This is a genomic window from Flavobacterium sp. FlaQc-57, assembly GCF_044007395.1.
GTDB lineage: Bacteria > Bacteroidota > Bacteroidia > Flavobacteriales > Flavobacteriaceae > Flavobacterium.
In genome coordinates this window covers 1-57,671 of the sequence record NZ_JBIPDA010000001.1, presented here as the reverse complement: position 1 = coordinate 57,671, position 57,671 = coordinate 1, and the positions used below count along the sequence as shown (strand labels likewise).

Annotated in this window: 53 protein-coding genes and 1 rRNA gene (1 of these 54 running past the window's edge); 31 read left to right on the top strand and 23 right to left on the bottom strand. The window is 32.1% G+C overall.

Annotated features, from left to right (window positions below):
- Nucleotides 1–1,660: the 5' portion of a cytochrome c biogenesis protein CcsA gene (gene ccsA / locus ACHRVZ_RS00270; RefSeq protein ID WP_395419988.1), read on the bottom strand. Its footprint begins 1,553 nt before the window's first position; 1,660 of the gene's 3,213 nt are visible here — the first part of the coding sequence; its start codon is at nt 1,658–1,660; the stop codon falls past the left edge of the window.
- 337 nt (nt 1,661–1,997) lie between these two features.
- Here ccsA and ACHRVZ_RS00265 point away from each other — a divergent pair, with 337 nt between their 5' ends.
- The 13 genes from ACHRVZ_RS00265 (at nt 1,998) to ACHRVZ_RS00205 (ending at nt 15,780) form a co-directional block, all read left to right on the top strand.
- Nucleotides 1,998–2,759: a Rossmann-like and DUF2520 domain-containing protein gene (locus ACHRVZ_RS00265; protein ID WP_395419987.1), complete on the top strand. Its 762-nt coding sequence runs from the start codon at nt 1,998–2,000 to the stop codon at nt 2,757–2,759.
- On the top strand, nt 2,743–3,270 hold the full coding sequence (locus tag ACHRVZ_RS00260) for a KdsC family phosphatase (protein ID WP_395419986.1): 528 nt from the start codon (nt 2,743–2,745) through the stop codon (nt 3,268–3,270). The genes ACHRVZ_RS00265 and ACHRVZ_RS00260 overlap by 17 nt, the downstream gene beginning before the upstream one ends.
- An 89-nt stretch (nt 3,271–3,359) precedes the next feature.
- Nucleotides 3,360–4,286 (top strand): geranylgeranylglycerol-phosphate geranylgeranyltransferase, encoded by a 927-nt coding sequence (locus ACHRVZ_RS00255; RefSeq protein ID WP_395419984.1) that lies wholly within the window; start codon nt 3,360–3,362, stop codon nt 4,284–4,286.
- Nucleotides 4,279–4,863, top strand: a complete 585-nt coding sequence (locus tag ACHRVZ_RS00250; protein WP_395419982.1) for a Maf-like protein — start codon at nt 4,279–4,281, stop codon at nt 4,861–4,863. Before ACHRVZ_RS00255 ends, ACHRVZ_RS00250 begins: the two co-directional genes overlap by 8 nt.
- Nucleotides 4,864–4,872: 9 nt before the next feature.
- Complete coding sequence (locus ACHRVZ_RS00245; protein ID WP_395419980.1) at nt 4,873–5,403, top strand: mechanosensitive ion channel domain-containing protein; 531 nt, start codon at nt 4,873–4,875, stop codon at nt 5,401–5,403.
- A gap of 112 nt (nt 5,404–5,515) precedes the next feature.
- Nucleotides 5,516–6,616, top strand: a complete 1,101-nt coding sequence (locus ACHRVZ_RS00240; protein ID WP_395419979.1) for an AI-2E family transporter — start codon at nt 5,516–5,518, stop codon at nt 6,614–6,616.
- Nucleotides 6,617–6,700: 84 nt separating this feature from the next.
- Nucleotides 6,701–8,530, top strand: a complete 1,830-nt coding sequence (locus ACHRVZ_RS00235) for a hypothetical protein (RefSeq protein WP_395419978.1) — start codon at nt 6,701–6,703, stop codon at nt 8,528–8,530.
- A gap of 194 nt (nt 8,531–8,724) precedes the next feature.
- A complete protein-coding gene (locus tag ACHRVZ_RS00230) occupies nt 8,725–9,246 on the top strand; it encodes a hypothetical protein (RefSeq protein WP_395419976.1) in 522 nt (173 codons plus the stop codon).
- A 165-nt stretch (nt 9,247–9,411) separates the two neighbouring features.
- Nucleotides 9,412–11,943, top strand: a complete 2,532-nt coding sequence (locus tag ACHRVZ_RS00225; protein WP_395419974.1) for a PIG-L family deacetylase — start codon at nt 9,412–9,414, stop codon at nt 11,941–11,943.
- A 123-nt stretch (nt 11,944–12,066) separates the two neighbouring features.
- The gene (locus tag ACHRVZ_RS00220) at nt 12,067–13,803 is read left to right on the top strand and encodes a sodium:solute symporter (protein WP_395419973.1); all 1,737 of its coding nucleotides are present in this window, start codon (nt 12,067–12,069) and stop codon (nt 13,801–13,803) included.
- A 77-nt stretch (nt 13,804–13,880) separates the two neighbouring features.
- Entirely contained in the window at nt 13,881–14,369 is a 489-nt protein-coding gene (locus ACHRVZ_RS00215) for a hypothetical protein (protein WP_395419971.1), read from the top strand.
- Nucleotides 14,370–14,461: 92 nt separating this feature from the next.
- A complete protein-coding gene (locus tag ACHRVZ_RS00210) occupies nt 14,462–15,070 on the top strand; it encodes a hypothetical protein (RefSeq protein WP_395419970.1) in 609 nt (202 codons plus the stop codon).
- A gap of 80 nt (nt 15,071–15,150) precedes the next feature.
- Nucleotides 15,151–15,780 carry an MCP four helix bundle domain-containing protein gene (locus ACHRVZ_RS00205; protein ID WP_395419968.1) on the top strand — a complete coding sequence of 210 codons (630 nt, stop codon included), beginning with the start codon at nt 15,151–15,153 and terminating at the stop codon, nt 15,778–15,780.
- A gap of 179 nt (nt 15,781–15,959) precedes the next feature.
- Here ACHRVZ_RS00205 and ACHRVZ_RS00200 read toward each other — a convergent pair whose 3' ends face one another.
- The 5 genes from ACHRVZ_RS00200 to ACHRVZ_RS00180 form a co-directional block, all read right to left on the bottom strand.
- Complete coding sequence (locus tag ACHRVZ_RS00200) at nt 15,960–16,802, bottom strand: DUF2911 domain-containing protein (RefSeq protein ID WP_395419967.1); 843 nt, start codon at nt 16,800–16,802, stop codon at nt 15,960–15,962.
- A 70-nt stretch (nt 16,803–16,872) separates the two neighbouring features.
- Nucleotides 16,873–17,535 (bottom strand): HAD family hydrolase, encoded by a 663-nt coding sequence (locus ACHRVZ_RS00195; protein ID WP_395419965.1) that lies wholly within the window; start codon nt 17,533–17,535, stop codon nt 16,873–16,875.
- 105 nt (nt 17,536–17,640) lie between these two features.
- Complete coding sequence (locus ACHRVZ_RS00190) at nt 17,641–18,357, bottom strand: ThiF family adenylyltransferase (RefSeq protein ID WP_395419963.1); 717 nt, start codon at nt 18,355–18,357, stop codon at nt 17,641–17,643.
- A 57-nt stretch (nt 18,358–18,414) separates the two neighbouring features.
- Nucleotides 18,415–19,074 carry a TatD family hydrolase gene (locus tag ACHRVZ_RS00185; RefSeq protein ID WP_395419962.1) on the bottom strand — a complete coding sequence of 220 codons (660 nt, stop codon included), beginning with the start codon at nt 19,072–19,074 and terminating at the stop codon, nt 18,415–18,417.
- Nucleotides 19,074–19,673: a DUF1684 domain-containing protein gene (locus tag ACHRVZ_RS00180; RefSeq protein WP_395419960.1), complete on the bottom strand. Its 600-nt coding sequence runs from the start codon at nt 19,671–19,673 to the stop codon at nt 19,074–19,076. The genes ACHRVZ_RS00185 and ACHRVZ_RS00180 overlap by 1 nt, the downstream gene beginning before the upstream one ends.
- Nucleotides 19,674–19,771: 98 nt before the next feature.
- On the opposite strand from ACHRVZ_RS00180, the gene ACHRVZ_RS00175 reads away from it, so the two are divergent.
- The 7 genes from ACHRVZ_RS00175 (at nt 19,772) to ACHRVZ_RS00145 (ending at nt 26,670) form a co-directional block, all read left to right on the top strand.
- Nucleotides 19,772–20,989, top strand: coding sequence for an MDR family MFS transporter (locus tag ACHRVZ_RS00175; RefSeq protein ID WP_395419959.1), 1,218 nt, complete (start codon nt 19,772–19,774; stop codon nt 20,987–20,989).
- Between the two features lie 244 nt (nt 20,990–21,233).
- On the top strand, nt 21,234–21,602 hold the full coding sequence (locus tag ACHRVZ_RS00170) for a BlaI/MecI/CopY family transcriptional regulator (protein WP_395419957.1): 369 nt from the start codon (nt 21,234–21,236) through the stop codon (nt 21,600–21,602).
- A gap of 6 nt (nt 21,603–21,608) precedes the next feature.
- A complete protein-coding gene (locus ACHRVZ_RS00165) occupies nt 21,609–23,222 on the top strand; it encodes a M56 family metallopeptidase (protein ID WP_395419955.1) in 1,614 nt (537 codons plus the stop codon).
- A gap of 24 nt (nt 23,223–23,246) precedes the next feature.
- Nucleotides 23,247–23,615, top strand: a complete 369-nt coding sequence (locus tag ACHRVZ_RS00160; RefSeq protein ID WP_395419953.1) for a BlaI/MecI/CopY family transcriptional regulator — start codon at nt 23,247–23,249, stop codon at nt 23,613–23,615.
- Nucleotides 23,616–23,620: 5 nt separating this feature from the next.
- On the top strand, nt 23,621–25,408 hold the full coding sequence (locus ACHRVZ_RS00155; RefSeq protein ID WP_395419952.1) for a M56 family metallopeptidase: 1,788 nt from the start codon (nt 23,621–23,623) through the stop codon (nt 25,406–25,408).
- Between the two features lie 168 nt (nt 25,409–25,576).
- On the top strand, nt 25,577–25,717 hold the full coding sequence (locus tag ACHRVZ_RS00150; protein ID WP_041518154.1) for a hypothetical protein: 141 nt from the start codon (nt 25,577–25,579) through the stop codon (nt 25,715–25,717).
- Between the two features lie 107 nt (nt 25,718–25,824).
- Complete coding sequence (locus ACHRVZ_RS00145; RefSeq protein WP_395419950.1) at nt 25,825–26,670, top strand: EamA family transporter; 846 nt, start codon at nt 25,825–25,827, stop codon at nt 26,668–26,670.
- Between the two features lie 55 nt (nt 26,671–26,725).
- Here ACHRVZ_RS00145 and ACHRVZ_RS00140 read toward each other — a convergent pair whose 3' ends face one another.
- Nucleotides 26,726–27,280, bottom strand: coding sequence for a fasciclin domain-containing protein (locus ACHRVZ_RS00140; protein WP_395419949.1), 555 nt, complete (start codon nt 27,278–27,280; stop codon nt 26,726–26,728).
- A 271-nt stretch (nt 27,281–27,551) separates the two neighbouring features.
- Between ACHRVZ_RS00140 and ACHRVZ_RS00135 the strand changes: the two genes are divergently transcribed.
- Complete coding sequence (locus ACHRVZ_RS00135) at nt 27,552–28,010, top strand: ExbD/TolR family protein (protein ID WP_395419948.1); 459 nt, start codon at nt 27,552–27,554, stop codon at nt 28,008–28,010.
- A gap of 27 nt (nt 28,011–28,037) precedes the next feature.
- Nucleotides 28,038–28,568: an ExbD/TolR family protein gene (locus ACHRVZ_RS00130; protein ID WP_395419947.1), complete on the top strand. Its 531-nt coding sequence runs from the start codon at nt 28,038–28,040 to the stop codon at nt 28,566–28,568.
- A gap of 143 nt (nt 28,569–28,711) precedes the next feature.
- Here the strand turns inward: ACHRVZ_RS00130 and rpsA are convergent, their stop codons facing one another.
- Nucleotides 28,712–30,490, bottom strand: a complete 1,779-nt coding sequence (rpsA, locus tag ACHRVZ_RS00125; protein ID WP_395419946.1) for a 30S ribosomal protein S1 — start codon at nt 30,488–30,490, stop codon at nt 28,712–28,714.
- Nucleotides 30,491–30,899: 409 nt separating this feature from the next.
- Between rpsA and ACHRVZ_RS00120 the strand changes: the two genes are divergently transcribed.
- The gene (locus ACHRVZ_RS00120) at nt 30,900–31,409 is read left to right on the top strand and encodes a hypothetical protein (RefSeq protein WP_395419945.1); all 510 of its coding nucleotides are present in this window, start codon (nt 30,900–30,902) and stop codon (nt 31,407–31,409) included.
- An 82-nt stretch (nt 31,410–31,491) separates the two neighbouring features.
- On the opposite strand, the gene ACHRVZ_RS00115 is transcribed toward ACHRVZ_RS00120, so the two are convergent.
- The 6 genes from ACHRVZ_RS00115 to lon form a co-directional block, all read right to left on the bottom strand.
- Nucleotides 31,492–32,868 carry a nucleoside permease gene (locus tag ACHRVZ_RS00115; RefSeq protein WP_395419944.1) on the bottom strand — a complete coding sequence of 459 codons (1,377 nt, stop codon included), beginning with the start codon at nt 32,866–32,868 and terminating at the stop codon, nt 31,492–31,494.
- A 69-nt stretch (nt 32,869–32,937) separates the two neighbouring features.
- Nucleotides 32,938–33,630, bottom strand: coding sequence for a (d)CMP kinase (cmk, locus tag ACHRVZ_RS00110; protein WP_395419943.1), 693 nt, complete (start codon nt 33,628–33,630; stop codon nt 32,938–32,940).
- Nucleotides 33,631–33,676: 46 nt separating this feature from the next.
- Nucleotides 33,677–34,297 carry a murein L,D-transpeptidase catalytic domain-containing protein gene (locus tag ACHRVZ_RS00105; protein ID WP_395419942.1) on the bottom strand — a complete coding sequence of 207 codons (621 nt, stop codon included), beginning with the start codon at nt 34,295–34,297 and terminating at the stop codon, nt 33,677–33,679.
- Nucleotides 34,298–34,415: 118 nt separating this feature from the next.
- Complete coding sequence (locus ACHRVZ_RS00100) at nt 34,416–35,018, bottom strand: murein L,D-transpeptidase catalytic domain-containing protein (protein WP_395419941.1); 603 nt, start codon at nt 35,016–35,018, stop codon at nt 34,416–34,418.
- 4 nt (nt 35,019–35,022) lie between these two features.
- Nucleotides 35,023–36,042 carry a type IX secretion system protein PorQ gene (gene porQ / locus ACHRVZ_RS00095; protein ID WP_395419940.1) on the bottom strand — a complete coding sequence of 340 codons (1,020 nt, stop codon included), beginning with the start codon at nt 36,040–36,042 and terminating at the stop codon, nt 35,023–35,025.
- Between the two features lie 195 nt (nt 36,043–36,237).
- Complete coding sequence (gene lon / locus ACHRVZ_RS00090; RefSeq protein ID WP_395419938.1) at nt 36,238–38,691, bottom strand: endopeptidase La; 2,454 nt, start codon at nt 38,689–38,691, stop codon at nt 36,238–36,240.
- A 286-nt stretch (nt 38,692–38,977) separates the two neighbouring features.
- On the opposite strand from lon, the gene ACHRVZ_RS00085 reads away from it, so the two are divergent.
- From ACHRVZ_RS00085 to ACHRVZ_RS00060, 6 genes are all read left to right on the top strand, one after another.
- Nucleotides 38,978–39,532 carry an RNA polymerase sigma factor gene (locus ACHRVZ_RS00085; protein ID WP_395419937.1) on the top strand — a complete coding sequence of 185 codons (555 nt, stop codon included), beginning with the start codon at nt 38,978–38,980 and terminating at the stop codon, nt 39,530–39,532.
- A gap of 91 nt (nt 39,533–39,623) precedes the next feature.
- The gene (locus ACHRVZ_RS00080; RefSeq protein WP_395419936.1) at nt 39,624–40,160 is read left to right on the top strand and encodes an anti-sigma factor; all 537 of its coding nucleotides are present in this window, start codon (nt 39,624–39,626) and stop codon (nt 40,158–40,160) included.
- Entirely contained in the window at nt 40,144–41,205 is a 1,062-nt protein-coding gene (locus ACHRVZ_RS00075) for a hypothetical protein (protein ID WP_395419935.1), read from the top strand. Before ACHRVZ_RS00080 ends, ACHRVZ_RS00075 begins: the two co-directional genes overlap by 17 nt.
- Before the next feature lie 18 nt (nt 41,206–41,223).
- Nucleotides 41,224–41,949 carry a head GIN domain-containing protein gene (locus ACHRVZ_RS00070; protein ID WP_395419934.1) on the top strand — a complete coding sequence of 242 codons (726 nt, stop codon included), beginning with the start codon at nt 41,224–41,226 and terminating at the stop codon, nt 41,947–41,949.
- A gap of 60 nt (nt 41,950–42,009) precedes the next feature.
- Nucleotides 42,010–43,122 (top strand): serine hydrolase domain-containing protein, encoded by a 1,113-nt coding sequence (locus tag ACHRVZ_RS00065; protein WP_395419933.1) that lies wholly within the window; start codon nt 42,010–42,012, stop codon nt 43,120–43,122.
- A 48-nt stretch (nt 43,123–43,170) separates the two neighbouring features.
- Nucleotides 43,171–45,012, top strand: a complete 1,842-nt coding sequence (locus tag ACHRVZ_RS00060) for a serine hydrolase (RefSeq protein ID WP_395419932.1) — start codon at nt 43,171–43,173, stop codon at nt 45,010–45,012.
- Between the two features lie 9 nt (nt 45,013–45,021).
- On the opposite strand, the gene ACHRVZ_RS00055 is transcribed toward ACHRVZ_RS00060, so the two are convergent.
- The 6 genes from ACHRVZ_RS00055 to ACHRVZ_RS00030 all read right to left on the bottom strand — a co-directional run bounded on the left by ACHRVZ_RS00055 (nt 45,022) and on the right by ACHRVZ_RS00030 (nt 54,667).
- Nucleotides 45,022–46,353: an MFS transporter gene (locus ACHRVZ_RS00055; RefSeq protein WP_395419930.1), complete on the bottom strand. Its 1,332-nt coding sequence runs from the start codon at nt 46,351–46,353 to the stop codon at nt 45,022–45,024.
- 170 nt (nt 46,354–46,523) lie between these two features.
- On the bottom strand, nt 46,524–47,336 hold the full coding sequence (locus tag ACHRVZ_RS00050; RefSeq protein ID WP_395419929.1) for a M48 family metallopeptidase: 813 nt from the start codon (nt 47,334–47,336) through the stop codon (nt 46,524–46,526).
- An 88-nt stretch (nt 47,337–47,424) separates the two neighbouring features.
- Nucleotides 47,425–49,824 (bottom strand): glycoside hydrolase family 31 protein, encoded by a 2,400-nt coding sequence (locus tag ACHRVZ_RS00045; protein WP_395419928.1) that lies wholly within the window; start codon nt 49,822–49,824, stop codon nt 47,425–47,427.
- 203 nt (nt 49,825–50,027) lie between these two features.
- A complete protein-coding gene (gene glgB, locus ACHRVZ_RS00040) occupies nt 50,028–51,932 on the bottom strand; it encodes a 1,4-alpha-glucan branching protein GlgB (protein ID WP_395419927.1) in 1,905 nt (634 codons plus the stop codon).
- A 37-nt stretch (nt 51,933–51,969) separates the two neighbouring features.
- On the bottom strand, nt 51,970–53,250 hold the full coding sequence (locus tag ACHRVZ_RS00035) for a glucose-1-phosphate adenylyltransferase (RefSeq protein WP_395419925.1): 1,281 nt from the start codon (nt 53,248–53,250) through the stop codon (nt 51,970–51,972).
- The gene (locus tag ACHRVZ_RS00030) at nt 53,240–54,667 is read right to left on the bottom strand and encodes a glycogen synthase (RefSeq protein ID WP_395419924.1); all 1,428 of its coding nucleotides are present in this window, start codon (nt 54,665–54,667) and stop codon (nt 53,240–53,242) included. Before ACHRVZ_RS00030 ends, ACHRVZ_RS00035 begins: the two co-directional genes overlap by 11 nt.
- Before the next feature lie 138 nt (nt 54,668–54,805).
- On the opposite strand from ACHRVZ_RS00030, the gene ACHRVZ_RS00025 reads away from it, so the two are divergent.
- Nucleotides 54,806–55,672 (top strand): alpha/beta hydrolase, encoded by an 867-nt coding sequence (locus tag ACHRVZ_RS00025; protein ID WP_395419923.1) that lies wholly within the window; start codon nt 54,806–54,808, stop codon nt 55,670–55,672.
- A gap of 46 nt (nt 55,673–55,718) precedes the next feature.
- Nucleotides 55,719–56,363: an endonuclease III domain-containing protein gene (gene nth / locus ACHRVZ_RS00020; protein ID WP_395419922.1), complete on the top strand. Its 645-nt coding sequence runs from the start codon at nt 55,719–55,721 to the stop codon at nt 56,361–56,363.
- Here the strand turns inward: nth and ACHRVZ_RS00015 are convergent, their stop codons facing one another.
- The 3 genes from ACHRVZ_RS00015 to rrf all read right to left on the bottom strand — a co-directional run bounded on the left by ACHRVZ_RS00015 (nt 56,364) and on the right by rrf (nt 57,667).
- Nucleotides 56,364–56,798 (bottom strand): nuclear transport factor 2 family protein, encoded by a 435-nt coding sequence (locus tag ACHRVZ_RS00015; protein WP_395419920.1) that lies wholly within the window; start codon nt 56,796–56,798, stop codon nt 56,364–56,366.
- A 15-nt stretch (nt 56,799–56,813) separates the two neighbouring features.
- Complete coding sequence (locus ACHRVZ_RS00010; protein WP_395419919.1) at nt 56,814–57,266, bottom strand: DUF1569 domain-containing protein; 453 nt, start codon at nt 57,264–57,266, stop codon at nt 56,814–56,816.
- 291 nt (nt 57,267–57,557) lie between these two features.
- Nucleotides 57,558–57,667, bottom strand: a 5S ribosomal RNA gene (gene rrf, locus ACHRVZ_RS00005).
- Nucleotides 57,668–57,671 lie beyond the last annotated feature (4 nt).

The following is a 57,671-nucleotide window of genomic DNA, read 5'->3' as shown; positions in this document are numbered from 1 at the left end:
TATTAATTGGTTTCATTCTACCTCCTGCATCCTGAATAATTAAACGGCCAAATTTTGCCGCATGAGCTTCAGGAGCTTTGTAGATTGTCAATAACGAATCTAATTGTTTTTGACTTGGTGGAGCTGTTACATGGTTTGCATGATCATTTGGATCTGCTGCATGATTGTGGTCATGACCTGGTGTATGAACGTGAGGCGCCTGGGCAAAACCACTCATGCTGATCATTAAAACCAAAATGGTAATCAATTTTTCTTTTTTCTTTTGTACTCCATCTAATTTGCGTTTTAAATCGGCAAAACGAGAATGTTTGGTAAACATAATAGCCATCAATCCGAAGAATAACATAAAATATCCTAAGTATGTTATCGAAGTTCCCCAGAAATCGTGGTTTACAGATAATACTGTTCCTTTCTCATCAGGATCAAATGATGATTGAAAAAATCTATATCCTTTATGATCTAAAACGTGATTCATATAAATGTCAGCATTAAAAGTTTCAGTAGAATCCAGAACAGTTACTTTACTTTCAAAAGCCGAATAACTCTTTTCTGTTCCCGGGTATTTGGTAGCGATAAAATCGTTTAATTTTATTTTAAAAGGTAATATGTAAGCTTTACTTCCGTAGAATAAACTGTATTCAATTTTACCAATTTTAACGGTTTGTGGTTCACCCACACTACCTTTAGAACCTAAAAGTCTTACTTCTTTTTCTTGCCCTTCAGCTTTAATTTTTACAATTAAGGCATCGTGGTGAGATTTAGCTTTATAATCGTTATTTGATTCATAATCAATAACACCTTTTACAGCAGGATCCGGAAAAACAATTCGGATGTCTCCAATGCTGTATAAAGAACGCATCATTAAAGGCTGAACATTATCTTTAGTTACAGTTCCTTTTAATTTATCTGCCATTCGCATAAACTCACCTTCAAAAGGAGTTTGAATGGTATATTTTTCACCTGTTGTATTAATGTTTATAGCGCCTTCAGTAGGTTTATTTAATGCAAATAATACGTTGTGAATGTTTTGAACTTCTCCTTCTTTCAAGTAATGTTCTTCACGTCCGCCTGCACCCGCTTCAACTAATTTTAGGTATAAAGTTCCCTTTGGATCAGGTTTTACGGTTTCTTTAGCTCCCATGATGTAATTTACATAACTCACTTCAAAAGGAGTTTGATCAAATTTTCCTGATAACGTAAAGTTGTTATTCGTAACCGGAGATAATAAAAGATCTTTCTCGAAAGATCTTCTTCTCATTTGACCTTTATATTCTCCATCTGCAAAGACAGTTAAGAATGTTTTATCTGAGTAAATTTGATTTTCGGCAGCGCCTTCACGAATTGGCATCATACCTTCGTAACTAATATAACGCGTAATAAAAGCTCCTAAAAGAATAAATATAAAAGCAACGTGAAGTAATAATGTTGCCCATTTTTCTTTTTTTAATAATTGGTAACGTTTGATGTTTCCGATGAAATTAAGTACGAAAACGGCCATTATTGCCTCGAACCACCATGTATTATAAATTAAAATTCGGGCTGTATCTGTGTTGTACTTACTTTCGATAAAAGTACCAACACCCATTGCGATTGCAAATGCTAAAAAAAGAACGGCCATTAATCGTGTAGAAAACAAAAAAGAGAATATTTTTTTATCCATTTTTAAGGAATTACATTGTATAAAAGTGGCACAAAAATACTTAAAAATGTTGATTTGCGGTAGGTCTTATTTGTTAATAAAAACCAAATAAGACGCACTAAATTTAATCAATTTGACAAAAAAGTACACTTAACCTTATAAAATGAATCGCTTTAATTCTATATCAACTTTATTCACAGATTTCACAGATTAAAAAGAGTTTAGCTAATTCTTTACTTTGTTTTAGCTATATAATAAGAATATTCAAATTTCAAACGAAATGACCTTAATCCTTATAATCTGTGGCAAAACTTTCTTCTAATAATCATCCTTAAAAAAATAATGCTAATTTTGCGATATGATTCGAATATCCCTAATTGGTTCCGGAAATGTTGCGCAGCATTTGATAAAAGCTTTCACGAAAAGTGAACTTATCGAAATTGTACAAGTATTTTCGAGAAAAAAAGAAACGTTAGCTTCTCTAATTGATTTTGACAAAATTGTAAATGATTATGAGAGTTTAAAAGAGGCCGATTTATATATTATTGCAGTTTCTGATAAAGCAATTGAAGAAGTCTCAAAACAATTACCTTTTCAAAACCGAGTTGTGGTTCATACTTCAGGAGCTGCTTCTCTCAATGTTTTGGATTCAAAAAACAGAAAAGGTGTTTTTTATCCCCTTCAAACATTTTCTAAAAACAAAGAAATTGATTTTACAACAGTTCCAATGTGTTTGGAAGCTGAAAATATGTATGATTTTCGAATTTTAGAATCTGTAGCAAAGAGCATTTCAAGTGCTATTTATCCAATCAATTCAGATCAGAGAAAAGCGTTGCATGTTGCAGCAGTTTTTGTCAATAATTTCACTAATCACCTGTATCAAATGGGACAGGAAATTTGCGATGAACACAAAGTTCCTTTTGAAGTTTTAAAACCTTTAATTCAGGAAACTGCCGAGAAAATAAATACATTAAATCCAATTAATGCACAAACCGGGCCTGCAAAACGCCATGATTCTGTTACAATTGAGTCACATTTGGAGTATTTATCGAATGAAAATCAAAAGAATATTTATAAAATACTAACACAATCTATACAAAATAATGGCAAAAAGTTATAAAGAAATAATGAATGACATCACAACGTTTGTTTTTGATGTTGATGGCGTACTTACAGACAGTTCTGTTTTTGTAACTAATGAAGGAGAAATGCTTCGCACAATGAATATTCGTGATGGTTATGCGATGAAAGCAGCTGTTGAAAGTGGTTATAATGTATGCATTATTTCTGGAGGAAGCAATGAAGGCGTTCGAATTCGTTTACGCAATTTAGGAATTTTAGAAATTCACTTGGCAACGCCGGACAAAGTTGAAACATTTAAAGAATATACTGAAAAATATAATATTAAACCGGAAGAAGTTTTATATATGGGTGACGATATTCCTGATTTTCATGTAATGAAATTAGTTGGATTACCGACTTGCCCACAAGACGCCAGCCCAGAAATAAAAAATATTTGCCGCTACATTTCACACGTAAAAGGTGGAAAAGGTGCAGCACGTGATGTTATTGAACAAGTAATGAAAGTACAAGGAAAATGGATGGAACATTTTAGCGGAAAACACGATTAATTAATTGTAAGTCAAAAGCTTTCTGCCTTTGTTGCTTTAGACCTTTAGCACTTTAATTTACGAAAAAAAAGCTTAGAACCTTTAAAGAAATGAAATTCCTCAAACTCATACGATACAAAAATCTATTGATGCTTGCTTTTATGCAGGTATTATTTCGTTATGCTTTTTTGAAACAGCAAAATGTTCCTTTGGCATTGGCAGACTGGCAATACGGATTATTGGTTTTAAGCACTGTTTTACTGGCAGCAGCGGGTTATGTAATAAACAATATTTATGATGTTGCATCTGACACTATTAACAAACCAAACAATGTTGTAGTGGGCAAAGGAATCTCTGAAACTGCTGCATACAACATTTACATCGGTCTAAATATTACCGGAGTTGCGATTGGTTTTCTTTTATCAAATATTATCTTAAGACCAGGTTTTGCCTCTCTTTTTATTCTGATTGCTTCACTACTTTACTTTTACGCAACAACCTTAAAACAAATCATGATTGTTGGCAATTTTGTTGTAGCGCTATTATTAGCGATAAGTGTTTTAATTATTGGAGTTTTTGATCTTTTTCCGGCTACAGATTCAGAGAATCAAGCACAAATGGCAGCTCTTTTTTCAATATTATTAGATTATGCATTATTTGCTTTTATGATTAATTTCATTCGTGAAATAGTTAAAGATATTGAAGATGTAAATGGTGATTACAACCAAGGTATGAATACTTTACCTATTGCAATAGGAATTAGCAGAGCTGCAAAAATTGCATTGGGAATTGCTATAATTCCTTTAATCCTTTGTACACTTTATATTAAAACCTATTTTGTAGAATACGGACTTTTCATTGCTACATTTTATGCTTTTGCCTTTGTTTTGGCACCACTTTTATATTTTATTGTAAAAATATTTGCGGCAAAAACTCAAAAAGAATTTCATCATTTGAGTACTATTTTAAAATTGATTCTATTTTTCGGAATTATGTCAATTTTAGTAATCAACTTAAACATCAAATACAATGCTTAAAGAAAAACTAAAAAAATATACTATAATTTTAGCTTCAGGATCTCCACGCAGACAACAATTTTTCAAGGATTTAGATCTTGATTTTGAAATTAGATTAAAAGATATTGAAGAAGTTTACCCTCCTGAATTAAAAGCGGTCGAAATAACTGATTTTTTGGCTGAATTAAAAGCAAGTGCTTTTGATGGCGAACTAAAAGAAAATGAAGTATTAGTTACCAGTGATACAATTGTTTGGCATCAAAATAAAGCTTTAGGAAAACCAAAAAATGCGCAAGAAGCTTTTGAAATGATTAAATCAATGTCAAACGCTACGCATGAAGTTTTTACATCTGTTTGCTTTAAAACCAACTCTACTTCTACTGTAATAAATGATGTTACAAAAGTAACCTTCAATGATTTATCAGACGAGTCTATTTTATATTATATTGAAAACTATAAACCTTATGATAAAGCAGGTGCATATGGTATTCAGGAATGGTTTGGTTTTATGGCAGTTGCAAAAGTCGATGGCTCTTACACAAATGTTATGGGACTGCCAACAGCCAAAGTTTACGAATATTTAAGTACTTTAGTATAAAAAATGCTTATGTTTTCTTTTAAAGAATATAGTCACGAAATATTAACTACAATAATTATCTTAATCGCTTTAGTGACATTAAGGGTCATTATTGCAAAATTAGTTCGTCGTTACGCCAGTACAAGTCAATTATTGGAGCATCGAACTAATTTGGTTATCAAGTACATTCATATTTTAATGAACATATTGGTTACCATTAGTTTAATCGTAATTTGGGGAGTTGATACAAAAGATATTTTTATCACAGTGTCGTCAATTGCAACTGTAATTGGTGTGGCTATGTTTGCGCAGTGGTCTATTTTAAGCAACATTACTTCCGGAATGATTTTATTCTTTTCATTTCCTTTTCGAATTGGGGACACGATAAAAATTCATGACAAAGACTTCCCTATTGAAGCAGAAATTGAAGATATTAGTGCTTTTCATGTCAATTTGAAAACCAAGGACGGAGAAAAAATTATATTTCCAAACAATCTATTACTGCAAAAAGGTATTTCAATAATGCCGGCGCATTACGAAGAAAAAGAGTTTTTTGACTAAATTTCTCAATGGGAATTTTATAAACTATACGGCAAAAGCTAAAACGTTATTACTGTAATAAAGTATAATATTTGCTTAACCAATTTCTAGTTTTACTAAAATCACCAAAAAAATGACTCATTCCGTAAAATTACCGTTTTATGCTAAGCTTGCCTTTGTGTTAGTAAGCCTAATTAGTTTTGCTTTTATTTTTTGTATCGGAAAAGATATTATTACTCCCGTCTTACTCGCATTTTTATTTGCTGTATTATTACTGCCAATTTTTTCCTTCTTACACTCCAAGTTAAAATTCCCGAGACATCTTGCTGCGGGATGTTGTATTTTACTCTTCGCATTGTTTATTGTTGGCATACTGGCTTTTATTTCTTATCAGGTAAGTGATATTGCCAGTGATTTTGATGCTATAAAGAAAAATACAAATGCGTTTATTACAGATATCCATAAATTCATTAAAGATAATTTTCATGTGAGTATTGGAGAGCAAAAAAAATACCTGGATAATGTAGCGAAAGACTCTGTTCAAAACGGAAAAGCTACAATAGGTTCTGCAATCTTATCTGTAACAGATCTACTTTTAGATTGTACGATCATCCCAATTTATACTTTTTTATTCCTTTTATATAAAGATCATTTTATTCTATTTTTAGCTAAATTGATCAATAAAGAAGACCACTCTGCTTTAAAAGATATTTTATCGCAAGTAAAAGTTTCGATCAATAATTATATTTTAAGCTTAATTTTTGAAATGATTGTAGTTTCAATTCTAACAAGTTTAGGATTGTGGATTATTGGTGTTAAGTACTTTATTTTACTGGGATTGATTACCGGAATACTAAATATGATTCCGTATATAGGGATTTTAATTGCGGGAATAATTACAGTTATAGCATCATTAACAGGAACACCCGAAACGTCCATAATTCTTGGAATTTTAATTGTAAATGTTATTGTTCAATTGATTGATAATAATATTCTGGTGCCTCTAATTATTAACTCAAAAGTTGAAATTAATGCCTTTGTTTCCATTCTGGGAATCATAATTGGTGGTGCAGCTGCCGGTATATCAGGTATGTTTTTAGCAATTCCGCTATTGGCAATTCTTAAAATTATATTCGACAGAATCGAATCTTTAGAACCGTGGGGATATGTAATGGGCAATCATATGCCTAAAAAATTCACCTGGAGAATACGAAAAATCAAAGTAGTCAATTAAAAACACTTCGATTTTCAAAAGAAATAGTATTAATTCCTTATATTCATATAAAAATCGTCTTTTAAGCCAGTCAAAAATTATCTAATGCGTATAAACAAAAAAATAGTAGTTTTTATTTTGTTATGCTTTTGTTTACAAAGCAGCTATGCACAGACAGATACTAATAAAAAAAACACGCAAAATAAAAAAGACAGTACTGAAGTTTACCAGAAAATTAGAAACTATTCTAAAAAAAACAACTTCACAAAAACTCTCCACAAGCTTTTTTTTAGAAGCAACAAGCCCAAAAAAAAGGAAGAATTGGTACAACGCGATACAACTAATTTTGAGGGAAAAATCATTAGAAAAATAAACATTGTTACTTTAGATCCGTTTGGGCATTCGATTACAGATACTACTCAATTGCCTAAAAATTGGGGAGAAAGAACAGGAAACAGATTGCATTTAAAAACAAAAAAAATAGCAATTTATAATTTATTGTTATTTAAAAAGAATACAGCTTATAATACCTATAAAGTGCAGGAATCTGAGCGTTTAATTCGATCTCAAAAATATGTTACAGCGGTTCGAATAACGAATCAACTGGCAAGTAAAGAATCTGACTCTGTCGATGTAACTATTCGTGTTTTAGATTCGTGGAGTACAATTCCAAAGTTTGCTATTTCAAGTAATCAAGTTTCTTTTGGAATCAAAGAGAAAGACTTTTTTGGATCAGGTCAACAACTTGAATATCGCTTTTCTAATAGATTCTCTGACGGACAAAACGCCAACGAAGCAACTTACACAATTCCGAATATTAAGAATACTTACATAAGTACTACGCTAAATTATAAAACAGATTTAGATAATAATTATACTAAAAGTATCGACATAGAACGTGATTTCTACTCTCCTTTAACAAAATGGGGAGGCGGAGTTTTTGTGGGACAAAATTTTAGAAAAGATACGCTGCAAGCACCAGATTTAACTTATGCTTTCCAGCCTTTCAAGTATAATTTTCAGGATTTATGGGTTGGGAAAGCCTCAAAAGTTTTTCAGGACGATAATAATGGAATTACAAATTTGATTGTGACGGGCCGTTTTCTAAATGTAAATTATAGCGAAAGTCCAACTGTCGAATATGATCCTAACAATTTTTATTCAGACGAAAAGCTGTTTTTAACCGGTGTCGGGATCAATACACGAAAATTCATTAAAGACAGCTATATTTTTAGGAATGGGCAAACCGAAGATGTACCAACAGGCAGAATCTATGGATTAACATTTGGCTATCAGTATAAAAATACACAATGGAGACCTTATATAGGTGGACAATTCTCGTTTGGTAATTATTACAAGTGGGGATTTTTAAGTACTAATTTTGAAATGGGAACTTTTTTTCACGATTCTAAAACCTATCAGACTGCTTTTTCATTTGAATCAAATTATTTCACAAAGTTGTTCACTATTGGAAATTGGAAATTACGTCAATTCGTTAATCCAAAAATTGTTATTGGCGCCAATCGCGACGATATTATTGGTGATCAACTCAACATAAATGAACAAAATGGTCTGGCTGGATTTAATAGTGCAGTATACGGAACCAATAAAATGGTTTTATCATTACAAACTCAAACTTATTCTCCTCATTCACTTCTAGGATTTCGTATGAATCCGTTTTTTAATTATTCGATTGCAGTGTTAGGAAGTCCAAATAATGCAATGGGAAGAAATAAAGCCTATTCAAAAGTAACTTTAGGATTGTTGATCAGTAATGACTATTTAGTATTTAGTTCATTTCAACTTTCGCTCTCATACTACCCTACTATTCCTTTTCAGGGAGACAATGTGTTTAAAACTAATACTTTTGAGACTACTGATTTTGGTTTGCAAAGTTTTGAACTTGCAAAACCAAGAATTGTTGAATATAAATAGACTCAAAAAAAACATATTTTTTTATTATTCCCTATCGTCTAACGAACGTTTTAAAAATCAATAACTTGCAAGATGTTTAACTAAAAACTCGTTCGTTAAAATGCTAATTTATCCGATGAAATGCAATTGGTTTTCATTTTTGGCACAGTATATGAATATTCTAAATCAAGAATAACATTTTAAAACTAAAAAAAATGAAAACAATAAAAATAGCAATCGCAGGATTATTTCTTTTGGTTGCAAACGCCACACAAGCTCAAGTATCAATTAATGTTAATATTGGAACACCTCCAGCTTGGGGACCTGCCGGATATGCCGAAATGGAATATTATTATTTACCGGACATCGAAGCATATTATGACGTAAGAGCTTCACAATTTATTTATTTTGGTGGAGGAAGATGGGTAAGAACAACACGTTTACCAAGACAGTATAGTAATTACGATTTATATGGAGGTTACAAAGTTGTATTGAACGATTACCACGGTAGAACGCCTTATACTTATTTTGACAGACATAGAGTAAAATACTATAAAGGTTACCACGGAACGCCTCAAAGACCTTACAGAGCCAGACCCGTTTACGGTTATAATGATCGTCATGATAAACACTATGACAAGCATTACGACAAACACAATAAAAAACACGATAGACACGATAGAGATGATGACCACGATCATGGACGTGGAAATGGAAATGGTCACGGTAGAAGATAATTTTAGTAAATAGCTAGTTAAAGAAAAGAGAGTATCAATATATTGATACTCTCTTTTTTTCTTAAAAAAGGAAATCAATAACCAAACATTAACATTTCATTTAAATACTCTTCAAAGATATAATTAGTATTTTTGAGGCACTTTCAAAAAACACCAAACCACACTATGCGAAAAATTCAGATACAAATTCTTCTTATTTTTTTAACAGGGATTTCCATTTCTTTTGCACAACAACCACAAAAACCAAGTTCTGTCGAAATTTACAATCAAATTAAAAAACTAAATTTTTTAGGCTCTGTATTGTATCTCGCAGCGCACCCAGATGACGAAAATACCCGTTTGATTTCTTATATGGCAAATGAAGTGAATGCCAGGACTGGCTATTTGTCTTTAACTCGTGGCGATGGAGGCCAAAATTTAATAGGACCACAATTGCGTGAATTATTGGGTGTAATAAGAACTCAGGAATTAATTGAGGCCAGAAAAATTGATGGCGGTGAGCAGTTTTTTTCGCGTGCTAATGATTTTGGTTATTCAAAAACACCTGATGAAACTTTAGAAATTTGGGATAAAGATAAAGTGCTTGCTGATGTAGTTTGGACAATACGAAAATTTCAACCAGACGTAATCATTAATAGATTTGATCATCGTTCGCCAGGTACAACACATGGCCATCATACGTCATCAGCTATGTTGAGTGTAGAAAGTTTTAAATTGACAAATGATCCTAAAGTATATCCTGAACAATTAAAATATGTAAAACCATGGCAGGTAAAACGTCTGTTTTTCAATCCGTCATGGTGGTTTTACGGAAGTCAGGAAAGATTTGATGCAGCCGATAAATCAAAATTCACCAAGTTAGAAACTGGAGTTTATTATACCGGAATTGGAAAATCGAATCAGGAAATTGCAGCTTTAAGCCGAAGCCGTCATCAATCACAAGGTTTCGGAAGTACTGGTTCTCGTGGCGAAGAAACTGAATATTTGGAACTCATTAAAGGAGATGCGCCAATCGACCGTGATAATTTATTTGATGGAATTGACACTTCATGGAATCGCGTTAAAAATGGAAAACCAATTGGAGACCTAATTACTACTATCATTGCAAAATATGATTTTAGTAATCCATCAGCAAGCATTCCTGATTTAGTAAAAGCATACACAATGATTGAAGCTTTAGAAGATGATCATTGGAAATCTTTAAAAGCTGCAGCTGTAAAAAACATAATTGGATCTTGCTCAGGATTATATCTTGAAGCCGTTGCCTCTGAACAAGAAGCAACTCCGGGCAGCATGATAAAACTGAGCTTAGAAGCAATCAATAGATCTCCTGTCGAAATGCAATTGACAAGTGTAACATCTTTACCAGATAATAAAAAAACGCCTCAAAATATCCTTTTAAAGAACAATAACGACAAAAAAATAAACCTGCAGATACAACTTCCAAACGATATTGAATATACTCAACCATATTGGCTGAAAGAAAAAGCAAGCGTAGGAATGTACACTGTTTCAAATCAAGAGAACATTGGTATACCAGATATCATCAGGCAAGTAAAAGTTGTTTTTAATATCAAAATTAATGGTGTTGAGATTCCGTTTGAGCGTACAGTAGTCTATAAATATAATGATGGCGTAAAAGGCGAAATGTACAATTTTCTTGATATAGTGCCAGAAGTTACTACATCTGTTCTGGAAAAAGTATTAATATTTGGAACCACAAAAAGTAAAATGGTTCCTGTAAAAGTTCGCGCAGGAAAAGACGGTATTAAAGGAAGTCTGCAATTAGACTTACCAAAAAGCTGGACTGTTTCTCCAAAAGAAATCTCTTTTACTTTAGAGAAAAAGGGAACTGAACAGATCTTTTATTTTGAAGTTACTCCACCTGTAAATCCAGAAGAAACTATTGCAAAAAGTATTGCTATTGTTGATAACAAACGCTTTGACAAAGATCAGACTATTATCGATTACAGTCACATAACGAAGCAAATGGTTTTAAAACCAGCTGAATCAAAATGCATTCGAATTGACTTAAGAGTAAATGGAGATTCGATTGCTTATATTATGGGAGCCGGCGACGAAGTTCCTGAAAGTTTAGAGCAGATGGGATATAAAGTAACTATTATAAAACCAGAAGAAATTACACCAGAAAAATTAGATTCATTTAATGTAGTAATGACTGGAGTTCGCGCTTACAATACGGTAAATGCTTTGGCAAACAAACAAAATATACTTTTTAATTTTGTAAAAAGCGGAAAAAACATGATTGTGCAATACAATACGTATGGCAGAACTGTTACGGATCAAATTGCGCCATATCCATTAAAAATATCAAATGATCGTGTGACTGAAGAGAATGCTAAAATGACTTTTCTAGCACCAAATCACCCTATTTTAAATACACCAAATAAAATCAGTACTAAAGATTTTGAAGGATGGACACAAGAGCAAGGATTGTATTATCCTGACCAATATGATCCTGCCTTCACTCCTATTTTATCATCGCACGATAAAGGTGAATCGCCTAAAAATGGTGCGCTATTGGTAGCACCATACGGAAAAGGATATTACATTTACACCGGTTTAAGCTTTTTTAGAGAATTACCGGAAGGTGTTTCCGGAGCATATCGATTATTATCGAATATGATTTCGTTAAAACAGCCTGTAGAAGCGCCAAAACAAGAATTGAAGAAATAAAACATTCATAAAATGGAAGTTAAAAAAACAAAAAAATGGAAAAAAAGCTACACCTACGTATTAGTAGCAAATGCCATTTACATTCTGATTTTTTTCTTAATCATGCAATTATATTCATAACCTATGCAACTATTTGATTGGATCGTACTGATTGTTACTCTTTTATTCATTGTTGGATATGGCTCTTGGAAAACAAAAGGAAGTAAAAACGTCGAGGATTTTATTTTAGGAAACAACGAAACGCCTTGGTACACCGTTGGACTTTCGGTTATGGCAACGCAAGCAAGCGCCATTACCTTTCTATCTACTCCGGGACAAGCATATCATGACGGAATGGGTTTTGTGCAATTCTATTTTGGATTGCCAATTGCTATGATTGTTATCTGTATCACATTTATTCCCTTATATCATAAAAACAAGGTATTTACCGCCTACGAATTTCTAGAAAAGCGATTCGATTTAAAAACGCGTTCACTTGCTGCAATCCTATTTTTAGTACAAAGAGGTTTAGGAACCGGACTTACCATTTATGCTCCTGCAATTATTCTATCAGCACTTTTGGGCTGGAATTTAACCTTAATGAACGTTATTATTGGTGTTTTAGTAATTATTTACACCTTTTCAGGAGGAACAAAAGCAGTAAACGTAACGCAAAAGCAACAGATGTTTATAATCATGTTAGGAATGTTTATTACATTTTTTCTGATACTGCATTATTTGCCAAACGATATGACATTTACCAGCGCACTGCATATTGCAGGTGCTAATGATAAAATGAATATTGTAAATTTCTCCTTTGATCCAGAAGAAAAATATACTTTTTGGAGCGGAATAACGGGAGGTTTTTTTCTTGCCCTCGCCTATTTTGGTACTGATCAATCTCAGGTTGGACGATATTTATCAGGAAAATCAGTTCGCGAAAGTCAAATGGGATTAATTATGAACGGAATTTTAAAAGTTCCAATGCAATTCTTTATTCTGTTAACCGGAGTTATGGTATTCGTGTTTTTTCAGTTCAATCCCGTTCCGTTAAATTTTAATCCAAATAATAAAACCGTAATAGAAAAATCGGCTTATAAAGAAGAATATCACGCTTTAGAAAAAAAATTAAGCACACTTTCTGAAGACAAAAAAGTGATTAATCTTCTGTATATAGATCAATTAAATCAGGATTTTGATAATCCAATTTTGAGAAAAGAATTAGTCACTTTATCCAATAAAGAAAAAGATTTGCGCGATCGTGCCAAAGAAATTATATTAAAAGCAGATCCAAATAGCGAAACCAATGATAAAGATTATGTATTTTTCCACTTTATTCTGCATTACTTGCCAAAAGGTTTGATAGGTTTGTTATTGGCTGTAATTCTTTCGGCAGCAATGTCATCAACAGCATCGGGATTAAATGCCTTGGCTTCTACAACTGCCATTGATATTTATAAACGAAACTTAAAAACCGTAAAATCAGAGAAGCATTATCTAAATGCAACCAAATTTTTTACATTATTCTGGGGAATTGTAGCGATTCTTTTTGCTTGTGTTGGAACTTTATTTGAGAATTTAATTCAATTAGTAAATATCATTGGATCTATTTTCTATGGAACGGTTCTAGGGATCTTTTTAATCGGATTCTATACGCGTCGAGTAAAGGCAAAAGCCATGTTTTATAGTGCGATTATTAGTCAAATAACGATATTCATCATTTACTATTTTATGATTGCAATATATCCTAGCGGTCAGGAAAAATTGGGTTATTTATGGCTGAATTTTATTGGAGCGATATTGACAATTATTCTGGCGTTTCTTATGCAGATCATATTTTTTAGAAAAGAAAAGAATTTAGATGAAGTAATTTTGGATTAATTGAGAATTTTATCCCTTTATTCCAAAAACAAAATTGAGAAAACTAAAAATTAAATTTCTAATTCTTATTAAAAACTATGTTTAACAAACTTGTCTTAATTTTATTCGTTTGTCTAAATTTTCAAGCTAAAAGTCAAAATGCTGTTGAGAATGAAGAAATTGTAGACAATTCAATCTCAACTCAACTTTACACCAAATGTTTTGAGAACTTAAATCATGGTGCTGAAATTTTAGAAAAGTATCCCAATTGGAAAGACGCAAAACTCTGTTCTCTGATGTATTGTATGATGCTTTTGAGTTTTGAAGACAAAGAAGTACAGCTCATGGGTGAAGGTCGATTAGTTGGAATTGCTACTCAACTTTATCAAGAGGGAAACCCAGTTATGTTAATTATGGGAATGGAGAGTTATCTAAAAGCAAAAAAGAGTAATGAAAATCTTCAAGACGATGACCACATTGTTTATATTAGTTATGGTGCATGTACAAATCCTCCTTTTCTAACAAGAGCAGCCGAAATTGTAAACAAACAAACTATGTCCTTAATTAAGAAAAATAAATCCTTGTGATTCTCATCAAATAATTTTCTTTGGAAAATATCTAATAAGTATTTGTGATAAAAAAGTACTATTTTAGTATTCGCCAAAACCAAAATTATTAAATGAAATATTCAGACGAAATACAAAAACTACTTCCACTTGGTTACATTTACCTTGTTGTATTGGGAATATTAAAAGAAAGTTGCTTTTATTATCAATTTGGAATCAACATTTTAAAATATTCCACTATTATGGATATCTTAATTAGTCCAATTGCTGATTTTATGTCAAATCCAATAACTTTAGTAACAATATTATTAATTTTTACCTTTCATATATATCTGCCAAAAATATTATTGAAGTACAATCACAAAAAATCAGTTCAAAAACTTTTCAAATTAAAACCTACAGACGAATTATCTGAGCAGGAAAAAACAAATTACTACAACACTCTTACGCTAAAATTGCTTGCCTCGGTATTGTTATACTTTTTTGTTGGAACAGGAATTGGCAACGGACATTTTGCTTTAGAACGCGTTAAAAATGATACTGCACAATACAATTCTAAACTGAATTATACTACTGGCGAATCAGAGCAGATTTTTCTACTCGGTTGCAATAGCCTTTATTATTTTTATATTCAAAAAGGAACTAAAATCATAAAAATTACACCGCTTGCATCCATAAAAAATATTGAGAGTAATCTAAAAACAGGATTTGTGTCAAAATAAAATTAATTCCGTTACAAAGATTAACTCCGTCATTTATTTGATAAAGTCATTTTTAACTCAATTTAAAAAAACGCATTACTATGAAAGATTTAAAAAGATACAGCAACAAAACAAAAGCTGCTTTTATTTTACTTATTGTAATGCTAATCATTTTGCTGGGAAACTTTAATACATTACAAAATTCTAAAAACGTAAACGAAAATATCAATGCGATTTTTAACGATCGATTAGTTGTTGCGCATTATATTTTTCAATATTCTAAAGAACTTCATTTTATAAAAGCTGAAGCTGAAAAACTGGACTTAAGCGATAACACTAAAAAAAATGAAATCATACATACATTAAGTGTAATTCATAATATTGATGATTTGTATGCTAAGACGGTTTTGACAAATAAGGAAAAACAATATTTCGACACGTTTTTGAGTTCCTGCAAAGAAATAGACAAACAGGTTGCCAATAAAAACTGGAGCAATATTGTTGTTTTAAGTACTGATGCTTTAAAAACATTAGAATCTTTATCACAAATTCAGATCCAGGAAGGAAAAGCAAAATTGGCCAGTGCCAATGCTTTGTACAGCAAAAACGATAGTCTTGGACAGCTTCAAATTGCACTGCTCATTATTTTAGGCGGAATTACTTTCTACCTCTTAATCGTTAAGAAAATTAAGAGAACGATCAAAATTCCTGAACCGCCAAGTTTAAATTAAAGCTTTTTAGTTTCTTTAATATTTGCTAAGTTTATCTACAGTATTGTCGTTCCTCGAAATGACAAAAAAGTATTTTTCGCTTAAGTCTTATTCCTTAATAAATAAATCAATAAAAAAATCCAAATTCTAAAGCTTAAAACTTTAAAATTTGGATTTTCATGATATTGAAATCTGAAGTATTATCTACTCCATTCTGCAATACTATCTTTATTTAATTTTACGTAGTCTTGATTATTAGCAGCTTCTGCAGCAGCAAGTGAAGCTTTTGCAGTTTCAACCGCTCCTTTTTTATCACCTTGTTTTGCCTGAATCTGAGATTTTAATCTTAAAATATAATATGGTTTTTCAGTAATCATATCTAAAGACTTGTCTACGTAAGTTTTAGCCGTTTCCATGTTTCCGTTTGATTGAAACAAATATTGAGCTGCTGCAAAATAATCATTTGAAGTTGGTCCAGCCAAAACTTTCTCGATACTTGCAGTTGCGATTTTTGCAGTTGGAACTTCAAATTTTAAAGCTACGTGAGAGTTCTCCCAAGCCATTTCTAAATATCCAAAATTCGGATCTAAACCGTTAATTCCAATTGTAAAAGTCTCAAGCGGAGTTGGTAAAGCATCTTCTTTTACAGTAGTTCTTAAAGCTACATACGAATCACTCCAATTTTCCGGTAATCCCCAGTTATCCGTAGAAAGATAAAAAATAACTTCCCAGCTTTCAATTTTAGGAATGGTATAAATAGCGTATTTCCCTTTTTTCAAAGTTTTACCATCAATAACAACATCATCACTAAAATTAATGATTGTGTTTTCATTTGCTCCAGTTCTCCATAATTTACCAAACGGAACTAAATTACCAAAAACTGCTCTACCTCTAGCGCCTGGTCTTGAATAAGTAACTTCGACATCAGTCAAACCAACTGTTTGTTTAATATACCCTTTTGGACTTGCTTGTGGTGTTTTTATTTGTGCTTCTGTAGCAAATGGCGCCAAAATAATGGCGAATGCAATAAGTAGTTTTTTCATTATATGAGTTTATTTGTTTTGTTCAAATTTACAAATTCAATTAGCGAACAAATGTTAAATTTAACTTAATTCAAGAGCCTAATTGTGATATTTTTTGAGCATCTAATTCATTGAAATGATTGATAATCAAATCTGCATCTGACAAATCTTGTAATTTTGAATGCTCACTGTTATAACCCACACAAAAAATCCCTGCGGCTTTTGCTGCTTTTACACCATTTGTGCTGTCTTCGATAATAATACACTCCTCTTTTGGAGCAATTGATAAAGAAGCTGCATGGACAAAAATTGCCGGATCTGGCTTTGATTGCGGAAAATCTTCGCCACTAACTATTGCAGAAAAATATTGATGTAAATTAAATCGTGTAAAAACGCGCTCGATTGTAACCTTTGATGCCGAAGATGCTAAAATCAATTGTATTCCATTAGCGTACAAATCTTTAATTAAATCTTCAACGCCTTCTAATAAATATAAATCTTCTTTGGTATCGAATGCATCATTAAAAATACTTCTTTTTCTTTGAATCAAATCTTCTACTTCATGCGCAATAGTTGGAAAAAAACCTTTCAGGGTTTGAAATGTATTTCGTGTCGAAAATCCGGTAAACGAAGTATACATTTCCTCAGATACTTCAATATCTAATTCCGAAAATTGTTGGTAGTATGCATAACGGTGAACTGGTTCGGTGTCAACAATTACACCATCCATATCAAAAATTACTGTTTTTATCATTCTTTTTTTAGTTACTAAGGTTCTGAGTTACTAAGTTACTAAGCTTCTAAGTTTTTTAGCTACAAACTTAGTAACTCAGAACCTTAGCAACTTAGCCTCTTTAATTTACTCTTTTTTAAGCAAATGGCGAATTACGGTTTCAGCGATATGAAGACCAAATAATCCTGGCATATAGCTATTGGTTCCGTAGAACGATTTTTTAAAGTTTTTTCCGTCAGTTAATTTTAAGCTTTTTTCGTCTTGAATTTCAGACGAGAAAACTACTTTTAATTTATTTATTTTCTCCGCTTTTAAACGTTTTCTAATGGCTTTAGAAAAATAACAGTTGATTGTTTTAGAGATATCTGTAACTTTTACTTTAGAAGCCAGCATTTTACCTCCGGCGCCCATACTGCTAATGATTTTTACTCTTTTGCGTTTTGCAGCAATGATTAAATTTAATTTTGGAGTTATGCTGTCAATACAATCTAAAACATAATCAAATTCTGGAGACACAATTTCAAAAGCTCTTTCCGGAGATAAAAACTCCTGAACACGAGTTAGTTTCAATTCAGGATTAATATCCATTAAACGGTCTCCAACTATTGTTATTTTGGGTTGTCCAACTGTTGAATGCAAAGCAGGTAATTGTCTGTTGATATTTGTAATATCTACAACATCTCCATCAACAATTGTCATACTTCCTACGCCTGCTCTTGCCAAAAACTCAGCAGCAAATGATCCAACTCCTCCTAACCCAACTACCAATACATTTGAGTCTTGTAAGTTTTGTAATCCTTCTTTAGTAAATAAAAGCTCGGCTCTTTCTGTCCATTCTGCCATATAACTTATTTTTTTAATTTGTTTTTTGTTTCAGGTTTTAATATTCAGGTTCTCTCCTTAACTATTAACCTCTCGTTTAAAAATATATTTATAATTACTTGATATAACCTCTTGTAACTCTTTCACTGTTATATTTTTATATTCAGCAGCTAAATTATAAACTTGATTAATGTTTTCTTCAATTGTATCTGTTTCTAAGAGAAAATGATCGTTTGGGATACTCTGAAAAACCGTTTTCAAATCTGGATTTCTAAGTAAATATTTCCCAAATGAAAGGTAAAAATCTTCTTTTATGAGTTGACTTGCAATTTGACTATTTTTAGAAAATCCATGAATTATCATTGGTACCGAAATCTTCATTCTTTTCTTGATTTCAATTACTTCCTGAAAAGCGGCTACGCAATGTATAACAACAGGTTTATTATATTTCTCAGCTAGAATCAATTGCTTTTCAAAAACTGCGATTTGTAGTTCCAACGCGACTTCAATTCGTTTATCCAGACCACATTCTCCAATCGCAAGACAGTTTTTGCTTTGCAATTTCTCCTCTATAATTTTCAGATCAGCATCAATTGTATCTTCCTTAATATACCAAGGATGAATCCCAATTGAATAAAACGGAATCGAACTATCAAACTCTTGCGGATATTGATTTACCAACTCCAAAACATTAGATTGATTTGTAAACTGATGTGTATGAAAATTAAAGAATTCCATTAATGAAATGTTTTAACGCCTGCTTTAATCTCAACATTCAAATCATTTTCTAATGGAACAAGCGGGCAAGAATACTTGTGATTATATGCGCAATACGGATTATAGGCTTGATTAAAATCGATTGCCATTGTTTTTCCTTTCGGAATTTTCAAGTCAATATATCTTCCGCCAATATAACTTTCTTTACCTGAAGTTAAATCTGAGAAAGGCAGGAATAAATGATCTTTATATTCTTTAGTTTTTGAAAGTTCAATATTGCGATATACGTTCAACTTTAGCGAAACACCATCTATTGTAAAATATAAAGTTCCGTATTTAATGTACTTTGGCGTTCTTGTTCCTGTAGTTTTCATTTCGAAAACTTTTTCATTCTCTGCTTTTTCAAACTTTGCAATCACAAAATACTTACCGTTTATAGGATAAAAATCTAAGCTTTTGAAGGTTTTAAGGTCTTCTTGCATCAACGGACTTGTCTTAGCGTCAGCATATTCTCCATTAATCTTCGTCTGAAAATTTTCGGATTCTTTTTGATCAAATTTATTCTGACTAAAACAGAAATTAACCACAAGCAATACTATAAAAGCGATAACATTTTTCATCTTCTAAATTTTGAGCAAAAATAGTTTAAAAGTAACAAAGCAGCAACCACTCTAACCGACAAAGTTTCCTAACTTTGTGGCAAATAACTTATTTTAGAATGCTCAAAACTGCTTTTAGTCACTACATTAATAATTTTAAAGGATTTTCAAGAGAAATTTGGATACTTGCGATCGTCACTTTTATCAATCGTGCGGGTACAATGGTATTACCTTTTTTGTCTAAATATTTAAAAGAAGATTTGCACTTTAGTTATAATCAGGTGGGTTGGATCATGGTTGCATTTGGATTTGGGTCAATGTTAGGTTCATGGTTAGGAGGGAAATTGTCCGACAAAATTGGTTTTTATAAAATCATGATTTTTAGTTTATTCACCAGTGGAGTCTCACTTTTCTTTGTACAATATATCACTACTTTCTGGGCGCTTTGCGTTGCAATGTTTGTTTTAATGACCATTGCAGATATGTTCAGACCTGCAATGTTTGTTTCGCTTGGCGCATATGCAAAGCCTGAAAACAGAACTCGTGCATTAACTTTAGTGCGTTTAGCCGTAAATCTAGGTTTTGCAGCCGGACCAGCTTTAGGAGGTTTAATTATTATGGGAATTGGTTATTCTGGATTATTCTGGATCGATGGGGCATCTTGTATCATTTCAATTTCAATCTTTGCTTTACTGGTTAAGGAGAAGAAAAAAGCAGTTCATGATGATAAAATTGAAAGTGCAGGAGAAATAAAATCCGTTTTTCACGATAAGATATTTTGGGTTTTCTTGTTTGTGAGCTTCATAACGGCAATGATTTTCTTTCAGCTTTTTACAACTTTACCTTTATATCATAACGAAAAATTTGGTTTATCTGAGTTTCAAACCGGATTACTAATGACTTTAAACGGTCTCTTGATTTTTGCCTTAGAAATGCCTACTGTTGGTTTTATGGAGCGAAAAGGTTTCCCTAAAATAAAAATCATCATTTTGGGATCATTTGTAATGGCATCCAGCTTCTTTTTATTATTAATTAATGTTTGGGCTGGAATTCTGGTAATTAGTATGATTTGTATTTCTATAGGAGAAATTTTAACCTTCCCTTTTTCGAATGCTTTTGCACTAAGTAGGGCTCCACGCGGGCAAGAAGGCCGATATATGGCACTTTATACAATGAGTTTCAGTTTAGCTCATATTATTAGCTCAAAAGTAGGTTTCGAAATTATTACTCGTCTGGGCTACCAAATCAATTGGTTCTTTATGGCTTCTATTGGAGTCATTGCAACACTTTGTTGCGTCTGGATTAAGAAAGCATTACATAAAGAGAAAATGACCTAAAATCCTTATACGATGTTAATTTTAACGCAAAGTTCGCAAAGCATTACAGATAAAGCTTTGCGAACTTTGCGTTTTATGCATCTTACATTCGCTTCCTAAAATATAAACTTAGCGAACTTTGCGGTAAATAATTTAGCGTATCTCGTACCCAAAAAGTAGTAAAACGTGTTTTTTAGTTAAATAACTGCTTTTATAGTTGTGTAACTAGAAAAATAGTTGTAGGTTTGAATTAAAATTAGAAAACATGCAAAAGCTAACCAATAAAGAAGAGGAAATCATGCACATTTTATGGAAGTTAAAAAAAGCTTTTGTAAAAGAAATTCAAGCAGAAATAACTGAAGATCAACCGCATTATAATACACTTTCGACAATTGTTCGAAATTTGGAAGAAAAAGGCTTTGTAGCGCACAATGCATTTGGAAACACACATCAATATTATCCAGCTGTTACATTAGAAGCCTATAGCAAAAAGTTTATGAATACAGCAATTGACAATTACTTTAATAGTTCTTATAAAAATATGGTTTCATTTTTTGCCAAAGAAGAAAAGATTTCGGCAGCAGAATTACGTGAAATTTTAGCAATGATCGAAAATCCAAAACAAGAAAAATAACCGTTTATGGAAGCACTTCTTATATTTATAGCAAAAGCAAGCGGATTGTTACTTCTGTTTTATTGTGCTTATTATTTTTTGCTGCGCGAAGAAACATTCTTTAATAGCAATAGATGGTTTTTATTAGCTGGTTTAATTACATCAGTTGTATTGCCTTTTTGGGTTTTTACTAAAATAGTATTGATAGACTCTGCCCCTATTTCAGATTTGAACTACACTCAAATAAATCCGGAAAATATAGTAAATGATTCTTTTCAAATCAATTGGAGCTTAATTTTTATTGCTGTTTATAGTATTGGTTTAGTAGGTTTTGTTGCAAAATTTGCCTTCGATTTTTATAGTTTAAACTCGATACTAAAAGGAAAAAAAATACAACAACAAGCTGATTTTAAGTTTGTAGATATCAAAGAGAACATTGCTCCTTTCTCCTATTTTGATTATATCGTTTACAACTCATCACTGTATAGCGAATCAGAATTAGAAAGCATTTTAGAGCACGAGAAAGTGCATAGTGATCAAAATCATACATTTGATGTATTGATTTCCAGAGTTTTCTGTGTATTATTTTGGTTCAATCCTCTAATTTGGTTTTACAAAAAAGCAATCGTTCAAAACCTTGAATTTATTGCTGATAAAGAAGCTGCTCAAAAAATATCAGATAAAAAAGCGTATCAATACACGCTTTTAAAAATTACGACACACGAGAATTGTCTCGCTATTACCAATCATTTTTATCAATCATTAATCAAAAAACGAATCGTTATGTTAAACAAAAATCAATCAAAAAAGAGTAATTTATGGAAGTATTGCACAATAATTCCAGCACTTACAGCCTTTATGTTTTTATTTCAGGTTGAAGTAATTGCAAAAGAAAAACAAGGAATTAATACTGAAATTTCCAAGAAAGGAATTAAATCTGTTGATGTTTTTAAAATCAGAAAAACAACGACAGATCAGGAATTAAAGCGTATTGCAGAAAATCTAAAACTAAATCACAATGTTGATTTAAAAGTTTCAGATCTAAAACGAAATTCAAAAAACGAATTAACAGCAATAAAAGTTGACGTAAAAAATGGTACTGAAGAAACTCAAAATTTTCAAATTGAAGGTTCGGAAGGAATTAAAGACTGCGGGATTATCGTTACAACAAGCGATAGTGGAACAAAGAAAATTAGTTTAATCACAGAAAATCAAACTGCTGAAGAACACAATGTAAAAATAATAAAAGTTCAAAACTCTAAAACGAATACTGATGTTAACACTAATTCTAATACTAGCACAAAAACTAATTGCACTACTGACACTAATACTGTTGTAAATGCTAATGTAAATACTACTGTAAATGCAGATACAAAAACTGCAACTACTGTTGTTGTAACTTCAAATGTGAACGAAAAGGCAACCTCAAATATTATAATTAGTCCTAGTTCTCAACCTAATATTCGTATTACATCTGACAAATTAATTATGGTAGACGGAGTAGTTGTTAATGGGTTAACAACTGAAGAACTTCAAAAGCTTCCTATAAAAACAATGAGTATATTTAAAGGTGCTGACGCAATCAGAAACTACGGTGAAGAAGGAAGAAATGGTGTAATTGTGATCGAAACTACAAAATAGTTGTATAGCATAAAAACTTAAATCATGCAAAAGCTAACCAACAAAGAAGAGGAAATCATGCATATTTTATGGAAGCTAAAAAAGGCTTTTGTAAAAGAAATTCAAACAGAAATCACCGAAGATCAGCCTCATTATAACACACTTTCGACTATTGTTAGAAACTTAGAAGAAAAAGGATATGTAGGTCACAATGCATTTGGAAATACACATCAATATTTTCCAATTGTAAGTATTGAAGATTACAGTAAAGGATTTATGAGTACAGCTATTGATAATTATTTCAACAGCTCTTATAAAAGTATGGTTTCATTTTTTGCTAAAGAAGAAAAAATTTCGGCAGCAGAGTTGCGTGAAATCCTCGCAATGATTGAAACTCCTCAAGAAGAAAAATAATCGTTATGGAAGCACTTTTCACCTTTATCGCAAAATCAAGCGGACTACTATTATTGTTTTATTGTGCCTATTATTTTTTATTACGCAAAGAAACATTCTTTAATAGCAGCAGATGGTTTTTATTGGCCGGTTTAATCACGTCAGTCGTCTTACCTTTTTTAGTTTACACCAAAATAATTTGGATTGAGCCTGCTCCTATTCAGGTTTCAGTATCAAAAACAATTCCAATTTTGAATTATTCTCAGACTTCAATTCCTCATAATATTCAAAATGAAACTTTTGATATCAATTGGAATTATGCAGTGTTAGCTATTTATGGTATCGGTTTTTTGACCCTAATCATCAAGTTTGCCATTGATTTCTATAGTCTAAGTTCTGTATTAAAAGGCAAAAAAATACACCAACAAGCAGACTTTAAATTTGTAGATATCAGCGAGAATATTGCTCCATTTTCTTATTTTGATTATATTGTTTACAACTCATCAATGTATACGGCTTCAGAATTAGAAAGTATTATTGAGCATGAAAAAGTGCATAGCGATCAGAATCATACTATAGACGTTTTAATTTCAAGAGTTTTCTGCGTGCTTTTTTGGTTCAATCCAATTATTTGGCTGTACAAAAAAGCCATTCTTCAAAACCTTGAATTCATAGCTGATAACGAAGCTGCCAAAAAAATATCCGACAAAAAAGCATATCAATACACGCTTTTAAAAATAACAACACACGAATCATGTGTTGCAATCACCAATCATTTTTATCAATCATTAATCAAAAAACGAATTGTCATGTTAAACAAAAATCAATCAAAAAAATCGAATTATTGGAAGTATTATGCGATACTTCCGGCACTTGTTGCTTTTGTACTGTTGTTTCAAATTAAAACCATTGCACAGGAAAAAGCAAGAAAAGAAAATCAGGAAATTACTGAGCCAGGTGATTCTCTGGATGTATTTAAAATCAAGAAAACTACAACGGATCAGGAATTAAAAGAAATGGCTGAAAAGTTAAAGAAAAAACATGATGCCGATGTTGTTATTTCTGATGTGAAAAGAAATTCAAAAAATGAATTAACAGCTATTAGAGTCGAAATCAAAAAAGGAAACGAAGAGACTCAAACTCTTCAAATTGAGGGTGACGAAGCTATTAAGAACTGTGGAATTGTTGTTTCTACTGAAGGTAATGGTTCAAAGAAAATTGGTATACTTACAGATGACGCAATTGATAAACCAATGGTAATTCATAATCGTGTCGTTAAAATTGGAGGATTTAACAGTCAAAATACGGGAGCTTTACCAGCTCCGCCAGTTCCTCCTACACCTCCTGCAACCGCAGCATTACCACCAGCACCAATTGCTCCGGTAATGCCTGTATTACCAAAAGACTTAGAGCTTCCTGCTCCGCCAAATATGTCAAAAATGCCAAAAGCTCCATCACCGCCAAAAAATCTTAAGGACAAAGTTGCGATGAAAAATTTCGAAAAAAAGATGGAGGAATTTGATAAAAAAATGGAGGCTTTTGAACCAAAAATGGCTGCTTATGAAAAGCAAGTAGACGAAATCATGTCTAAACGTGAAATTGTTTACGACAAAGAAATGGAAAAGTACGAAATTGCAATGGAAAAATTTGGAGCAGAGATGGACAAATATGGCGCCAGCATCGATCAGCAATTTGGAGATGATTTTGAAAAAAAGATGCAACAGTTTGAGAAAGACATGAAAGTTTATGAGAAAAACATGAAGGAACATGCGAAAGAAATGAAGAAATTTGAAAAAGAAAACAAAAGATCGTAACAATCAAAATGTTTATGAATATAACCAGTGTTAGAAGACACTGGTTTTTTTTAATCAAACATATAAATCATATTAATATTTTTATGTGTAACTATATTAAATCAACCAAAAAAGACTTTGCCCAACCGCAAAGTCTTTTTTTATATCTTTGACGAAAATCCCCAACTTATGTATAAAATCTTAGCCAAAATTAATAAAGTTCTTTTACCGAGTTTCACGAAACAAGGTTTGGACATCTCAAAAGCCAAAAAATGGCAAATGGCTATTATTGGCTACCGCGCTTTTGTTACGAAACGTGCTTTAGAATAAAAACAACAACAAATAACTTAATTGAAGTCAATCTCAACAATTCTTCTTAAGAAATAAGAAATTTTTACTTCTAAGCATATTTCTTGCTTCCTATTCCACAGATTACCATGAAAAATAAAGAATTCAATATCCCTCCTATTTATGCCGTGTTACTCGCTATTATTAGTGTACAATGTGGCGCCGCAATAGCAAAAACTTTATTTCCGGCCATCGGAGCAGCCGGAACAGCATCTATTAGAATTGGAGTTTCAGCAATAATTTTATTACTGGCTTATAGACCAAACTTAAGACAAATTACACCTAATCAATGGAAAATTGTAGTTCCTTATGGTTTGTCTTTAGGCGCAATGAATTTAATTTTTTATTTAGCAATCGAACGAATTCCAATTGGATTAGCCGTTACATTAGAATTTGTTGGACCTCTTTTAGTAGCTATAATTGGCTCAAGACGTTTAATTGATTATTGCTGGGTTTTATTAGCGGCAATCGGAATCGCTTTAATCGCTCCCTGGAATAATTCAAGTATAGACTTAATTGGTGTTATTTATGCGCTTTTGGCTGGTGCGCTGTGGGCAGCTTATATTGTTTTAGGTGGAAAAGTTTCTAAAATAATGAATGGTGGTCAAGCCGTTTCAACCGGAATGTTGTTTGCTGCTATTTTAATTTTACCATTTGGTTTCTACGAAAACGGATTAGCGAATCTTACTCCAAAACTTTTTGGAATGGGTATTGCGCTTGCTCTTTTATCAAGTGCCATACCATTTACGCTAGAAATGAAAGCACTGGGACAACTTCCTCCCCGTACATTTAGTATTTTAATGAGTTTAGAACCTGCTGCAGCTTCTGTATGTGCTTTCATATTTTTGCAAGAACATTTAAGTTTTTATCAAATACTGGCTGTTGTTTGCGTAGTTATTGCCTCTGCCGGATCAACGTTAACGGCAAAAAGATAAATAAAAAAAGTCCTGTAAATACAGGACTTTTTTTGTTCTTAAAGTTTTTATTGAATTATTTTTTAGGCAATAAAACCGTATCAACTACATGAATTACACCATTCGATTGATTAACATCTGCAATTGTAACTTTAGCTTTATTTCCGCTTTCGTCGCTAATGTATAAATCTTTTCCTTTCATCCAGGCAGTTAGAGTTCCACCGCTAACAGTTTTAAGAGTAGCTTTTCCATTTCCTGCTTTAATTGCTTTTGCAATATCTGAAGCATTCATTTTTCCTGCAACGACATGATAGGTCAAGATCGTTTGAAGCATTTTTTTGTTTTCAGGTTTTAGTAGTGTTTCAACAGTACCTTTTGGTAATTTATCAAATGCTGCATTTGTTGGGGCAAAAACGGTAAATGGTCCTTTTCCTTCTAGTGTTTCAACTAATCCTGCAGCTTTTACAGCGGCTACAAGTGTAGTGTGATCTTTTGAGTTTACTGCATTTTCAATAATATTTTTATTAGGATACATTGCAGCTCCACCAACCATTACAGTTTTTTGAGCAAATGATGTGAATCCAAATCCTAATGCTAAGATTGTAACGGCTAAAAATTTTCTAGTTTTCATAATGAATGTTTTAAGTTATAAGCTCATTTACGGGATAGTTTTCGGTTTGGTTTTACTAAATCTTCAAAAAGGTTTTCAAAACAGTATAAAAACTTCAAAAACATCTGAGAAACAGCATATTAATTCATGATATTTTTTAAAATGTTTTTTCGAATTCGCAATCTAATTGTATTACTTTTATTACTAACTTTAGTAGCAATTAGATTTATTTATGTAAAATTTACAGGAGAAGGGAAAAAGTCAAAATAGAACAATAAAAGTTATTGCAATTATGATTGCCAGTATTTGCCTCTTCTTTGTGGTGTTTTTTATAGTAACTGTAAAATTGTCAGAACCAACCGTAATGACTTTAAATTTACCGCAAACAGATGAGAATATTAGCCATTCAAGACTTGGCGAACATAATGTGATTACGATTTTACTGGGTAAAAACAGTAAAATAATCTATTATGGAGGACCTTTAGATTCTCCGGTAATTTCACCGAAAGAAACAAAATATGGGGAAAATGGAATACGAAAAGAATTGATTCAACAAAATAAGAGCATGCAAGCAAATTCTTCAAAACTTCATAAATCTAAAAAACTAATTGTAATCATAAAACCCAGCTCAAAATCAACCTATAAAAATCTAGTTGATATTTTAGATGAAATGGCCATTACCAATGTTCAAAATTATGCCATTGTAAAAGATTTTACACCTGAGGAAGAAAAATTATTAGCTTCAAAATAATTTCAAAATTAACTTAAACCAAATTCTATGCAAAATTTACCTAAAAAAGTGCGAAGTAAAAAGCTAAATACTAGAGTTGATTTAACAGCAATGGTCAGTATTTCTTTTTTGTTGATTATATTTTTTATGGTTACAATTGAGTTGTCTAAACCAAAAATGTTGGAACAAGACTTTAGATATCGCGGTGGCTGCGGTCCTGAGCCTGAATGTAACAAACCAGATGAGAATAGAATAATGACTATTCTACTTGACGGAAATAATAAAATAATTACCTATTCGGGCTTACTTTTCGTTCCAATTGATGGACTAAAAGAAACTAAATTTGGCAAAAACGGAATTAGAAAGGAGTTACTAAATAGAAATAAAATAGTTTTAGAATATTCGGCTCAACGAGGTAAACCCGGAAGAGGAATTACAGTTATTATTAAACCAGGCAAAAACTCAAACTATGGAAATTTAGTTGATATTTTAAATGAAATGAAAATAACAGGCATAAATTCTTATTCTATTTTAAACGAATTTACTCCGGAAGAATCAAAATTATTGGCTGTTAAATAAATTACTTCCTAATAGAAGCGCGCTTCGACTTCGCTCAACGTGACAACCTGAAACTTGAAACAAAGAAAACCTGAAACAAAAAAAAAGAGTATAAAAAAAGTCCCACATTGCTGTGGGACTTTCTATTTAGAGGAAACTAAGAATTATTTTTTCTCAGTTTTTTCCATTTTAGCTTTTAATGCAGCTAATACATCATTGTTATCTCCTAAAGTTGCAGCTGGTGCATTTGTAGATGAAGCAGATGAAGTATTTTCAGTTGCAGCTTTCACGTTTTTCTCTTCTTCTTCACGGAAGATAGCAGTGTGAGAAGCAACTACTCTTTTGAATTCTTTGTTAAATTCGATTACTTTGAAATCAGCAGTATCACCTTTTTTCAATTTCTTTCCGTCTTCTTTTTCAAGGTGACGAGTAGGAATGAAAGCAACGATATCATCTCCGAATTCTACAGTAGCTCCTTTGTCAACGATTTCAGAAATTTCACCATTGTGGATAGTTCCTACAGCGAAAGAATCTTCGTATTGATCCCAAGGATTAGCAGTAGTTTGTTTGTGACCTAAAGATAATTTACGTCCTTCAACATCTAATTCTAATACAACTACATCAAGTTTCTCACCAACATTTACAAATTCAGATGGATGTTTGATTTTCTTAGTCCAAGATAAGTCAGAGATGTAAATTAATCCATCAATTCCTTCTTCTAATTCTACGAAAATACCAAAGTTTGTAAAGTTTCTAACGATACCTGTATGTTTAGAACCTACTGGGTATTTAGAAGTAATGTCAGTCCATGGATCTTGAGTCAATTGTTTGATACCTAATGACATTTTACGGTCATCTCTATCTAAAGTTAAGATAACAGCCTCAACAACATCTCCAACTTTTACGAAATCTTGTGCAGAACGTAAATGAGTTGACCATGACATTTCAGAAACGTGGATTAAACCTTCAACACCTTCAGCAACTTCGATAAATGCACCGTAATCAGCGATTACAACTACTTTACCTTTTACTTTATCACCAATAGTTAAATTAGCATCTAAAGCATCCCATGGGTGAGCGTTTAATTGTTTCAATCCTAATTGAATTCTTGTTTTCTCATCATCGAAATCAAGGATTACAACGTTTAATTTTTGGTCTAATTCAAGAACTTCACTTGGGTGGTTGATTCTACTCCAAGAAAGGTCAGTAATGTGAATTAATCCATCAACACCACCTAAGTCAATAAACACACCATAAGAAGTAATGTTTTTAACAACACCTTCTAATACTTGTCCTTTTTGTAATTGACCGATGATTTCTTTTTTCTGTACTTCGATATCAGCTTCGATAAGCGCTTTATGAGATACAACAACGTTTTTGAATTCGTGGTTAATTTTTACCACTTTGAATTCCATCATTTTGTTTACATATACATCGTAGTCTCTAATTGGCTTAACGTCAATTTGAGAACCAGGTAAGAAAGCTTCAATTCCGAAAACGTCAACGATCATACCACCTTTAGTTCTGCATTTTACAAAACCATTAACGATTTCTCCTGTTTCGTTTGCAGAAATAACTCTATCCCATGATTTGATAGTACGTGCTTTTCTGTGAGATAATACTAATTGACCTGTTTTGTCCTCACGGATGTCGATTAATACTTCTACTTTATCACCTACTTTTAAAGCTGGGTTGTAACGGAATTCGTTTAAAGAAATAACACCTTCCGATTTTGCGTTGATATCAACGATAACGTCTCTATCTGTAATTCTAACAACTACACCTTCAACTACTTCTTCTTGATCTGTAGCGATGAAAGTTTTTGATACTAAGTCTTCGAATTCTTGTAAGTTTTTCTCATCTACTGCATCGATACCTTCTTCGAAGTTATGCCAGTTAAAATTTGCTAAAAACTCTTCTTGTGATTTTAATTGTTCAGACATGCTGATAAAAAATTTGTATTCTGTTTTTCTTGAGTTTCTCAAAGCGATAGAAAAAACAGAAGTTGTTTTACATAAATAGTTGATACCTAAAGGAAACTCTTCTCTGCCAAAAGGTGTGCAAAATTAATATATTTATTTGTAATAGCAAAACAATTCTAAATGATTATCAGCCAATTGTTCAGGAGTAGCAAATTTCGGGTTTTTCAAGACCTGAAGTCCCGCTATCCGTTTCAATCTTTTGTGCCTCTCTAAGCCTCGGGATCAGCACAAAAGGATTTCCACTTCTATCGGGGCTAGATTAGATACTTAGTAGTATTTAAGTTCAAATTTAAAGCCAAACCTAACAGATTTTTAAAACCTGTTAGGTTTCCAATAGAAATATAATTTTCCTTATTTTTATCTCATGACTATGAAACTCGAAGAAATAAAACAAAAAATAGAAACTTTCCATAAAAACGGGCAAGTTATCAACGCTGTTTATTGGCTTTTAAAAAAGTACAATCTTAAAAACTCAAATCTTAAAGGGTTTGAATTTAGGGAAAAAGCAAAACCAGACTTTATCCTCATGACCACTGAAGGTGAATTTGGTGAGCCACAAATTATCAGAATTCCAGAAAACACTTTTGAATTTCCCTTAGAGTTAATGCTTATTCTGATTGCTCACGAAATGGTTCACGTCAATCAAAAAACAGTTAAACCTTATGTATTAGACAAAAACGAGCGAGAATGGCAGGCTTATTATGAAATGAATTTTCACATTCTATTTCCTCAAATTCCTGAAATCTCAAATTTTCACAAGAAGTTTTTCGCCCAAAAAGGTTTAGAATACTACAACCGAATGGGCGAAGATTCTGAACTTCAACAAAAATATGCCAAACAAAAGAAGCAAGTAGAAGACTTGATTGCTTCGCTGGGATAATTTCTTTAAACAAGAAACCCGACAAGTTTTAAAAACTTATCGGGTTTAGTATATATAATCAACTTTTTAAAAGTTTTATATTTTAATGACTCAAATTCTCAATTTCCTTTGGATCATGTTTATGTTTAAACAAAACAGCAAAAGCAATCGCAATTACTAATGCATATGCAGCAAACGACAACCAGATTGTGTGCCAGTCTTTCATTAAAATTGGATTGGTAAAAATTCCGTCTGCCGAAATTGAATTCCCTTGCTCTTTTACAAAATCCAACATTTTTGAATTTGTTGTGTCTGTTTGTAAAAAACCAGCTAATTCAGAAGTATTGCGAAATGATTTTGTAAAGAAACGATCAATTGCCCAACCCGAAGTTAAACTTCCTAGAACCGCTCCTACTCCATTTGTCATCATCATAAATAAACCTTGCGCAGACGAACGAATTTTAGAATCTGTATTACTTTCTACAAATAAAGAGCCCGAAATATTAAAGAAATCAAATGCCATTCCGTAAACGATACAAGACATAATAATCATCCATAAACCTCCAACTGGATCTCCAAAAGCAAATAATCCGAAACGTAGAACCCAAGCCAACATACTAATCAACATTACTTGCTTAATTCCAAAACGTCTTAAGAAAAACGGAATAGCTAAAATAAATAAGGTTTCAGAAACCTGAGATATCGACATAATAATTGTCGAATACTGAATTACGAATGAATCAGCATATTTTGGAAAATGTTTGAATTCATCTAAGAAAACATCCCCATAAGCATTTGTCAATTGCAAAGCGCCTCCTAAAAACATTGAGAACACAAAGAACAAAGCCATTTTATAATTGCCAAATAATTTAAAAGCTTCTAAGCCTAGAGTTTCAACCAATGTTGCGTTTTCTTTAGTCAGTCTTTGTGGTTTACATTTTGGCAATGTAAAAGCATAAATTCCAAGAATTATTGCTCCAACACCAGCAATATAAAACTGATATTCAGTTGCTTTACTTCCACTTAAATTAGTAATCCACATAGCTGCAATAAAACCAATAGTTCCCCAAACACGAATTGGCGGAAAATCTTTTACAATATTTTTATTGTTTAATTTTAAAGAAGTATAGGATATTGAATTACTTAAAGCAATTGTTGGCATATAACAACACATTGCAGCAAACATTACATAAATAAAATTGTCCGGTGTAGTTACATGTGCAATACCAAATAACACTAATGCGTATGCAATATGCAAAGCACCATACAATTTTTCGGCATTTATCCATCTATCTGCAATAATTCCCGTTAAAGTTGGCATGAATAAAGAAGCAATTCCCATGGTTCCGAAAACAAGACCAAACTGGGTTCCTTCCCAATTTTTAGTTCCAAACCAATAATTTCCAATTGTTATAAGCCAGGCTCCCCAAACAAAAAATTGAAGAAAGCTCATTATAATCAACCTGTTTTTAATTCCCATATGATGAAATTGTCTTTTTAGTAAAAATGAAGCGGTAAAACTACCATTAAAAATAATATCTACAAAAAATTAAATCGTTTTAACAACATCATTTACTAATTCTAATACTGCTTCAAATTGTTCTTCTCTATTTAAGTAAGAATTATCTATTTCAATTGCGTCATCAGCAATTATCAATGGTGAATCTTCGCGGTGTGTATCTATATAATCTCGCTCGACAACATTTTTCAAAACATCCTCATAAGACACATCATCTCCTTTTTGCTGTAGTTCATCAAAACGTCTTTGCGCACGGGTTTCGGCACTGGCAGTCATGAAAATTTTAAGTTCAGCATCTGGAAAAACTACAGTACCTATATCTCTACCATCCATAACTATAGCTTTATTTTTTCCCATTTCTTGTTGTTGCTCTACTAATTTAGAACGCACTTCAGAAACCTCGGCAACTTTACTTACAAAATTTGAAACCTCAATAGTTCTAATTTGTTTTTCAATATTCTCGCTATTCAGATACATTTCAGCAAAACCCAAATCAATATTGAACTTAAATTCCAATTGAATTTTAGGTAAAGCTTCAATCAATGATTTTTTGTCAAAAAAATCAGTTTTTATAAGTTGATTTTGCATTGCAAAATATGTTACTGCGCGGTACATTGCTCCCGTATCAACATAAACATATTCCAACTCTTTTGCTAACTGTTTGGCTAAAGTGCTTTTTCCTGTTGATGAGTATCCATCAATTGCAATGGTAATTTTTTTCAATTTTTTATTTTTTAAATTTTAATTTCTTTATAGCTTCTGCTCACCTTTAATAATAAATACTCATCAAAATATCTGATTCTGAGTTGTCAATTATTTTAGCCATTCTTGCAAAATACTTTTTGTTGACCATGGGACAGCCGTAGCTATTGCAAATATATCCTTTTTGCTCTTCATATGGAACATCAAAGTAGTAATGAAAAACAATATCCCGAATGAATGCGTTGCTATTTGTTTTATCTAATCCGTACATTTTATAAGCTTTTCCAAACTTTCCATTATAATGATTTCCGATCGAATATTTTCCTAATGAAGTACTTAGCGAATTGGGAACATTACTAAATTGCAGCTTTCCTTTAGTACCTGTTTCAGATCCGGAACCGTGCGCTACTAAACCCTGATCAATAATTTTATTATTTACCAGATCATAAACAAAGAAACGATTCTTACCCGAAGGTATTTTCATGTCAATAAAAAATGCGATCTTATTATTATACTTTGAACCGTTACCTATTATTCTTTTAATTTCATTGATATGAGTTTCGTCAATCTTTTTATCAATTATTAGCGAAGATTTACCTAATAACTTATCATCGTTGTTTTTAAAAACAATTTTATATCCAATAAAAAACAACAGTAACACAAGAAAAACAAAAAAGATCTTCTTCATAAATAACCGTAAAATTGATTCGCTAAAATTTAATAAAAAATAATTTCAGTCATAAAAAATACTGTTGGCAAAACGCACAACAGTAGTTATTTTTATTGAAATTGGATAATAAGATTTTTTAATAATAAACATCTAAGATGATCTTAGATTTTGAAGTATCGATTAATTTTTCGATTCGTTTAAAAAATTGTTCGTTTACCATAGGACATCCATGACTGTTACTTATGTAATAATCCTGCTCCTCATATGGTACCGCCGAGTAGTAATGTAAAACAATAGCTCTTTTTAAAGCATTATTGTTGGTTTCATCTAAGCCATTTAGCTTATATGATTTCCCAAAAGAACCTTTATAACATTTTTCGATAGCGTATCGTCCTAATGCAGTACAGTTTGAGTTTGGTTCATTGCTAAATTTCAAATTCCCTTTAGTACCTGTTTCAGATCCGGAACCGTGTGCTACCAAACCTTGATCAATAATTTTATTATTCACAAGATCATAAACAAAAAAACGATTCTTACCCGAAGGTATTCTCATGTCAACGAAAAAAGCAATTTTAGTATTGTACTTAGAATCAATACTAATCATATCTCTTATCTCGTTTACTCTACTGTTAATTCTTTCTACTTCAAAATTGGTTATGGTAGTTTCCTTTTTTAAGTAAGATCTTGAGCCCGTAAAAAACCCTACAGTTAAAAACAAAAATAAACTGACTATTTTCATATAACTATTGAAAATTTAAAATTAAACCAAAAAGACTTGTATTTGCCGCCAATGTATATCTCGAATAGGAATAATTAAACTTTAACTTATTCATCTTTAAACCAAATCCTAACGAAATGCCTGAAAAGTTACGTTGTTCATCAACTCTTAACTCTTCTCCTCTTCTAAAATTATAACCTAAACGCAAATTAAATGCTTTTTTCGGGAAAAGCTCCAAACCCACAACAACGTGTCTCAATGCATTATTTACAAATGAAACTTTTTCATTACTAGTTGATCCGTCAATGTTAGTTTCTCCACGAACAGGGTTCGAAAAAGAGATATTCCATTGTTGCAAATTCTCTAAAGTAAGATGCCAACGAAGAGGAACATGTTCTAATTCTTGCGAAACACCAGCAACGATTTCAAATGGTAATTTTTCTTGTATTCCGGAATAAGTTGTAAACTGCGTTCCCATATTACGAAATACTAGGGCCAAATTTACATTATTTTTTTCAATTTGATACATAATTCCCACATCAATTGCACCACCTATCGAATTGTAACTCTCTAAAGTTGATGTTATTAGCTTCGCATTAGCACCAATATGCAAGTCTGTATAAGGAATATTGTAAGCGTATCCTAGTGATAGTGCGCCTTCGCTTCCTGTAAAATCTGATGTTGCCTGACCATTTTCATCATAACCTTCAAACGAACCATAATTTACATAACTTACTCCTGCATAAAAAGTTTGCACGTGTCTATCGTAAGTATATGCGTACGAAGCAGTTCCGTAAGATGCTTCTCCATAATAACTACCATAATTCATTGCAAGGTGATTGTCCATATCTTCATTTAAAGCTGCCGGATTAGACATCACTTGATTGACATCTTCATCATAAATGGTTATTATTTTTCCACCCAAAGCTGCTTGTCTTGGCGAGGTTGTTAAATTTAGAAATTGATAGGTGTAACGTCCTCCAATTTGTCCGAAGGAAACCGAACAAACCAACATAAAAAAAAGTAAATTAACTTGTTTTAGCATGCTTTTGAGGCGATTCCTATTAAGAGGATAACGCAAATGCGAAGATAAAATTATAAATTATAAAAAATCAAATTCCAAAAAATAAATTGCAAGTACTAATTAAGCGCAAATTCTAATAAAAAAATCCAAATCCCAATACTGAAAATCATCAGATTGGAATTTGGATCTTAAAATATTGGAACTTACATTGAAGTTTTATTTCAATGTTTTTGCATTTTTAACGCTTTGATCAGTAAGAGCCAAAGCCAAAACTTCGCTCATTTCTTTTACATAATGAAAAGTCAAACCTTCTAAATACTCCGCTTTGATTTCATCAATATCACTTTTATTTTCGTGACATAAAATAATTTCTTTAATTCCGGCTCTTTTAGCTGCAAGTATTTTTTCTTTAATACCACCAACTGGTAAAACTTTCCCACGTAGGGTAATTTCTCCCGTCATTGCTAAACTTTTCTTCACTTTCTTTTGAGTAAGTAAAGAAACTAAAGAAGTCAACATTGCAATACCGGCACTTGGACCGTCTTTTGGTGTTGCTCCTTCCGGAACGTGTAAATGAATGTTATACTTCTGGAATAACTCAACGCTTAAACCTAGCTTTTTAGCATTTGCTTTAATGTACTCTAGAGCAATCGTAGCCGATTCTTTCATGACATTTCCAAGGTTTCCTGTAATTGTCAAAGATCCTTTTCCTTCAGAAATTAATGATTCTATAAATAAAATATCACCACCAACACTTGTCCAGGCAAGACCTGTAACTACACCGGCAATATCATTATTTTCGTATTTATCACGCTCTAGTCTTGGTACGCCTAATACTTTTACGATATCTTCGTCAGTTACTTTTTTATTGTACTCCTCTTCCATCGCTACAGATTTTGCTGCATTACGGATAACTTGTGCAATTTTAGTTTCTAAATTACGAACACCAGATTCACGTGTGTATCCTTCAACAATTTTCTCCAATTGTTTTTTGCCAATTGTCAAATCTTTATTCGTCAATCCGTGAGCTTCCAGTTGTTTTGGAAATAAATGTCTTTTTGCAATCTCTACTTTTTCTTCAATAGTATAACCTGACATTTTAATCACTTCCATTCTGTCACGCAATGCCGGCTGAATTGACGACATATTGTTTGATGTTGCAATGAACATAACTTTAGATAAATCATATCCCATTTCAAGGAAATTATCATAAAAAGCATTGTTTTGCTCCGGATCTAAAACTTCTAATAAAGCTGAAGACGGATCTCCGCTGTTTCCGCTGGATAATTTATCTATTTCGTCTAAAATAAAAACAGGATTTGATGTTCCGGCTTTCTTTAAACTTTGAATAATTCTACCCGGCATTGCACCAATATAGGTTTTTCTGTGCCCGCGAATCTCTGCTTCATCACGCAATCCACCTAATGAAATACGTACATATTCGCGACCAAGTGCCTCAGCCACTGAACGACCAATAGATGTTTTTCCAACTCCCGGAGGCCCTGTCAAGCAAATAATTGGCGACTTCATATCGTTACGAAGTTTTAATACTGCCAAATGTTCAATCATTCTTTTCTTAACTTCTTCAAGTCCAAAATGATCTTTATCTAATATTTTTTGAGCATGTTTTAAATCGAATTTATCTTTAGAATACTCACCCCAAGGCAACTCTAAAAACAACTCTAAGTAGTTTCTTTGAATTCCAAAATCTGGAGATTGCGGATTCATACGGCGCATCTTAGATAATTCTTTTTCGAAATGTTTTTGCGTTTTTTCGTCCCATTTTTTGGTTTTCGCTTTCAGTCCCATTTCGTCCATTTCTTCCTCTTGCGAAACGCCTCCCAATTCTTCCTGAATGGTTTTCATTTGCTGATGCAAGAAATACTCACGTTGCTGTTGGTCTAAATCAAAGCGGACTTTTGACTGAATATCATTCTTCAATTCTAGTTTTTGAAGTTCAATATTCATGTAACGCAATGTTTCTAATGCGCGATCTTTTAATCCGTTTATCGATAGTAAGCCTTGTTTTTCTTTTACCGATAAATTCATATTAGAAGAAACAAAATTGATCAGGAACGACTGACTTTCAATGTTCTTGATCGCAAAAGTCGCTTCTGAAGGAATATTAGGACTTTCTTTTATAATTTGAATCGCCAATTCTTTTACAGAATCTAAAATTGCTGTAAACTCGCTGTCATTTTCATCAGGACGCTCTTCTGAAACCTCTTTAATAGTTGCGGTAATATAAGGCTCTTCTGAAACAACTTCATCAATCTCAAAACGTTTTTTTCCCTGTAAAATAACTGTAACGTTTCCGTCAGGCATCTTTAAGACACGAAGAATTCTGGCAACAGTACCAATTTTATGAATATCATCTTTTGATGGATCTTCGTCTTCTTCATTAATTTGAGAAACTACTCCAATGATCTTTCCTCCCGCATTGGCGTCGTTAATTAATTTTATCGATTTATCTCTTCCTGCCGAAATTGGAATTACTACTCCAGGAAATAAAACTGTATTACGTAAAGGTAAAATAGGTAACGAAAGCGGAAGCTCTTCGTTGTTCATTTCCTCTTCGTCTTCTGGAGTTAATAATGGAATCAATTCTGCTTCTGAATCAAATTCTTGAAGTGACAGATTGTCAATTGTAAGTATTTTATGGTTTGACATAATAATATATAAGTCGTTTTGTCATTAAAAATTTAATACTAACTGTAAATGCAACTTCACATTTGGTAGTTTTTCCTAAAAACAGTATAAGTGTTTCATTTACATGATAGGCCGTAAAAATAGACAATCATTATGCCAAAAGCAAAAAAGACTGTTTTGAAATTTAGTTCTCAATAGCAATTAATATAGTAAATAGGTCAATTTTGAAAAAAAATACAATTAATTTTATCAAAAGTGTAACAAATTAAAAAAGGCAAAGTCATTATAAAAAACTAGCAACCATTACTTGAGTATAACTAACCAAAATATCGAAGAATTAATCACGCTTTGTAAGGAGAACAATCAAAAGGCTCAATTCGAAGTTTACAATCGTTACTGTAAAGCTATGTACAATGTCGCATACCGCATTGTTAAAGACGAACATTTTGCACAAGACGTCATGCAAGAAGGATTTCTTAAGGCTTTTACAAAAATTAATGACTACAAACAAGAAGTGGCATTTGGTGCGTGGTTAAAGAAAATAATCATCAATTATAGTATTGATTTTTATAAAAAGAATACTGCTTTTCAAATTGAAGATTTGAGCAAAACACTTTACAAGATAGAAGAAAATGACAGCTTTTTTTCTGAAAATATAGATTTGAATTCTCTGAAGGTGAAACAAGTTTTAGATACCATATTAAGCTTAAAAGATAATTATCGGATGGTATTGACACTTTTTTATATCGAGGGCTACGATCAGGAAGAAATAAGCGAGATTTTGAATATTAGTTATGCCAACTGCCGGACAACACTAAGCAGAGCAAAAGAAGGTTTACGAAAAAAATTAGAGGAAGTATGAAATCGCCACTAAAGTCAAGTTTGTGCAAGCAAACACTATTTAATAAAAAGGCAATATCACGTAACAACTCTAAAAAATAAATTTTGGATATATGAAAAAGGAAAATGACAGTTTAGATCAATTGTTTGAAAAATTTGAGAATCAATGGGATGTACAGAAAATGAATTCTGATCATCAGCTTGACTTTTTAAACAAATTAAATAAAAAACAACCTAAGAAAAAGAATTATGCTGTTTGGGCAATTGCTGCTTCAATTGTGGTGCTTTTGGGTGTATCGCTTTTTTACAATAATATAGAAAAACCTAAAGAATTCAAGTTTGCATCAAAAGAAACGCAACGAACTGATTCTATATTTAGCATTTTAATTGATAACGAGCTAGTTAAATTAAAAGAAAAGAGTTCTCCTGAAAACGAACAAATTATTAATGATGCATTAAAACAAATGAAAGTTTTTGATGCTGATTATGCCAAAATTATAACTGAATTGCAAAAAAATGGCGAAAACAAACAAATTATCTACGCCATGATAAGCAACTTACAAACCCGTATTTCTTTTTTACAAACTGTTTTACAACGCATTGAAGAAAATGAAAAATTTAAAAACACTACTGATGAAAAAACATTATAACATACTGGTTTTATTCCTTTTGATTCCTTTTTTAGGATTTTCAAACGATGACACTTTTATTTCAAAACAAAAAAACATTAAAAAAACCTATATTGTTAATTCGAATGCCAGAATTGATATTGATAACAGATACGGAAACATCTCTGTAAGTACCTGGGATGAAGATAAAATTGACCTTGATATCATAATTAAAGTTTCTGGCGGAAATGAAAATTGGGTAAATGAAAAACTGAATAGTATTGATGTTGATATTACAGCTTTAAAATCAATGGTTACTGCAATTACCAAAATTGGAAACTCTTCTTTAAAAAGTAAAGGAAGCAGCAATAGTTTTGAGATAAACTATGTGATAAAAATTCCGAAAAACGGAACTGTAAAATTGGTTAATAAATATGGAAATATTACTGCGCTGAGTCTGGAAGGTACTACGGATATTATGTGTAAATATGGAAAAGTTACTCTCGGAAAATTAAACAATTCGAACAATCGAATTCAAATTGAATATTGTCAAAATTCAACAATCGATTATATTAAAAACGGATCTATCGAAGCGCGTTATTCAGGATTAAGGATTAACGATTCGGGGAATTTAAATCTTGATACAAATTACACTGATTTGACAGTTTCAGATACTCAAAACATTAAATATGATTGCAATTACGGGACTTTAAAGTTTCAAAAAGTCAATTCGTTTACCGGATCAGGAAATTATCTAACAATTTCGATTGCCGAAATTTCAAACAGTATTAACTTAGATACTAATTATAGTAAATTTCATGTTGGTCTTATAAATGAAAAAGCAAATAATGTAAATATTAATTCCGGTTATTCAGATGTTTCATTGGGTTACGATACAAATTATGCTTTTGATTTTGATATTAATACTAGATATGGAGGCATCAAAAGTGATAACTCTTTAGATATTTTGGTAAACGAAACCAAAAATACCAGTAAAAGAATTAGCGGCTTCAATAAGAAAAAAGGTCAGAATAAAGTAATTATTACTTCGAATTACGGAAATGTAACATTAATCAAAAAACAATAATCTTAAAAAATTAAAGCAATGAAAAAATTAATACAATTAGTAGTTTGTGGCGCATTTTTAATAAGTTTTACAGCTAATGCGCAATCGAATAAAATTAGTGGAAACGGTAAAGTAACAACCGATACAAGAACAACAGCCGAATATGATGCAATAAAAATTTCGGGTTCTTTTGATGTGGATTTGGTTTCCGGAAAAGAGGGTAAAATTATTTTGAAAGGAGAAGAAAACATTTTAGCGGCCATTGTTGTTGAAGTGGAAGAAAACACTTTAAAAATTTACGTGAAGAGAAACACTAATATCCGTTCAAGTTTTGGTAAAAAAGTTCAGGTAACTGTTCCGTTTGAAAAAATTTCAGAATTGAGCTTGGCAGGTTCGGGAGATATTCAGTCAAAAGACACAATTAAAAATGATAAATTCACAGCAAAGCTTTCAGGATCAGGTAATTTTAATCTGGCAGTTGATTCAAACTCTTTAGAACTTAATCTAAGCGGATCAGGAAATGTTCATTTAAAAGGAATTGCAGACAATTTTACCACAAAACTTTCAGGATCTGGTGATATTGATGCAGGAAATCTAAAATCAAAAAATGTTGATGTCAACGTTTCTGGGTCTGGAAACAGCAAAGTAAACTGTAATGAAACTTTAACTGCAAGAGTTTCCGGTTCAGGTGACATTAAGTATAGCGGAAATCCTGAGAAACGCGATGTAAAAGTTTCTGGTTCAGGAAATATTTCAAAAGCATAATTTTACTCCAAGCTCAATAATAAAAGAATTTTCAAAAATCATCTAATCAAAAATCAAAAAATGAACAGAATAATTCTTCTTTTACTATTGAGCTTTAATTTTACTCTTTACAGTCAGCAAAAACAGAACCAAATTCTGGAGAAGGAAATTTTTGCAGCAATAACAAAAACCGGCACCAATTTGTTAAAAACGTCAAAGGCACATTCTGTTTCTATTGCTGTTGTAAACAATGGTAAATCATATACCAGGCATTTTGGTGTAATCGACAAAGAGAAACAAAGCAAAGCCAATAATAACACTCTATTTGAGATAGCATCAGTAACCAAAGTTTTTACTGGAACTTTAATGGCAAATGCTGTTCTTGAAGGAAAAATAAATTTGGATGACGATATTAGAAAATATCTAAATGAACCTTTTTCTAATTTGGAATTCAACGAAAATCCAATCCGAATTAAAGATTTATTGACGCATAGAACCGGTATTTTAACTCCTTTTCCTGATACCAAAGAAATTCGTCAAAAATATAGTCCTGACAGTTTTTTAGTTCACAAAAACAGGCTGGATAAATCGTATACTAAAAGTGATTTTTTTAATGCTTTAAGAAAAGTAAAAGTCGATACATTACCTGGAACAACTTTTAAATATGGTGCTCTTGGACCCGAATTATGCGCTCATATTTTAGAAAATGTTTATAAAAAGAATTTTGAAGATCAATTACATCAAGTGATTTTTGACAGGTCGAAAATGAAATCAACAAGAATTAAACTTAATAAGAATGATATAGTTGCAAATGGTTATAATGAAAGTGAATTATTAATGACGCCACTTTCAAGCAATCTTTGGGGTGCATCAAAAATGCTTAAATCAACCATTAATGATCTGACAAAATTCATCAAATTTGAACTAGATCGAAATAACAAAATAGTATTAGAATCACATCGAAAAATTGCAAAAAATCCGGATATGGGCTATTTTTGGGAGATTCAAACCGATGATGACGGCAATACTGTTTATGCAAAAGATGGTGGCTCAAATGGAACTCAAAACATTTTAAAAATATTTCCCGAGTCTAATTTTGGTTTTGTAATTATCATGAACCAAAGTGATAAAAATTCAGGAACTTATCTTGAATCTGCAGTAAATAATTTATTGAATGAATTAAAGCAGAGATAATAACTGAAAGTTCTGCTCTAGAAAAAACAATCTAAAAATCTACACAACATGAGACGGACAATTCTAATGTTCCTTCTGACGCTTTCTTGTGCCCTATCTTTTGCTCAAAGAACAAAAGATTCGCAAAAAACAGTCAATCAAATTAACTCTTTAGACAGCTTAAAAAAAAGCACGTCAGAAATGATGGTAAAATATAATCTTAAAGGATTAAGTGTAGCGGTATTTGAAAATTATAAAATAATCTGGACGAACGAATGGGGAGTAAAAGCTTCTGATTCTAATGATAAAATCGATCACAATACTGCCTTTTCCACCGCTTCGATTTCAAAACCAATTGTTGCGATTGTGTGTGCGATGCTGGAAGAAAAAGGATTAATCAATTTAGACGATCCTATCAATAATTACCTTAAAAGATGGAAGCTGCCAAAGAACCATTTTACTGACGGAAATGACGTAACATGGAACATGCTTTTATCACATACGGCAGGAACAAGCCAGGGTGGTTTTGAAGATTATTATTTAGGTGATTCGATACCAACTATTGTACAAAGTTTACAAGGAAAATTATTACCCAGATCTAAAAAACCAATCGAATTTCTTTTTAAACCAGGAACAAACTGGGAATATAGCGGAGGTGGTTACGTAATTATTCAGTGTGCACTTGAAGATCATCTTAAAAAACCTTTGGCACAAATTGTAAAAGATAATATTATTGATCCTTTACGCTTGCAAAATTCTACTATGATTCAGCCAAATGAACAAGGATTCTTGACGAATATTGCAAAAGTTCATAACGGTAAAGGTGAAATTATAAGAACCGGAAGACCAATTACACCGCAAGTTGCACCATCTGGTTTATGGTCTACTCCTACCGATTTAGCATTAATTGCCATTGAAATGCAAAAAGCTTTATCAGGAAAAGACAATAAGATAATATCGACAGCAGTTTCAAAAAAAGTAACTGATATTGTAACTATGAATGGCCCGCGTGGCTGGAGTTATGGATGGCAAAGAAGCTTAGGCTTTGGAAATCAAGAATGGTTTTCGCATGATGGCTCAAACACCGGAACTGGAGGCGATTTATTAGCAACAATGAAAAAAGGTAACGGAATTGCAGTTTTGGCTAATGGTGACAAACCCAATCGTTTGCCTGTAATGTGTTATATTGAAAAAGAGATTATTACGAGACTTCATTGGAACAAACCAATTAATGAAACAGAAAAAGTTCCTTCGGCATTAAAAGAAGCTATAAAAGGTTATTACACTGAAATATTGTATGGTTACGACAGATTAGGAACGACTAAAATTTTCGAAGAAAACAATCATTTGTACCTTAATTCACCTTATTTAAAAGATAATTTTGACGTCGAAAAAAATAAAATGTACTACATTGGAAATAATAGTTTTAGAGTCGAAAATTATCCAAATACCATTCAGTTTAATTTAGATCAAAATAAACTCATCGCATTAACTATTTCCAGACCAGATTGTACTCAAAAAATTTTAGATCTTTCTCTATCTGAAATAAGAACGCCACAAACTCAGCTTATTGAAATTTTTAGCGAAAATGATTTTACAACAGCTTTAAATCAATTCAAAAAATTAAAGTTGAAATATCCTGATCACAATTTTGAAGAAAATCTGAATAATTTTGGATACAGTTCTTTTAATAAAAAACAGATTGAACTTTCTATTCAAATTTTCACACTTAATTGTTCTGAATATCCTGAATCGGCCAATGCTTTTGACAGTTTAGGAGAAGTTTACGAAGCGACTGGAAAACTGCAACTTGCCAAACAAAACTATCAAAAATCATTAGAATTAAATCCGAAAAATGAAAATGCAAAGCAAATGATTCTAAAAATCAATACTCAGCTTCAATCAAAATAAGTTTAATAATTAAGACATTTTTATAGTGTCTTTTTTGGGTACCCTTCTCAATAGAATAATTGCTGTTAAAAAGAAAAGCCCTAAAATTACAATTGCAGCACGCGGACTTCCCGTTCTTTGGTCGATAATTCCGTAAACACACATTCCTATTACGATTCCTATTTTTTCAGCAACATCATAAAAGCTGAAAAATGAAGCTGTATCTACAGTTTCAGGCAGTAGTTTTGAATAAGTAGAACGTGACAAAGCCTGAATTCCGCCCATTACAAATCCTGCAACTGTAGCCATAACATAAAAATGAATTGGTAAAGTAATAAAAAAAGCAAGAGCACAAAATACTGCCCAGATACTGTTAATGACAATTAACGTTGGAATATTCCCAAATTTTGCTGAAGCTCTCGATGTTATAACAGCACCAACAACAGCAACCAATTGTATTATTAAAATGCAGATAATTAAACCAATTGTACTTTCTTCTTTAGACGACCATTTAATTTCCTGAGCGCCAAAATAAGTTGCAACAAGCATTACTGTCTGCACTGCCATACTCGAAACAAAAAAGCCTCCTAAATAACGTTTTAAAGGAATATTGTCTTTCAATAATCCCCAAACTTTCTTTAACTCTTTAAAACCATTAAAAACGACAGACTTTGTTAATTTTTCACCATTCTCTTTATTTCCTTTTGGCAAATAATAATAGGTATACTGGCTAAATAAAACCCACCAAACTCCAACCATTATAAATGAATATCGCATAGCTTTCATTGCTGCTTCTCCTTCAGTTCCGGTAATTCCAAAAAGATTTGGTTTCATGATCATTGCCAAATTGATAATTAACAAGATCACACTTCCTATATAGCCAAGCGAATAACCTTTGGCACTAATTTTATCCTGCTGTTCTTCAAAAGCAATATCTGGTAAATACGAATTGTAAAAAACCAAACTTCCCCAGTATCCTATTAAACCAAGAAAATAAAAGGCAAGTCCAATATAAATATTTTCAAGATCAAACCAATATAATCCCATGCAGGATATAGCACCAAGATAACAGAAGAATTTCATGAATGCCTTTTTGTTCCCAACATAATCAGCAATTCCCGATAGTAATGGTGAAATAAAAGAAACCACCAAAAAAGCAAAAGCAGTTGTAAAACTAATTAAAGCAGAATTCTTTAGGTGTAAACCAAAAACATCAATATAATGATCTCGTTTAGAGAATAAAGCTTCATAAAAAATAGGAAATACTGCCGAAGCAATCGTAAGTGTATAAACTGAATTTGCCCAATCATAAAATGCCCAGGCATTTAATAATTTCTTATCTCCTTTTTGTAGGTTTTTCATAGAAATGGTTTTGTTAACAGGTTACGAATTTATCCAATTTTTATCATAATCAAATAGATTTTCCATAAATCGTGTATTATTAAATTATAAAGAATCATAGAAACTAACTGTATAAAAAAAAGCTACTCCAAAAAGGGTAGCTTTTATATTGTAAAAATCAGATTTAAAACTTATCTAATAACACCTACTTTAAGTGCTGTTGCTTTTGCTTCGGGAATTAATGATTTTAAATTTGCAATTCTGGTCGCGTCAGATGGATGCGTGCTCATAAACTCCGGAGTTCCTGCAGCTCCTGATTTGGCTGACATCCTAGTCCAAAATGAAATTGCATCATCTGGATTATAACCTGCAATCGCCATAAGGGTTAATCCAATTTTATCGGCCTCTGTTTCATTGCTTCTGCTAAAAGGAAGCATCACTCCTACTTCAGAACCAACGCCATATGCTTGTGCAAATATTTGTCTGGTCGCCTCAGATTTATTACTTGTTGCGGCATCTAATGCTGCACTTCCAATTTGTTGTAATTGTGCTGCGCTCATTCTCTGTGCACCATGATTCGCTAATGCATGCGAAACTTCATGTCCCATAACGGTTGCTAAACCAGCTTCATTCTGAGTTACAGGCAAAATTCCTGAATAAACTACAATTTTACCACCGGGCATACACCATGCGTTTACTTCCTTATTATCTACTAATTTGTACTCCCATCGATAATCTTTAAGATATTGTGACTGACCTAAATAAGTCAAATATTTTTCGGCAGCAGCTTTAATTTTCATACCAACATTTTCTACTCTTTTGGCATCTGCAGTTCCTGTAATTACTTTGTTTTCAGTCAAAAATGTATTGTATTGCTGAAAAGACGTTGGAAACAATTCACTGTTTGAAACAAAATTTAAGTTTTGCTTTCCTGTAATTGGATTTGTTGCACAAGCACTAACTAAGAGAACTGTAAAAATTGCTAAGAGTATATGATTTTTCATAATGCTATAAGTTAAATGTAATGTAAAAATACAAATACTATTATTTACGATCTTACATAATTAAGAAAAAAAATATCAAAATTTTTATTTATTCACCAACAATATGAAGTTCACTAAACTCTTTGTCAACAATTAAAAACTGATTTGCTTCAAACTCAATTTTATTGAATTCGACTTTTTCATTGTCAATTTCTATTTCAGTTACTTTAAAAGGTAATCCAATTAAATTAATTTTATACTTGGTATACGGAGTATCGTATTTTCCTTCTTTATGAAGCTGTACAATCAATTCTTTATCTTTTCCGATAGTTCTAAACGATAAAAAGCTGTAACGCCCTTTTTTATAGTCATAACCATCTTGAGCATCTTCATATACTACCGACTTTTCTTTCCCAATTTTGAAATACAAATCGAGTGTTAATTCGTCAAATTCCAGCTCTCCAACATATTGCTGAACTGGGTATTTTGGAATTATGGCTCCTGCTTTTACAAAAACCGGAATCTCATCAAATTTAGTATCAACCCAGACTTCTTTTCCTCCTATTGAAAATTCATTTGTCCAGTAGTTATACCATTCACCTCTTGGTATATACATACGTCTACCTACAGCATTAGGTTCAAGAATTGGACAAACTAAAATTTGATTTCCAAAGATGAATTCATCATTACGGTAATGCGTTTGAGTATCATCCTGATCGTAATAAACTAATGGTTTTAGCATTGGAATTCCTTCTTCAATATATTGCCAAAACATCGTGTATAAATACGGTAATAATTGGTAACGTAAACTCACAAACTTTCTGGTAATATTGATCACTTCTTCATCAAAAGCCCAAGGTTCCTGATTGCCGTGATCTCCAGATGAATGCGTTCTGCAAAACGGATGAAAAACTCCTAACTGAATCCAACGAGCGTATAATTCTCCTGTTGGCTGCTCTGCAAAACCACCAATATCAGAACCGGTAAAACCCATTCCTGAAATACACATTCTTTGAACCTGAATATTAGCAATCCACAAATGTTCCCAGGTTGCAACATTATCTCCAGTCCAAGACGATGTATAACGCTGTGCACCAGAATAAGCAGATCTTGTAATTACGAAAGGACGTTTTGGATAAGCAAAACGCTTTACACCATGATAAGTCGCTCTCGCCATTTGTGTACCATAAATATTATGCGCTTTCCTGTGACTACACGGATTTCCGTCGTAAACATGACGAACATCCATTGGGAAAGTTTTATTTGGAACTTCCATAACAGCAGGTTCGTTCATATCATTCCAAACACCCTTGACTCCAATATCTGAAATTAATTCTTTAAATAATCCTGCCCACCATTCTCTTACAACAGGATTTGTATAATCCGGAAAATTGCATTCTCCAGGCCAAACTTTTCCTTTCATATAAGGACCATCAGCTCTTTTACAGAAATAATCCTTTTCTAGAGCTTCTTTATAAACCCAATAATCTTTGTCAATTTTTATTCCCGGATCAATGATTACAACCGTTTTAAAGCCATCTTCGGCTAATTCAGCCACCATTCTTTTTGGATCAGGAAAATATTCTTTACTCCACGTAAAACATCGAAATCCTTCCATATAATCGATATCCAAATAAATAGCATCACACGGAATTTTGAGTTCTCTGAATTTTGATGTAATTTCTTTTACTTTACTCTCCGGATAATAACTCCATTTACATTGATGGTATCCTAAAACCCATAACGGAGGTAATTCCGGCTTTCCGGTCAAATCGGTATAAGTTGTTACCACATCCTGCATTTGCGGGCCGTAAATGAAGTAATAATTCATTTCGCCACCTTCAGCCCAAAAACTGGTAACGTTTCTTCTTTCCTGACAAAAGTCAAAGAAAGTTCTGAAAGTATTGTCGAAGAAAATTCCGTAAGATTGTTTGTTGTGCAAACCAATATAAAAAGGAACTACTTTATATAATGGATCTTGTTCTTTTTGGTAAGCATATTGATCTGTAGCAAAATTTTCTAATCTTTTGCCTTTTAAATTCATTTGGGTAGCCTTATCGCCTAAACCGTAAAAGCATTCTCCATCTTTAGAGGATTTACTCATTTTTACGATATTCCCTCCAAACTCATAGCTTTCTTCCCAATGAAATCCAAGTTCATCTTCAAGAATTAAAAGGTCATTTAAATCATAGATAGACAAACGAAGATCCACTTTTTGTATCTTACATTTAACCTTACTTGTTCTAATTAGAAAATAAGTATCTTCTTCAGTAAGTTCTAAAAAATTATAGCCATGAAGCTGGGTTTTATCAATTGCATACGAAAAATCATTACTAAAATATCCTTTTGTAGTAAAACGAAATCGAATTAAACTATCTCTAAGAACAGTGACTCTTAAAATAACTTTATTGTCAGTATGAAAAAAAATGGAATCACCTTCCTGCTCATGTGACACAATTTTTGATGGATATAAATCGCCTTTATATTCTAATGATGTATTTGTAATCATGTCGCTAATAAATTAATTAATCTAATTCTAATCTCTCTTTCAAACATACAAAAAAACTCAGTAAACGACTATGAATAAACGGATTATTCACGAAAACGTTTTTTCTGAATGAGTCTTAAATTACACCTTAAAAAATCGACAATTCAATAATATAAAAACATTAAACTGATAAAATGGCATTGCCGAAAATAACGACTATTGTTTTACACAAAAGAATAAACCGTAACACTTAATGGCGGTAAAATTAATTCGATAGAAAATTCTCTTCCATCATAAGGTATCGATTCTATTTTTAGAGTTTTAGAATTTCCTATTCCACTTCCACCATAAATACTAGCATCACTATTAAAAATTTCTTCTAATTTGCCTTTTTTCGGAATACCTATTCTGTAGTTCTCTCTGACAACTTGTGTGAAATTGCAAACAACAATTACATTTTCATCAGAATTATTTCCTTTTCGGATATAAGACAAAACTGCATTTTGATGATCCGAATAGTTAATCCATTCAAAACCATCTCCGCTAAATTGTTTTTCATACAAAGCCGGACGAGATTTATACAATTGATTAAGATCTGTAATTAGCTTTTTTACACCAGAATGGTAATCATACTCTAATAAATGCCAATCTAAACTTTTCTCAAAATTCCATTCATCACTCTGTCCAAACTCTGATCCCATAAACAATAATTTAGTTCCGGGATGCGTGAACATATAACCGTAAAGTAATCTTAAGTTGGCAAACTTTTGCCATTCGTCTCCCGGCATTTTGTTTGCAATAGATTTTTTTCCATAAACAACTTCGTCATGAGAAAACGGCAACATAAAGTTTTCAGTAAAAGCATATGTCATCGAAAAAGTCAAATCATCTTGATGGTATTTGCGATAAACCGTTTCTTTTTGAAAGTATTTTAAAGTATCGTGCATCCAGCCCATCATCCATTTCATTCCAAATCCTAAACCACCTGTGAATGTAGGTCTTGAAACCATAGGAAAGGAAGTACTCTCTTCTGCAATAGTCTGAACTCCATCGAAATTAGCATAGATTACTTCATTAAATTCTTTAAGAAAACTTATAGTATCCAGATTTTCTCTTCCGCCATAAATATTAGGTTCCCACTCGCCTTCTTCTCTGGAATAATCAAGATACAACATCGAAGCCACAGCATCAACTCTTAATCCGTCGACGTGATAATGTTGAAGCCAAAAAACAGCATTACTGATAAGGAAAGCTCGAACTTCATTACGTCCATAATTAAAAACCAAGCTTTTCCAGTCCGGATGATATCCTTTTCTGCGATCGGGATGCTCATATAAATGCGAACCATCAAAATAGCCTAAACCGTGTGCATCATCAGGGAAATGTGATGGAACCCAGTCTAAAATCACTCCAATTCCGGCTTGATGCAGTTTATCAACTAAAACCATAAAATCCTGCGGTTTCCCAAAACGAGAAGTTGGTGCAAAATAGCCCGTTAATTGATATCCCCATGAAGGATCATAAGGATATTCCATAATAGGCATAAATTCAACATGTGTAAAACCGGTTTCCTTTACATAAGCGACCAGGTCATCTGCCAATTCCAAATACGTTAAAAATTGATTATGATTTGCTCGTTTCCACGATCCTAAATGTACTTCATAGACTGAATAAGGTTTGTCCAGAGCATTATTTTCCTTTCGCGAATGCATCCAGTTTTCATCCTTCCACTTATAATCTAAATCCCAAATAACTGAAGCTGTATGAGGTGGTTTTTCACAATACAAAGCAAATGGATCTGCTTTTTCAGTTACAATTCCATCAATGTTGGATTGAATTTTATATTTATAAAGTGCCCCCTTTGCAAGATCAGGAATGAATCCTTCCCATATCCCGGAAGAATCCCAACGAACTTGCAAAAGATGCTCTCCTTGTGTCCAGTAATTAAAGTCACCTACAACAGAAACCGTTGCTGCAGTTGGAGCCCAAACTGCAAAATAAACACCTTTTACTCCATTAACGTCAACTAAATGCGCTCCTAATTTTTCGTATAATTTGAAGTGTTTTCCTGCTTTGAATAAATCAATATCAAAATCAGTAAATAAAGAATGCGTGATTACTTTAGACATATTTGGTTTTTATGGCAATAATTAATTTTTAATATTTTTATTCAATTCTAAAATTATCCGACAAAATAGCACCTTTTTTAATGACAACAATTCCGTCTTTTATACTGTATAATTCGTTAGTAAAGTTATCTAAATGCTTTCCTCCGCTAATATGTACATTGTTTCCTATTCGTACATTTTTATCAACCAAAGCATTTTGTATAAAACAGTTCTCACCAATACCAACATGAATTTTATTGATACTGCTTTCATGATTTAATTCATCAAGATCCTGATAAAAATCATTACCCATTACATAACAATTTTCAAGAACAGTTCCTTCTCCAATTCTCGAGCGAATACCAATTACAGAGCTTTTAATTTCTTTGGCATTAATAATACAACCTTCTGAAATTAAAGATTGATTGATATTAGAATTTCTAAATTTTGATGGAGGCAATAATCTGGGCCTCGTAAAGATTTTATTCTCATTATCGAATAAATTAAATTCAGGAATATCAGCAGTTAAACCAATATTTGCCTCAAAAAATGATTCAATATTTCCAATATCCGTCCAGTATCCTTCATATTGATAACTTAGAATTTTATGTTTTCCAACAGCCTGAGGAATAATTTCTTTTCCAAAATCTTTTGTATCCGGATTCGACATTAATTCTTCTAATAATGGCTTATTAAATATATAAATCCCCATTGAAGCAAGGTATTTTTTACCTTTTTCCTGCATTTGTTCGCTTACTTCAGACTCCCATTGTGGCAAAAGCGATGCATCAGGTTTCTCAATAAAAGATTCTACGCAATTTTCGTGATTTGTTTTAAGAATTCCGAATTCTGGAGCATCTTTGGCGTTTACCGGTAAAGTAGCAATTGAAATTTCAGCATCAGCAGCAATATGGGCTTCTAACATTTCGTTAAAATCCATTTGATACAATTGGTCACCCGATAAAATTAAGGCATAATCAAAATCATGTTTTAAGAAATGTGACATACATTGTCTTACAGCATCTGCAGTTCCCTGAAACCAAGTTGGGTTATCCGGCGTTTGTTCAGCAGCCAAAATGTCAACAAATGATTGACTCAGTATGCTAAAATTGAATGTATTTTTAATATGGGCATTTAAAGAAGCCGAATTAAATTGCGTCAAAACAAATATTTTAAAAATATCAGAATTGATACAATTTGAAATTGGAATATCTACCAACCTATATTTTCCTCCAATCGGAACGGCTGGTTTTGATCTGGTTTCTGTTAATGGAAATAAACGGGATCCTTGTCCTCCTCCTAAGATAATGGCAATTACACTTTTCTTTTTAAACTTCATTTTTCTCAATTATTAGGTTGTATATTTCAATATATTCTTGACAAACTCTTTCCCAGGAATGATCTGTTGCCATTCCAATTTTTATAATCTTATTAAAATTTAACTTGTCATCGTACAATTTTACAGCGCGGTTTATCGAATAACATATATCGCCAACCGAAGCCTGATCGTGACAAATTCCGTTTCCATTATCTCCAAAATCAATTACAGTATCACGGAGTCCGCCAGTTCTTCGTACAATAGGAACAGTTCCATAACGCAAAGCATACATTTGATTTAATCCGCAAGGCTCAACTCTTGAAGGCATTAAAATATAATCTGAACCTGCGTAAATCAAATGTGCTAATTCTTCATTATAACCAATAAAAACATTATAATTACCTTTATAATCATTTCGCAATTGTATCAATTGCTCCTCTATAATTGAATTTCCGGATCCTAAAATTAAAATATTGATATTCTCAAAATTCTCGGACAAAGCCAAAGCCGAAGCCTGAGGCAATAAATCACCCCCTTTTTCCTCAAATAAGCGTCCAATAAAACTAAAAAGAGGCTTTGTTGGATCTAATTCAAATTGCTCACATAGCTTTTCTTTATTCTTCTGTTTACCAACTTCAAAAGTTTCAATCGAATAATTATTTACAAGCATCTGATCTTTAGATGGATCCCAAACTTCAAAATCAATTCCGTTTAAAATCCCTTTAGATTTATTTCGAACGGAGTTAAATAATCCCTCTAATCCATTTGCTGATATGTTAATTTCATTTAAATAACTCGGAGAAACAGTTGTAACAGCATGAGCACATTTAACAGCAACCGCTAAAGAATTGAGCGAGTTATTCCATTCTAAAAACCCAACATGAATCAAATCAAATTCTGGTATATAATGAAGTTTATCAAAACCAAACCAACCTTGATACAAACCATTGTGAATTGTAATAACGGTTTTTATGCTACTTAGTTTTTCATATTTAAAAGCATATTTTACCATAAAAGGAATTAATCCAGTATGATGATCATGACAGTTAATAATACTAGGAACTTCTTCCCGCATTAAAATCCAATCCAGGCTTGCAATTTGAAAAGCAATAAATCGCTCAATATCGTCTTCGTAACCATATACATTCGGCCGATCAAATAATTCATTGATTTCGATTAAATACAATTCATAACCAAGTTTGTCAGTTGTCTCTTTTAAAACACTAAACGGAAAATCAAAATTCCCCAACTTAACACTTCCCCAATGAACACATTCGAAATCATTCTCTTTTCTAAATTTCGTACTATAACAAGGAACTACAACCCGAACCTGATTCCCTGCATTAGTCTGATATTTAGGTAATGCACCAACTACATCGGCCAACCCTCCAACTTTTGCCATTGGGTAACATTCTGCACTAATATGAAATATTTCCATCCTATGATTTTATAAGCGTATTAAATAATAATTTGTGAGTTATTTTTTTAAGTAAACATTTAATAATGTGCTACTTTTATGTTTTTTAAATTTAGGAAAAAATAAGCAAAATTAAGCCCTCAAGAAAAATTTATCAATATGACAAAAAAGGTAACTAATCATACTAAATCATTAAAAATTCCGCAGTTTATAATTGTATCCAGCAAAATATGCGCTTTTATTTCAACCAAACTGGTTACTTCGTATGCAGCAAAATTGTTTACAACACCAATAAAACATAAGGTACCAAAACGAGAGTTTGAAATGGATCAAAAAAGTATCCAAAAGACGATCTACGTTCCATCAATTGATAAAAACATTATAACATACAAATACGGAAAAAGCGAACATAAAATTCTATTGGTTCATGGATGGTCAGGCAGAGGTACACAATTATTTAAGATAGCCGATGAACTTCTAAAAAACGGATATTCCACAGTAAGTTTCGATGCACCAGCCCACGGAAAATCTAAAGGGAATTCTACAATAATGTCTGAATTTATTGCTTCGATATTAGAAATTGAAAAGCAGTTTGGTCCATTTGATTTTGCAATCGGGCATTCATTAGGAGGTATGTCAGTTTTAAATGCAATAAAAGATGGTCTTCGTGTCAATAAAGCTATAGTAATTGGCAGTGGAGATATTGTTCAGGACATACTGGATGATTTTATTTCTAAACTAGGCTTAAAGCAAGAAATTAGTGAACATCTTCGTGATCGTTTTGAGAATAAATACCAAGTAAAAATGGATGATTTCTCTGCTTATAAAGCCGCTCAAAAAGTAAAAATTCCAGTTTTAGTAGTACATGACAATGATGATCCGGAAGTTCCCGTAAAAGCAGGTATACATATTCATGAAAACCTAAAAAATGGAACTTTATATCTAACCGAAGGATTAGGACACAGGAAAATCCTTGGAAATCAAAATGTTATCAAAAATATATTAGATTTCATTAAAAGTAATTAATTTTGTGATAGTTGTGTTTTAATTATTTACTTCTAAAAATATCAAAATGGATTTATTTGGAGAAACAACAAATTGGGAAAAGAAATTAAAACCAATTTTAGATAAATATAAAGGAAAAAAGCACCCTTTAGATTATCAAAATACCTATCAATTATTGGTTATGGTAATTTTATCAGCACAAGATTCTGATGCGAATATAAACAAGATAGCACCAATTTTGTTTGAAAAATATCCAACATTAAAAAGTTTGTCTGAAACAAATTCTGAAACATTTATTCCTTACATAAATAAAGTTCGAAACTATCCAACAAAAGCACAATGGCTTTTAGAAATTGCTAAAACAATCAAAAACGATGAAGATATCCCTTTAACTATGCAAGGATTAATCGCTCTAAAAGGTGTTGGACGAAAATCTGCTAATGTAATTCTAAGAGAAACCAATAAACCTGCAGAAGGTATCATTGCAGATTTACATGTAATTAGAGTAGCTCCAAGAATTGGAATAATTAAAGAAAGTAAAGACGGAAATAAAATTGAGAAAGACTTAATGCAAGTTTTACCAAAAAATATTTGGTCTGAAATTGGAATGGCAATATCTTTTTTAGGCAGAGAAACCTGTAGACCTAAACCTAAATGCGAAGAATGTTTAATTGCTGATAGTTGCAATTATTATATGACAGAAGTTATTTAACTACTTTCTACGTGTATCAATTAAGTAAATAATTTTCCATTCATTCTTTTCCTTAAACAAGGTAAAAGTATTTACTCCTGAATGACTTAATTTATCGTTCAAATAAAATTCATACGGTGCCCAAACATGTGCCATTGTACCATCAATTTGAATATTACAGCTCAAAATCTTTTCCATAAACTTCATAGTTGACGAAATTGAAGCAATCGATTTATAAAATTCATTTGCATTCTCATCAGATAATCTATTTCCCTTAACAGTACTTTCGCTAATAGATTGCAAAATCATTTTATCAGCACAAACTGATTTTATTCTGTTCGTATCTTTCTGATGAAATCCTTCAAAAAAAAATTCAATAGTTTTCTGAACTTCTTGTTTTTGCGCGTTACAAGTTAGTCCCAATAAAAATAAAAGAAATAAGAAAATTACTCTCATAAATAAATTTTAAAATTAGACTCCAAATTGAGTAAGATGATGATCTAAATGTTTGGCAAACATATTGTTCCACTCTTTTGCGGTCAATTTTCCAAAAGAAAGAGATTCTTTACCTTCAAATTCTTTTTCACCTAATTCTTGAGTTCGTTGTATGTAAGTAATTAACCGTTCTTTTTCAATATCGAAATCACGATTGTCTTTAATAATAAACTGTGGAGCAGTTCGACTATTTCTAGGATAAGGTTTTTCATTAACCACACCATTTTTTACAAATAATTTCAGAATAATTTTCAAAAACCCATTCGGTTTCGGATGAATATTATCATAAACCATTTCATAAGTAACATTACAATGTGCCAACATCTGAGCAACACTCATACTGCCCCAAAGTGCTGTTGAATCAGTTTTAAGATCATTTATACGTTTTATAATTTCTGCAGAATCTTTTTTAAAGAAAATATTTTTCATTATTTATAAGTAAATTAAAGAATATTAAATATTCAGGCAAATATAGTATAAAAACTAAATTCAATCTTAAGCGTAATTTATCAAAATCCTTAAAGGTACATAGTAATACTTTACTGAGAATCGCTTAATTAAGATAAAGTATTACTAATTTACAAATATGCGATTCTCACAAGCTTATATTTCAAGATTAAAAATTTAATTTTTCTTTTAGAATAGAGAAAACGTAGATTTTTTTTTCAAAAACTTATATAACGCAAAAAACCCTATCCGAATTGGATAGGGTTTTTAAAAGAAAGGCGACGACATACTCTCCCACATAACTGCAGTACCATCTGCGCAGGCGGGCTTAACTACTCTGTTCGGGATGGGAAGAGGTGAGCCCCGCCGCAATAACCACCTTAAGGT

Coding starts and splice junctions, on each gene's coding strand:
- ACHRVZ_RS00265 (WP_395419987.1), top strand. CDS start 1,998: ATGATTCGAATATCCCTAATTGGTTCCGGAAATGTTGCGCAGCATTTG.
- ACHRVZ_RS00260 (WP_395419986.1), top strand. CDS start 2,743: ATGGCAAAAAGTTATAAAGAAATAATGAATGACATCACAACGTTTGTT.
- ACHRVZ_RS00255 (WP_395419984.1), top strand. CDS start 3,360: ATGAAATTCCTCAAACTCATACGATACAAAAATCTATTGATGCTTGCT.
- ACHRVZ_RS00250 (WP_395419982.1), top strand. CDS start 4,279: ATGCTTAAAGAAAAACTAAAAAAATATACTATAATTTTAGCTTCAGGA.
- ACHRVZ_RS00245 (WP_395419980.1), top strand. CDS start 4,873: ATGTTTTCTTTTAAAGAATATAGTCACGAAATATTAACTACAATAATT.
- ACHRVZ_RS00240 (WP_395419979.1), top strand. CDS start 5,516: ATGACTCATTCCGTAAAATTACCGTTTTATGCTAAGCTTGCCTTTGTG.
- ACHRVZ_RS00235 (WP_395419978.1), top strand. CDS start 6,701: ATGCGTATAAACAAAAAAATAGTAGTTTTTATTTTGTTATGCTTTTGT.
- ACHRVZ_RS00230 (WP_395419976.1), top strand. CDS start 8,725: ATGAAAACAATAAAAATAGCAATCGCAGGATTATTTCTTTTGGTTGCA.
- ACHRVZ_RS00225 (WP_395419974.1), top strand. CDS start 9,412: ATGCGAAAAATTCAGATACAAATTCTTCTTATTTTTTTAACAGGGATT.
- ACHRVZ_RS00220 (WP_395419973.1), top strand. CDS start 12,067: ATGCAACTATTTGATTGGATCGTACTGATTGTTACTCTTTTATTCATT.
- ACHRVZ_RS00215 (WP_395419971.1), top strand. CDS start 13,881: ATGTTTAACAAACTTGTCTTAATTTTATTCGTTTGTCTAAATTTTCAA.
- ACHRVZ_RS00210 (WP_395419970.1), top strand. CDS start 14,462: ATGAAATATTCAGACGAAATACAAAAACTACTTCCACTTGGTTACATT.
- ACHRVZ_RS00205 (WP_395419968.1), top strand. CDS start 15,151: ATGAAAGATTTAAAAAGATACAGCAACAAAACAAAAGCTGCTTTTATT.
- ACHRVZ_RS00200 (WP_395419967.1), bottom strand. CDS start 16,802: ATGAAAAAACTACTTATTGCATTCGCCATTATTTTGGCGCCATTTGCT.
- ACHRVZ_RS00195 (WP_395419965.1), bottom strand. CDS start 17,535: ATGATAAAAACAGTAATTTTTGATATGGATGGTGTAATTGTTGACACC.
- ACHRVZ_RS00190 (WP_395419963.1), bottom strand. CDS start 18,357: ATGGCAGAATGGACAGAAAGAGCCGAGCTTTTATTTACTAAAGAAGGA.
- ACHRVZ_RS00185 (WP_395419962.1), bottom strand. CDS start 19,074: ATGGAATTCTTTAATTTTCATACACATCAGTTTACAAATCAATCTAAT.
- ACHRVZ_RS00180 (WP_395419960.1), bottom strand. CDS start 19,673: ATGAAAAATGTTATCGCTTTTATAGTATTGCTTGTGGTTAATTTCTGT.
- ACHRVZ_RS00175 (WP_395419959.1), top strand. CDS start 19,772: ATGCTCAAAACTGCTTTTAGTCACTACATTAATAATTTTAAAGGATTT.
- ACHRVZ_RS00170 (WP_395419957.1), top strand. CDS start 21,234: ATGCAAAAGCTAACCAATAAAGAAGAGGAAATCATGCACATTTTATGG.
- ACHRVZ_RS00165 (WP_395419955.1), top strand. CDS start 21,609: ATGGAAGCACTTCTTATATTTATAGCAAAAGCAAGCGGATTGTTACTT.
- ACHRVZ_RS00160 (WP_395419953.1), top strand. CDS start 23,247: ATGCAAAAGCTAACCAACAAAGAAGAGGAAATCATGCATATTTTATGG.
- ACHRVZ_RS00155 (WP_395419952.1), top strand. CDS start 23,621: ATGGAAGCACTTTTCACCTTTATCGCAAAATCAAGCGGACTACTATTA.
- ACHRVZ_RS00150 (WP_041518154.1), top strand. CDS start 25,577: ATGTATAAAATCTTAGCCAAAATTAATAAAGTTCTTTTACCGAGTTTC.
- ACHRVZ_RS00145 (WP_395419950.1), top strand. CDS start 25,825: ATGAAAAATAAAGAATTCAATATCCCTCCTATTTATGCCGTGTTACTC.
- ACHRVZ_RS00140 (WP_395419949.1), bottom strand. CDS start 27,280: ATGAAAACTAGAAAATTTTTAGCCGTTACAATCTTAGCATTAGGATTT.
- ACHRVZ_RS00135 (WP_395419948.1), top strand. CDS start 27,552: ATGATTGCCAGTATTTGCCTCTTCTTTGTGGTGTTTTTTATAGTAACT.
- ACHRVZ_RS00130 (WP_395419947.1), top strand. CDS start 28,038: ATGCAAAATTTACCTAAAAAAGTGCGAAGTAAAAAGCTAAATACTAGA.
- rpsA (WP_395419946.1), bottom strand. CDS start 30,490: ATGTCTGAACAATTAAAATCACAAGAAGAGTTTTTAGCAAATTTTAAC.
- ACHRVZ_RS00120 (WP_395419945.1), top strand. CDS start 30,900: ATGAAACTCGAAGAAATAAAACAAAAAATAGAAACTTTCCATAAAAAC.
- ACHRVZ_RS00115 (WP_395419944.1), bottom strand. CDS start 32,868: ATGGGAATTAAAAACAGGTTGATTATAATGAGCTTTCTTCAATTTTTT.
- ACHRVZ_RS00105 (WP_395419942.1), bottom strand. CDS start 34,297: ATGAAGAAGATCTTTTTTGTTTTTCTTGTGTTACTGTTGTTTTTTATT.
- ACHRVZ_RS00100 (WP_395419941.1), bottom strand. CDS start 35,018: ATGAAAATAGTCAGTTTATTTTTGTTTTTAACTGTAGGGTTTTTTACG.
- porQ (WP_395419940.1), bottom strand. CDS start 36,042: ATGCTAAAACAAGTTAATTTACTTTTTTTTATGTTGGTTTGTTCGGTT.
- lon (WP_395419938.1), bottom strand. CDS start 38,691: ATGTCAAACCATAAAATACTTACAATTGACAATCTGTCACTTCAAGAA.
- ACHRVZ_RS00080 (WP_395419936.1), top strand. CDS start 39,624: ATGAAAAAGGAAAATGACAGTTTAGATCAATTGTTTGAAAAATTTGAG.
- ACHRVZ_RS00075 (WP_395419935.1), top strand. CDS start 40,144: ATGAAAAAACATTATAACATACTGGTTTTATTCCTTTTGATTCCTTTT.
- ACHRVZ_RS00070 (WP_395419934.1), top strand. CDS start 41,224: ATGAAAAAATTAATACAATTAGTAGTTTGTGGCGCATTTTTAATAAGT.
- ACHRVZ_RS00065 (WP_395419933.1), top strand. CDS start 42,010: ATGAACAGAATAATTCTTCTTTTACTATTGAGCTTTAATTTTACTCTT.
- ACHRVZ_RS00060 (WP_395419932.1), top strand. CDS start 43,171: ATGAGACGGACAATTCTAATGTTCCTTCTGACGCTTTCTTGTGCCCTA.
- ACHRVZ_RS00055 (WP_395419930.1), bottom strand. CDS start 46,353: ATGAAAAACCTACAAAAAGGAGATAAGAAATTATTAAATGCCTGGGCA.
- ACHRVZ_RS00050 (WP_395419929.1), bottom strand. CDS start 47,336: ATGAAAAATCATATACTCTTAGCAATTTTTACAGTTCTCTTAGTTAGT.
- ACHRVZ_RS00045 (WP_395419928.1), bottom strand. CDS start 49,824: ATGATTACAAATACATCATTAGAATATAAAGGCGATTTATATCCATCA.
- glgB (WP_395419927.1), bottom strand. CDS start 51,932: ATGTCTAAAGTAATCACGCATTCTTTATTTACTGATTTTGATATTGAT.
- ACHRVZ_RS00035 (WP_395419925.1), bottom strand. CDS start 53,250: ATGAAGTTTAAAAAGAAAAGTGTAATTGCCATTATCTTAGGAGGAGGA.
- ACHRVZ_RS00030 (WP_395419924.1), bottom strand. CDS start 54,667: ATGGAAATATTTCATATTAGTGCAGAATGTTACCCAATGGCAAAAGTT.
- ACHRVZ_RS00025 (WP_395419923.1), top strand. CDS start 54,806: ATGACAAAAAAGGTAACTAATCATACTAAATCATTAAAAATTCCGCAG.
- nth (WP_395419922.1), top strand. CDS start 55,719: ATGGATTTATTTGGAGAAACAACAAATTGGGAAAAGAAATTAAAACCA.
- ACHRVZ_RS00015 (WP_395419920.1), bottom strand. CDS start 56,798: ATGAGAGTAATTTTCTTATTTCTTTTATTTTTATTGGGACTAACTTGT.
- ACHRVZ_RS00010 (WP_395419919.1), bottom strand. CDS start 57,266: ATGAAAAATATTTTCTTTAAAAAAGATTCTGCAGAAATTATAAAACGT.